The 55,718-nt window shown below is 70.7% G+C and carries 59 protein-coding genes (2 of these 59 running past the window's edge); 26 read left to right on the top strand and 33 right to left on the bottom strand.

Features of this window, described 5'->3' with window-relative positions; all coding sequences use genetic code 11:
* Both BLR91_RS01105 and yczR read right to left on the bottom strand, forming a co-directional pair.
* Positions 1-332, bottom strand: the 5' end (the start) of a protein-coding gene (locus tag BLR91_RS01105) for an efflux RND transporter permease subunit (protein WP_089878063.1). It extends 3,067 nt beyond the left edge of the window; 332 of the gene's 3,399 nt are visible here — the first part of the coding sequence; its start codon is at positions 330-332; its stop codon lies off the left edge, out of view.
* A gap of 155 nt (positions 333-487) precedes the next feature.
* On the bottom strand, positions 488-1,966 hold the full coding sequence (gene yczR / locus BLR91_RS01100; protein ID WP_089881641.1) for a MocR-like transcription factor YczR: 1,479 nt from the start codon (positions 1,964-1,966) through the stop codon (positions 488-490).
* Positions 1,967-2,030: 64 nt separating this feature from the next.
* On the opposite strand from yczR, the gene yczE reads away from it, so the two are divergent.
* Entirely contained in the window at positions 2,031-2,924 is an 894-nt protein-coding gene (gene yczE / locus BLR91_RS01095; RefSeq protein ID WP_089878066.1) for a membrane protein YczE, read from the top strand.
* Between the two features lie 100 nt (positions 2,925-3,024).
* Here the strand turns inward: yczE and BLR91_RS01090 are convergent, their stop codons facing one another.
* A complete protein-coding gene (locus tag BLR91_RS01090; protein ID WP_089878069.1) occupies positions 3,025-3,783 on the bottom strand; it encodes a MerR family transcriptional regulator in 759 nt (252 codons plus the stop codon).
* Between the two features lie 83 nt (positions 3,784-3,866).
* On the opposite strand from BLR91_RS01090, the gene BLR91_RS01085 reads away from it, so the two are divergent.
* Complete coding sequence (locus BLR91_RS01085; RefSeq protein WP_089878072.1) at positions 3,867-4,601, top strand: MBL fold metallo-hydrolase; 735 nt, start codon at positions 3,867-3,869, stop codon at positions 4,599-4,601.
* 12 nt (positions 4,602-4,613) lie between these two features.
* On the opposite strand, the gene BLR91_RS01080 is transcribed toward BLR91_RS01085, so the two are convergent.
* From BLR91_RS01080 to BLR91_RS01060, 5 genes are all read right to left on the bottom strand, one after another.
* Positions 4,614-6,785 (bottom strand): APC family permease, encoded by a 2,172-nt coding sequence (locus BLR91_RS01080; RefSeq protein WP_018192326.1) that lies wholly within the window; start codon positions 6,783-6,785, stop codon positions 4,614-4,616.
* 233 nt (positions 6,786-7,018) lie between these two features.
* Entirely contained in the window at positions 7,019-7,648 is a 630-nt protein-coding gene (locus BLR91_RS01075; protein ID WP_018192327.1) for a PadR family transcriptional regulator, read from the bottom strand.
* Positions 7,645-8,478, bottom strand: a complete 834-nt coding sequence (locus BLR91_RS01070; RefSeq protein ID WP_089878076.1) for a DUF4097 family beta strand repeat-containing protein — start codon at positions 8,476-8,478, stop codon at positions 7,645-7,647. The genes BLR91_RS01075 and BLR91_RS01070 overlap by 4 nt, the downstream gene beginning before the upstream one ends.
* 191 nt (positions 8,479-8,669) lie before the next feature.
* Entirely contained in the window at positions 8,670-9,251 is a 582-nt protein-coding gene (locus BLR91_RS01065; RefSeq protein ID WP_018192329.1) for an antibiotic biosynthesis monooxygenase, read from the bottom strand.
* 57 nt (positions 9,252-9,308) lie between these two features.
* Entirely contained in the window at positions 9,309-10,355 is a 1,047-nt protein-coding gene (locus BLR91_RS01060; RefSeq protein ID WP_089878079.1) for a LacI family DNA-binding transcriptional regulator, read from the bottom strand.
* 327 nt (positions 10,356-10,682) lie between these two features.
* Here BLR91_RS01060 and BLR91_RS01055 point away from each other — a divergent pair, with 327 nt between their 5' ends.
* From BLR91_RS01055 to BLR91_RS01035, 5 genes are read left to right on the top strand one after another with little or no spacing between them, the layout of a single operon-like run.
* The gene (locus tag BLR91_RS01055) at positions 10,683-11,936 is read left to right on the top strand and encodes a sugar ABC transporter substrate-binding protein (RefSeq protein WP_089878082.1); all 1,254 of its coding nucleotides are present in this window, start codon (positions 10,683-10,685) and stop codon (positions 11,934-11,936) included.
* A gap of 14 nt (positions 11,937-11,950) precedes the next feature.
* Complete coding sequence (locus BLR91_RS01050; protein ID WP_089878085.1) at positions 11,951-13,111, top strand: carbohydrate ABC transporter permease; 1,161 nt, start codon at positions 11,951-11,953, stop codon at positions 13,109-13,111.
* Positions 13,108-14,016, top strand: a complete 909-nt coding sequence (locus tag BLR91_RS01045; RefSeq protein WP_089878088.1) for a carbohydrate ABC transporter permease — start codon at positions 13,108-13,110, stop codon at positions 14,014-14,016. The genes BLR91_RS01050 and BLR91_RS01045 overlap by 4 nt, the downstream gene beginning before the upstream one ends.
* The gene (locus BLR91_RS01040) at positions 14,013-14,756 is read left to right on the top strand and encodes a peptidase E (protein WP_089878091.1); all 744 of its coding nucleotides are present in this window, start codon (positions 14,013-14,015) and stop codon (positions 14,754-14,756) included. The genes BLR91_RS01045 and BLR91_RS01040 overlap by 4 nt, the downstream gene beginning before the upstream one ends.
* Positions 14,753-16,903, top strand: a complete 2,151-nt coding sequence (locus BLR91_RS01035; protein ID WP_089878094.1) for a glycogen debranching N-terminal domain-containing protein — start codon at positions 14,753-14,755, stop codon at positions 16,901-16,903. Before BLR91_RS01040 ends, BLR91_RS01035 begins: the two co-directional genes overlap by 4 nt.
* 48 nt (positions 16,904-16,951) lie before the next feature.
* On the opposite strand, the gene BLR91_RS01030 is transcribed toward BLR91_RS01035, so the two are convergent.
* Complete coding sequence (locus tag BLR91_RS01030; protein WP_089878097.1) at positions 16,952-18,025, bottom strand: NAD(P)-binding domain-containing protein; 1,074 nt, start codon at positions 18,023-18,025, stop codon at positions 16,952-16,954.
* 143 nt (positions 18,026-18,168) lie between these two features.
* Here BLR91_RS01030 and BLR91_RS01025 point away from each other — a divergent pair, with 143 nt between their 5' ends.
* Positions 18,169-18,402 (top strand): DUF3073 domain-containing protein, encoded by a 234-nt coding sequence (locus BLR91_RS01025; protein ID WP_018192337.1) that lies wholly within the window; start codon positions 18,169-18,171, stop codon positions 18,400-18,402.
* A 37-nt stretch (positions 18,403-18,439) separates the two neighbouring features.
* On the opposite strand, the gene BLR91_RS01020 is transcribed toward BLR91_RS01025, so the two are convergent.
* The 8 genes from BLR91_RS01020 to BLR91_RS00985 form a co-directional block, all read right to left on the bottom strand.
* Positions 18,440-19,054 (bottom strand): response regulator transcription factor, encoded by a 615-nt coding sequence (locus BLR91_RS01020; RefSeq protein WP_089878100.1) that lies wholly within the window; start codon positions 19,052-19,054, stop codon positions 18,440-18,442.
* The gene (locus BLR91_RS01015) at positions 19,051-20,217 is read right to left on the bottom strand and encodes a sensor histidine kinase (RefSeq protein ID WP_089878104.1); all 1,167 of its coding nucleotides are present in this window, start codon (positions 20,215-20,217) and stop codon (positions 19,051-19,053) included. Before BLR91_RS01015 ends, BLR91_RS01020 begins: the two co-directional genes overlap by 4 nt.
* A gap of 31 nt (positions 20,218-20,248) precedes the next feature.
* Entirely contained in the window at positions 20,249-20,992 is a 744-nt protein-coding gene (locus BLR91_RS01010) for an ABC transporter permease (RefSeq protein WP_089878107.1), read from the bottom strand.
* Positions 20,989-21,912: an ABC transporter ATP-binding protein gene (locus BLR91_RS01005; protein WP_089878110.1), complete on the bottom strand. Its 924-nt coding sequence runs from the start codon at positions 21,910-21,912 to the stop codon at positions 20,989-20,991. The genes BLR91_RS01010 and BLR91_RS01005 overlap by 4 nt, the downstream gene beginning before the upstream one ends.
* 68 nt (positions 21,913-21,980) lie before the next feature.
* Entirely contained in the window at positions 21,981-23,252 is a 1,272-nt protein-coding gene (locus tag BLR91_RS01000) for a Calx-beta domain-containing protein (RefSeq protein ID WP_089938067.1), read from the bottom strand.
* A 60-nt stretch (positions 23,253-23,312) separates the two neighbouring features.
* Entirely contained in the window at positions 23,313-24,434 is a 1,122-nt protein-coding gene (gene purM / locus BLR91_RS00995; protein WP_089878116.1) for a phosphoribosylformylglycinamidine cyclo-ligase, read from the bottom strand.
* 73 nt (positions 24,435-24,507) lie between these two features.
* The gene (gene purF, locus BLR91_RS00990; protein WP_018192343.1) at positions 24,508-26,079 is read right to left on the bottom strand and encodes an amidophosphoribosyltransferase; all 1,572 of its coding nucleotides are present in this window, start codon (positions 26,077-26,079) and stop codon (positions 24,508-24,510) included.
* 29 nt (positions 26,080-26,108) lie between these two features.
* Positions 26,109-26,522, bottom strand: coding sequence for a hypothetical protein (locus BLR91_RS00985; RefSeq protein ID WP_231918776.1), 414 nt, complete (start codon positions 26,520-26,522; stop codon positions 26,109-26,111).
* Positions 26,523-26,596: 74 nt separating this feature from the next.
* Between BLR91_RS00985 and BLR91_RS20385 the strand changes: the two genes are divergently transcribed.
* The gene (locus BLR91_RS20385) at positions 26,597-26,725 is read left to right on the top strand and encodes a hypothetical protein (RefSeq protein ID WP_269457346.1); all 129 of its coding nucleotides are present in this window, start codon (positions 26,597-26,599) and stop codon (positions 26,723-26,725) included.
* Positions 26,726-26,752: 27 nt separating this feature from the next.
* On the opposite strand, the gene BLR91_RS00980 is transcribed toward BLR91_RS20385, so the two are convergent.
* Entirely contained in the window at positions 26,753-27,109 is a 357-nt protein-coding gene (locus tag BLR91_RS00980; RefSeq protein ID WP_089878123.1) for a sterol carrier family protein, read from the bottom strand.
* A 68-nt stretch (positions 27,110-27,177) separates the two neighbouring features.
* Here BLR91_RS00980 and purD point away from each other — a divergent pair, with 68 nt between their 5' ends.
* Positions 27,178-28,434 carry a phosphoribosylamine--glycine ligase gene (purD, locus tag BLR91_RS00975; protein ID WP_020076642.1) on the top strand — a complete coding sequence of 419 codons (1,257 nt, stop codon included), beginning with the start codon at positions 27,178-27,180 and terminating at the stop codon, positions 28,432-28,434.
* A 98-nt stretch (positions 28,435-28,532) separates the two neighbouring features.
* Here the strand turns inward: purD and BLR91_RS00970 are convergent, their stop codons facing one another.
* Positions 28,533-29,777: an FAD-binding protein gene (locus tag BLR91_RS00970; RefSeq protein ID WP_089878127.1), complete on the bottom strand. Its 1,245-nt coding sequence runs from the start codon at positions 29,775-29,777 to the stop codon at positions 28,533-28,535.
* A 180-nt stretch (positions 29,778-29,957) separates the two neighbouring features.
* Here BLR91_RS00970 and BLR91_RS00965 point away from each other — a divergent pair, with 180 nt between their 5' ends.
* From BLR91_RS00965 to BLR91_RS00945, 5 genes are all read left to right on the top strand, one after another.
* Positions 29,958-30,404 (top strand): DUF6325 family protein, encoded by a 447-nt coding sequence (locus BLR91_RS00965; RefSeq protein ID WP_018192348.1) that lies wholly within the window; start codon positions 29,958-29,960, stop codon positions 30,402-30,404.
* A 25-nt stretch (positions 30,405-30,429) separates the two neighbouring features.
* Positions 30,430-30,774, top strand: coding sequence for an SHOCT domain-containing protein (locus BLR91_RS00960; protein ID WP_018192349.1), 345 nt, complete (start codon positions 30,430-30,432; stop codon positions 30,772-30,774).
* Between the two features lie 50 nt (positions 30,775-30,824).
* Entirely contained in the window at positions 30,825-31,727 is a 903-nt protein-coding gene (locus BLR91_RS00955) for a phosphoribosylaminoimidazolesuccinocarboxamide synthase (protein ID WP_018192350.1), read from the top strand.
* An 86-nt stretch (positions 31,728-31,813) separates the two neighbouring features.
* Positions 31,814-32,512: an RraA family protein gene (locus tag BLR91_RS00950; RefSeq protein WP_089878131.1), complete on the top strand. Its 699-nt coding sequence runs from the start codon at positions 31,814-31,816 to the stop codon at positions 32,510-32,512.
* A 63-nt stretch (positions 32,513-32,575) separates the two neighbouring features.
* Complete coding sequence (locus BLR91_RS00945) at positions 32,576-33,481, top strand: VOC family protein (protein ID WP_172823241.1); 906 nt, start codon at positions 32,576-32,578, stop codon at positions 33,479-33,481.
* A gap of 78 nt (positions 33,482-33,559) precedes the next feature.
* On the opposite strand, the gene BLR91_RS00940 is transcribed toward BLR91_RS00945, so the two are convergent.
* Positions 33,560-35,281, bottom strand: a complete 1,722-nt coding sequence (locus BLR91_RS00940; RefSeq protein WP_089878137.1) for a DHA2 family efflux MFS transporter permease subunit — start codon at positions 35,279-35,281, stop codon at positions 33,560-33,562.
* Between the two features lie 10 nt (positions 35,282-35,291).
* Complete coding sequence (locus tag BLR91_RS00935; RefSeq protein ID WP_089878140.1) at positions 35,292-35,870, bottom strand: PadR family transcriptional regulator; 579 nt, start codon at positions 35,868-35,870, stop codon at positions 35,292-35,294.
* A 97-nt stretch (positions 35,871-35,967) separates the two neighbouring features.
* On the opposite strand from BLR91_RS00935, the gene BLR91_RS00930 reads away from it, so the two are divergent.
* On the top strand, positions 35,968-36,489 hold the full coding sequence (locus tag BLR91_RS00930; RefSeq protein ID WP_089878145.1) for a gamma carbonic anhydrase family protein: 522 nt from the start codon (positions 35,968-35,970) through the stop codon (positions 36,487-36,489).
* 23 nt (positions 36,490-36,512) lie between these two features.
* On the opposite strand, the gene BLR91_RS00925 is transcribed toward BLR91_RS00930, so the two are convergent.
* Genes BLR91_RS00925 through BLR91_RS00910 form a run of 4 tightly spaced genes read right to left on the bottom strand, consistent with a single transcriptional unit; the run spans position 36,513 to position 40,362 of the window.
* Positions 36,513-37,118, bottom strand: a complete 606-nt coding sequence (locus tag BLR91_RS00925) for a uracil-DNA glycosylase (RefSeq protein ID WP_231918775.1) — start codon at positions 37,116-37,118, stop codon at positions 36,513-36,515.
* 9 nt (positions 37,119-37,127) lie between these two features.
* Positions 37,128-38,291, bottom strand: coding sequence for an alcohol dehydrogenase catalytic domain-containing protein (locus tag BLR91_RS00920; RefSeq protein WP_089878151.1), 1,164 nt, complete (start codon positions 38,289-38,291; stop codon positions 37,128-37,130).
* The gene (locus BLR91_RS00915) at positions 38,288-39,175 is read right to left on the bottom strand and encodes a phosphonatase-like hydrolase (protein ID WP_089878154.1); all 888 of its coding nucleotides are present in this window, start codon (positions 39,173-39,175) and stop codon (positions 38,288-38,290) included. Before BLR91_RS00915 ends, BLR91_RS00920 begins: the two co-directional genes overlap by 4 nt.
* Before the next feature lie 29 nt (positions 39,176-39,204).
* On the bottom strand, positions 39,205-40,362 hold the full coding sequence (locus BLR91_RS00910; protein WP_089878158.1) for a TIGR03364 family FAD-dependent oxidoreductase: 1,158 nt from the start codon (positions 40,360-40,362) through the stop codon (positions 39,205-39,207).
* A 165-nt stretch (positions 40,363-40,527) separates the two neighbouring features.
* On the opposite strand from BLR91_RS00910, the gene BLR91_RS00905 reads away from it, so the two are divergent.
* The 8 genes from BLR91_RS00905 (at position 40,528) to purQ (ending at position 47,302) form a co-directional block, all read left to right on the top strand.
* Positions 40,528-41,406, top strand: coding sequence for a PhzF family phenazine biosynthesis protein (locus BLR91_RS00905; RefSeq protein WP_089878161.1), 879 nt, complete (start codon positions 40,528-40,530; stop codon positions 41,404-41,406).
* 43 nt (positions 41,407-41,449) lie between these two features.
* Positions 41,450-42,079 (top strand): hypothetical protein, encoded by a 630-nt coding sequence (locus tag BLR91_RS00900; RefSeq protein WP_089878164.1) that lies wholly within the window; start codon positions 41,450-41,452, stop codon positions 42,077-42,079.
* Positions 42,080-42,143: 64 nt separating this feature from the next.
* Complete coding sequence (gene kynA / locus BLR91_RS00895; protein ID WP_018192360.1) at positions 42,144-43,004, top strand: tryptophan 2,3-dioxygenase; 861 nt, start codon at positions 42,144-42,146, stop codon at positions 43,002-43,004.
* Positions 43,001-44,161 carry a hypothetical protein gene (locus BLR91_RS00890; protein WP_089878167.1) on the top strand — a complete coding sequence of 387 codons (1,161 nt, stop codon included), beginning with the start codon at positions 43,001-43,003 and terminating at the stop codon, positions 44,159-44,161. The genes kynA and BLR91_RS00890 overlap by 4 nt, the downstream gene beginning before the upstream one ends.
* On the top strand, positions 44,158-45,432 hold the full coding sequence (locus BLR91_RS00885) for a kynureninase (RefSeq protein ID WP_089878170.1): 1,275 nt from the start codon (positions 44,158-44,160) through the stop codon (positions 45,430-45,432). The genes BLR91_RS00890 and BLR91_RS00885 overlap by 4 nt, the downstream gene beginning before the upstream one ends.
* On the top strand, positions 45,425-46,294 hold the full coding sequence (locus BLR91_RS00880; protein ID WP_089878173.1) for a PaaX family transcriptional regulator: 870 nt from the start codon (positions 45,425-45,427) through the stop codon (positions 46,292-46,294). The genes BLR91_RS00885 and BLR91_RS00880 overlap by 8 nt, the downstream gene beginning before the upstream one ends.
* A gap of 49 nt (positions 46,295-46,343) precedes the next feature.
* Positions 46,344-46,604 carry a phosphoribosylformylglycinamidine synthase subunit PurS gene (purS, locus tag BLR91_RS00875; RefSeq protein ID WP_029042938.1) on the top strand — a complete coding sequence of 87 codons (261 nt, stop codon included), beginning with the start codon at positions 46,344-46,346 and terminating at the stop codon, positions 46,602-46,604.
* Positions 46,604-47,302 carry a phosphoribosylformylglycinamidine synthase subunit PurQ gene (purQ, locus tag BLR91_RS00870; RefSeq protein ID WP_020076626.1) on the top strand — a complete coding sequence of 233 codons (699 nt, stop codon included), beginning with the start codon at positions 46,604-46,606 and terminating at the stop codon, positions 47,300-47,302. Before purS ends, purQ begins: the two co-directional genes overlap by 1 nt.
* 4 nt (positions 47,303-47,306) lie before the next feature.
* On the opposite strand, the gene BLR91_RS00865 is transcribed toward purQ, so the two are convergent.
* From BLR91_RS00865 to BLR91_RS00830, 8 genes are all read right to left on the bottom strand, one after another.
* Entirely contained in the window at positions 47,307-47,672 is a 366-nt protein-coding gene (locus BLR91_RS00865) for a TfoX/Sxy family protein (RefSeq protein ID WP_089878177.1), read from the bottom strand.
* A gap of 91 nt (positions 47,673-47,763) precedes the next feature.
* A complete protein-coding gene (locus BLR91_RS00860) occupies positions 47,764-48,081 on the bottom strand; it encodes a hypothetical protein (RefSeq protein ID WP_089878180.1) in 318 nt (105 codons plus the stop codon).
* Between the two features lie 36 nt (positions 48,082-48,117).
* Positions 48,118-48,483 (bottom strand): hypothetical protein, encoded by a 366-nt coding sequence (locus BLR91_RS00855; RefSeq protein ID WP_089878183.1) that lies wholly within the window; start codon positions 48,481-48,483, stop codon positions 48,118-48,120.
* Entirely contained in the window at positions 48,484-48,729 is a 246-nt protein-coding gene (locus BLR91_RS00850; protein ID WP_089878186.1) for a hypothetical protein, read from the bottom strand.
* Positions 48,730-48,778: 49 nt separating this feature from the next.
* Positions 48,779-49,168 carry a hypothetical protein gene (locus BLR91_RS00845; RefSeq protein WP_089878190.1) on the bottom strand — a complete coding sequence of 130 codons (390 nt, stop codon included), beginning with the start codon at positions 49,166-49,168 and terminating at the stop codon, positions 48,779-48,781.
* Entirely contained in the window at positions 49,165-49,557 is a 393-nt protein-coding gene (locus BLR91_RS00840; RefSeq protein WP_089878193.1) for a hypothetical protein, read from the bottom strand. Before BLR91_RS00840 ends, BLR91_RS00845 begins: the two co-directional genes overlap by 4 nt.
* A 20-nt stretch (positions 49,558-49,577) precedes the next feature.
* Positions 49,578-51,431: a glycoside hydrolase family 3 protein gene (locus BLR91_RS00835; RefSeq protein WP_089878197.1), complete on the bottom strand. Its 1,854-nt coding sequence runs from the start codon at positions 51,429-51,431 to the stop codon at positions 49,578-49,580.
* Positions 51,428-53,665, bottom strand: a complete 2,238-nt coding sequence (locus BLR91_RS00830) for a beta-galactosidase (protein WP_089878201.1) — start codon at positions 53,663-53,665, stop codon at positions 51,428-51,430. The genes BLR91_RS00835 and BLR91_RS00830 overlap by 4 nt, the downstream gene beginning before the upstream one ends.
* Before the next feature lie 163 nt (positions 53,666-53,828).
* On the opposite strand from BLR91_RS00830, the gene BLR91_RS00825 reads away from it, so the two are divergent.
* Together BLR91_RS00825 and BLR91_RS00820 are read left to right on the top strand one after the other, a co-directional pair.
* Positions 53,829-54,854: a LacI family DNA-binding transcriptional regulator gene (locus tag BLR91_RS00825; RefSeq protein WP_231374493.1), complete on the top strand. Its 1,026-nt coding sequence runs from the start codon at positions 53,829-53,831 to the stop codon at positions 54,852-54,854.
* A gap of 75 nt (positions 54,855-54,929) precedes the next feature.
* A protein-coding gene (locus BLR91_RS00820; RefSeq protein WP_089878205.1) for an ABC transporter substrate-binding protein crosses the window boundary here: on the top strand, positions 54,930-55,718 show its start. 888 nt of this gene lie beyond the right edge of the window; the window shows 789 of its 1,677 coding nt (coding positions 1-789); the start codon lies at positions 54,930-54,932; its stop codon lies beyond the right edge, outside the window.

Below are 55,718 nucleotides of genomic sequence, written 5' to 3'. Positions count from 1 at the left end.
TGGTCGATCTTCTGCTCGGCGGTGGCGAGGTCGGTCCCGTAGGTGAACTTCGCCGTGATGATGGACTGGTTGGTGCTGCTGACCGCGCTCGTGCTGTCGAGGTCGGGAACGCCCTGGATGGCGGCCTCGACCGGCGTGCTGACGTCGTTGTTCACGACCTCCGGCGATGCGCCCGGGTAGCTGGAGAGCACCACCAGCTGCGGGAACGAGATCGACGGCGCGAGCTCCTGCTTGAGGTTGGTCAGGGCGAGTCCGCCGAAGACCGCGGCGACGATCGTGACGAGCGCGATCAGGGCACGGTTCTTCATGCTCAGGACGGCGAGGAAGTGCACAGGTTTCCCCTCGGGGACGACGGTTTCAGGACCGCGCCGACACTGGCGCAGGGGAAGTATGACATCGCAGGGTGGGCGGTATCTTCATGCCTGGGTACGACATCCCGCTACTCCGCCGGGAGTGCCCGTCGGCGCGGCCGGCCGGGCCGCGCGGGTCAGACCACGCTGGGCAGCGCGCCGGAGTCGAAGTACGGCACCGGCTCGTTCGCGGCGACGGCCCACGCCCGGGTGAGGGCGGCGAACGCGCGCTCGTACTCGTCCGGGGTGTAGGTGATCGGAATGCGCAGGAAACGCTCGAAGGCGCCGTCGATGCCGAACCGCGGTCCGGCGGCGATCAGCAGACCGTGGCTGCGCGCGGCCAGTGCGAGCGCCGAACTGACCGGCGCGCCGATCCCCACCCAGGCCGTGAGCCCGCCGTGCTGAACCGGCATCGTCCAGTCGGGGAACGTCTCGGCGACCAGGCGTCGGACGTTCTCGCGGCCCAGACGGAGCTGCTCGCGCCGCTCCTCCATGATCTCGGGAAGCTGCGGGATCATCCGCGCGACGACGAGCTGCTCGATCATCGGCGTGCCGAGGTCGGTGGCCGGCTTCGCGGCGATCAGGCGCTGGATGTGCGAGCGCTCGGCGCGGATCCAGCCGATGCGGAGGCCGCCCCAGAGCGTCTTGCTGGCCGAGCCGATCATGATCACCGGCGCGCCGGCGGACGCGGAGTCCGCGTAGGCCGGCAGGGGCAGGAACTCGCCGACCCGGTCGATGTCGAGCTCCGCCGTCGTCTCGTCGGCGACAACGATCGCGCCGTGGCCGGCGGCCGCCGCGAGCACCCGCTCCCGCGTCTCAGGTGACATGGTGGCCCCGGTCGGATTGTGGAAGTCGGGGATGAGGTACGCGAGCGCGGGATTGGCGCGGCGGAACGTCTGCTCGATCGCCTCCACATCCCAGCCGTCGGACTCGTCGCCGATGCGGTGCGGCCCGGATTCCGGCGCGGTGACCGTGATGGGCACGAGCCGCGCGCCGGCCAGCCGGATCGCCTCGATGGCGTGCGGGTAGGTCGGCACCTCGATGACGACGCGGTCGCCCCGGCCCAGGAACGTGCGGGCGATCAACGCGATCGCCTGCTGCGCCCCGACGGTCACCAGGATCTGGTCCGGTGTCGTCGGCAGGCCGCGGCTGGCGTAGCGGGCGGCGATCTCGGCGCGCAGGTGCGGCAGCCCGACGGGGTCGTAGCCCGGGTCGGGGAGGAAGCGCGGCAGTTCCTCCGCGGCTGCACGCGCGGCGGCGGGAAGGGACGACGCGGCGGGGAGCGACGCCTTGGTGAAGTCGAGCATCCCCTCGCCGGCCACCGCGGGCAGGGAGAGGGCCGGGCCGGGGAGACGCGCGACGCTGCCGGAGCCTCGGACGCTGTCGATGAAGCCGGCCTCGCGGAGCTGGCGGTAGGCGGCGGCGACCGTGGTCCGGCTCAGCTCCAGCTTGGCCGCCAGATCGCGCTCGGCGGGCAGGCGTGTGTCGATCGGGATGCGGCCGTCGAGCACGAGAAGCCGGATGCGGTCGGCGAGCGCCTGGTAGCTGGCGCCGGCGGTCCGCCAGGCTCCGAGCAGGTGCTCCAGCGAGCGGGCGGTGAGTTGCGCATCCGACATGCAGGCCACTTTAGTTGAATTGGCATCTTGTTGCGAGTCCAATCGTTGCGATTGGATTGTGCCCATGGCCGCCCGACTTCTTCTCACCCGCCGCCTCGTGCAGCTGCTGATCGGACTCTTCCTCTATGGGATCGCGATCGCGCTCATGGTGCGCGCCGGAATCGGCCTGTCGCCGTGGGATGTTCTGGCACAGGGTCTGTCGCTCAAGACCGGCATCCCGTTCGGCTTCGTCACCAACCTGGTCGGACTCGTCGTCCTGGCGTTCTGGATCCCTCTGCGGCAGCGTCCGGGCCTCGGAACCGTGCTCAACGTGCTGCTGGTCGGCCCGAGCGCGCAACTCGGCCTCGACCTGCTGCCGCAGCAGACGGAGCTGTGGGCGCAGGTGCTGTTCTTCGCGGCCGGCCTCGCGCTGCTCGCCGTCGCGACCGGCCTGTACATCGGTCCGCGCCTCGGCCCTGGCCCGCGCGACGGGCTGATGACCGGCCTGCACGCCCGCACCGGCCGGCCGATCTGGATGGTGCGGACCGCCATCGAGGTGACCGTACTGATCATCGGGTGGGTGCTCGGCGGGAACGTCGGGGTGGGGACGCTCGCGTTCGCGCTCCTGGTCGGCCCGCTGTGCAGCATCACCCTCCCCTTCTTCGCGATCCGCCTGCCGCAGGACGCTGCAACGACTGCGGCACGGCTGGAGAGCGAGCTCGAGGGAACGGCCGAGCAGTCGGCCGGCCTCGAGGACGAGCAGGGTGCCGTCCGTTTCGACGTGCGCGACGGCATCCTGCTCGAATCCGACCGGGCGGCGCACGAGCGCGCATCCCGGGCCGACTCCCCCTTCGTCCGGGGTCCGCAGCCCGACCGCGCGCCGCGGGCTCCGCGCCCTGAGCGCTCAGACCGCCCCTCGCGCGTGATCGCCGCGCACTGGCTGGACGACCGCATCACGCGTCGCCCGCGCCACCCCTGACCCCTGATCCCGCACTCTCAAGCCAACAGCTCCTGAGTTTTTCGCCCGATTCGACAGGAATCGTGCGAAAAACTCAGGAGCTGTTTGTTTGGGGGCGGGGTTAGGCGAGGTGGGCGGCGTAGACGCGGAGGGCGTCGCGCACGAAGGCGGCGTTCTCGGCGCCGCCGTAGTTCGCAGCGAACCGCTCGTCGGCGACGTACATCTCGCCGAGACCGGTCAGGTACGCGGCCGTCGGCGCGCCCGTGCCGTACCCCGGAGTCCCCGGGATTCCGGCAAGCCACTCGGCGTGACGCTTCGCGAGCGCCTGCGCCTCGTCCGACTCCGGTGCGACACCGGCGGCCGCCGCGGACTTCCAGTCGGCCGCGAGCCGCTCCTGCCGGGCCTGCCAGTCGGCACGCTCCTCCGCGGTCTTGCTGCGCCACCAGCGGTCCGACGCCGCGTAGGCGCCCTTCCCCCAGCGCTGCTCGACCTCGTCCTTGTACTGGGTGTGATCGAATCCGTCGAACATCTGCTCGGCCACGATCTCCTCTCCTTCCTCCACTGCGTGGATCGTCGACTCGACCGACGCGATCTGCCGCGCCAGCCGTTCCCGCTCCGCCTGCAACCACGCAAGGTGGTCACGCAGGGCGGGCACCGCATCCGTGCGGTCGTCGAGCACCCGGCCGACGGCGTCGAGGCCGAGACCGAGCTCCCGGAGAAGCAGGATGCGCTGAAGCCGCACGAGGGAGTCGCGGTCGTAGTACCGGTAGCCGTTGCCGCCGACGCGGCTCGGCTTCAGCAGCCCGATGGCGTCGTAGTGGCGCAGCGTCCGGCTGGTGGTGCCGGCGATCCGCGCGATGTCCTGGATGGACCAGTCCATGTCTTCCTCCTTCCGTGCGGTGCGTCACCCACGCTAGGAGTTGACGTTACGTCAAGGTCAAGCGACCCGGCTACAGTGTTCGCGTGCGCAGCATCCGTTCGACCACCCGCGTCGCCCCCGGCCTCCTGTTCGTCGAGGGTCCGCTCTCGAACTGGACCGTGTTCCACGGCGATGGAGCGGTCGAGCTCGTCGACTGCGGCTACCCGGCCGATCGCCCGCTCGTCGAGGAGTCGATCCGTTTCGCGGGTGCCGACCCGGCCGACCTGAAGCGCATCCTGATCACGCACGGCCACTCGGATCACCTCGGCGCGAGCGCGCAGTTCGCCGCCGAGCTCGGCGTGGTCGTCGCGGCGGCACCGTCCGAGCTGCCGAACGTCCGGCGCGACGTCACGGAGCAGGTTTCGGTCGCCGACCTGCTGCCGTCCGCGCTGAAGCGCGGCACCGTCCGCTGGGCGATCGCCGCCGTGCGGGCGGGAGGTCTGGGCGATGTCGGGGTCCGGGATGCGGTCGCGCTGGAGGGGGACGAGGTCACCCTGAGCACGGGGCACACCCTCCAGCTCGTCCCCGCCCCCGGCCACACGACCGGCAGCGTCTGCTTCTTCGAGCCGACGTCGCGCGCGCTACTGACCGGCGACGCCATCGTGACGGGTCATCCGCTGCTGCGCGAGAGCGGTGAGCTGCAGCAGCTGCCCGCCTTCTTCCAGCACGACCCCGATGAGGCCGCGCTCAGCGCGCGCAGGCTGGTGCTCTGCGACGCCGAGGTGGTGCTGCCGGGGCACGGACCGCTGGTCGCGTTCCCGGCGAGCGCGCGCCCCTGAGGCGCGGCCGGATCAGCGCTTCGCGCGCGCCGGTACCTTCTTCTGAGGCGTGCCGGTCCCCGCAGCTCCGGCAGCCGCCGAAGCCGGCTGCCCACCTTCGGGCTGTGGCTCCGGGATCGTCCCGGCGACCGCCTCCGCACTGTCCTGCGGCTCCCCGATCGTGATCGGCACCGGGTGGATGTGGATGCGCGTGTGCGCCTTCGACGCCGGCACGAGCGGTCGGCGCGCGACCGGGCGCACGGGCTCGCCGCGACGGTCCTGGCCGGGGAGCGGGCGCGAGCGCCGGCCGTAGATGAGCGACGAGGAGTCGAGCAGCCACGGGACGAGCGCGACGGTGACGCCGTGGCAGAGCATGAGCTGCTTGCTGATGCGGCGTGCGCGGTGGTTGTGCAGCAGCGCCTCCCACCAGTGGCCGACGATGTACTGCGGCAGGTAGACCGTAACGACCTCGGAGCCGTGCTCCTCGCGCCGGTGCTTCATGTACTTGATGAGCGGAACGCCGAACTCGCGATACGGCGACTCGATGATCGTGAGCGGAACGTGGATGTTCTGCTCGACCCACTGCCGCTGCAGCTTCTGCGTCGACTCCTCGTCGATCGAGACGTGCACGGCCTCGATCGAGTCGTGCCGCGCGGCGATCGCGTAGTCGAGCGCTTTCAGCGCCGGCTTCTGCATCTTGCCGATGAGGACGATGGCGTGGTCGCCGACGCTGCCGAACGTCGTCACCGGGTCGACTTCGACCTCTTTCTCGACGTCGCGGTAGTAGCGGTTCACGCCGAGCATGAGGAACCACAGGATCGGCATGAAGATGAAGACGAGGTACGCGCCGTGCGTGAACTTCGTGATCGTGACGACGATGAGCACGATCGCGGTCAGGCAGGCGCCGAAGGCGTTGATGCAGAGCGAGCGGATGATGCCCGTGCGTTCTCGGCCGGTCTGGCCTCCCGAGCGCAGCAGCGTGATCCAGTGCTTCACCATGCCGGACTGGCCGAGGGTGAACGACACGAACACGCCGATGATGTACAGCTGGATGAGCTGGGTCAGGTTCGCCTGGTAGACGACCAGCAGGACCGTGGCGGCAAGCGCCAGGATGATCATGCCGTTCGAGTAGACGAGGCGGTCGCCGCGCGTGTTGAGTGCTTTCGGAGCGTACGAGTCGCGGGCGAGCACGGAGCCGAGCAGCGGGAATCCGTTGAAGGCGGTGTTGGCCGCGAGCAGCAGCACCACCGCCGTCGCGGCCTGCACCAGGAAGAAGAAGAACGTGTTGTTGCCGAAGGTCGCCGCGGCGATCTGAGCGATGAGGCTGCGCTGCGGTTGGGTGGCGCACTGCGCCCATCCCTGCAGGTCGCACGGGTTCTCGGCGTAGTGGACGCCGCTGATCAGCGCGGTGGCGGTCAGGCCGGCGAACAGGGTGATCGCGATGCCGCCCATGAGGCCGAGGGTGATGCGGGCGTTGCGGATCTTCGGGGTGCGGAACGCGGGGACGCCGTTGGCGACGGCCTCCACACCGGTCAGAGCCGAACATCCACTCGAGAAGGCGCGCAGCAGGAGCAGGACGACGGCCGCTTGCGTGAGCGAGTCGGCGTGCACCTGGTAGCCGGCGGACTCGGCGACCGGTGCGTCTCCGAACACCGTGCGGACGAGGGCCGTCACGATCATCAGGGCGATGCTGCCGATGAAGATGTAGGTCGGCAGCGCGAACGCCTTCGACGACTCCCGCACGCCGCGCAGGTTGATGGCGGCGATGATGATGACGCAGAGGATGGCCAGTTCGACGCGCCACGGGGCCAGGAACGGCAACGCCGAGATGACGTTGTCGACGCCGGATGCGACGGACACGGCGACGGTGAGGACGTAGTCCACGAGCAGCGCCGAGGCGACGATCAGGCCGGCCTTCTCGCCGAGGTTCTTGTGAGCGACCTCGTAGTCGCCACCGCCCGAGGGGTAGGCCTTCACCAGCTGGCGGTAGCTGAGCACGACGGTGATGAGCAGCACGACGACGGCCGCGGCGACCCACGGCGCGAACGTCAGGAAGGCGAGCCCGCCGAGCAGCAGGATCATCAGGAGTTCCTGCGGAGCGTACGCGACACTCGACAGCGCGTCGGAGGCGAAGATGGGTAGCGCGAGGTGCTTCGGGAGCAGCTGCCCTTCGAGCTTTTCGCTCGGAAGCGGGTCGCCGATCAACCAGCGCTTCGGGGATCTCCCCTCATTTGTCACGAGTGGCGAGCATACTCGCTGGCAATCCACTGTCAAGTCGGCGCGTCGGGCCTTGCGAACCCTGTCGTTCTGCAAAGACTGGGGGCTGCTCCTCCACGGGGCGTTCCCCCGCGGATTGCCGCGGCGGAACGACCCGAAGAGGTCTCACTGGGAGCCGGATGAGCATTTCCTGACTCTTTCCCAAAGCCGATGACCGGCGCTCAGCGGCGGCCGATCGCCTCGACGAGCACACGCCGGACGCGGTCCAGCTCGTCCTTGAGAAGCGGGACGATGTCTGCTGGGAGCGCGCCGCGAGCGGCCTGGTAGCGGAGGTCCGTGCGGAGCTGCTGACGGAAGTCGTTCAGCGCCGCCTCGGCCTCGCGCGCGGCCGCGTTGCCCGCCGCGCGCGCATCCCGCCCGGCGTCGCGCGCCTCCTGACGCGGATCGACCCGCGAGCCGTTCCGCTTGGCCTCGCGAGCCGCGGAGGCGAGCTCCGCGCGCAGCGTGCGCATCGCGTCGTTCACCCCGGCGCGCACCTCGTCCGCCAGACGGCGAACGGAGTCGGTGACCTCCTCCTCGATCGCGTCGAGCTCCGGTCGGCGAGCCTCGAGCTCGGCCCGGCCGGCGTCGGTGATCTGGTACACCGTCTTCCGTCCCTCGGTCGCCTTGGTGACCAGGCCCTCCTCCTCCAGCTTCGCCAGCCGCGGGTAGATGGTGCCGGCGCTCGGACTGTAGGTGCCGCCGAAGCGCTCGGTCAGCGCCTGGATGAGCTCGTAACCGTGTCGCGGCGCCTCATCCAGCAGGCTCAGCAGGTACAGCCGGAGGCTCCCGTGCGAGAAGACGGGAGTCACGCCGACGCCTCCGCGCCCCGCTCGGCGGCAGCGCTGCGAAGCACCGCGGCGTCGCCGGAGACCGAATTGATACTGATCTCGACCCACGTGCCGTCGAGCGTGCCGGCCGTGCCGGTGTAGCCCTTGCCCATCCCGCCGACCACGGTCATGTTGTCGAGCTGCACCTTTCCGGACACCGTGTTGACGCGGTAGCGCGCGCCGACGGCCTCCGGGATGCGGATGGTCGTGTCGCCGGACACCGTGTTGACGGCGATGTCGTCCGGGGTGCCGGTCACGTCGAGCATCACGTCGCCGGAGACGCCGTCGGACGAGAAGCGCCGGATGGCACCGGTCGCCGTCACGTCGCCCGAGACGGTGTGAGCGCTGATGCGGCCCGTGTGGTCGCGCACGGACAGCTCGCCGCTGACGGAGTTGAGCTCGACGTCGCCGGTGAGGCCATCGGCGACGACATCGCCGGAGACAGTGCTCAGGCGGGCGTCCGTGTTGAGGCCCGAGACCAGCGCAGCTGCCGAGACGACGCCGAACTTGAGCTCGACATCGCGCGGCACGAGCACGCTGACATCAGCGCGGGCGCTGGAGCGCATCGACTTGAAGACCTCGATGAAGTTGTCCCACCGCAGCTGCGGGTGATCGATCTCGAGACGGTCGCCGTCGACCACGATCTTCAGGTCGCGACCCGTGACCGAGTGCACCTCGATGCGTGCTCCGGGCTCATCGTGTCCGACGATGTCGATCTGACCGCCGATGAACCCGACCTTGAGGGTGCGTACGACCTCGATGTCGATCGTGCGGCTCTCGCCCGGCTGGATCAGCCACTTCTCCTGTGCCATGCTTCCTGCTCCTTCTCTTCCGGCCCATGCCGGGGCCGTCGGTGACTCGCGTTATATCGCGACTGTTGACGGATTCACGATATATCGCGAGTGGGGTGGATGCAAGCCCTCGACGGTCCGAATGCCCTGGATTCAGGGTGCGGTCAGGGAGAACCCTGAGTGGGCGCGAACTGACGTGGCGCGGCGGGCCGCTAGCGCCGCAGCCAGGGCTGGAGCAGCCGGGTGACGAACGGCAGAAGGAAGTACGTCATCGTCGGCGTCAAGCACAGCGTGGTGATGAGCACGGTCGCGATCGGCCACAGCTCGTGCCAGCCCGGGACGAAGGAGGTGACGAGAGTCGTGAACAGGAGCGACAACGGGAAGAAGCCCAGCCAAATCGTCACGGCCTGCTTCCAGCGCGGAGGAGCGGCGGGGACGCCCGGCTGCGGCGCGTCGAACCAGCCCTCGATGCCCGTGCGGCGCTCCACCCGAGCCACTTCCACCAGTTCGCGTCCCTCATAGAGCCACTCCGCGCGGTCGTCGGATGCCTCCCACGCCTCCAGCGTGTCGGCGTCCGCGAAACGGTACAGCATGTGCCATTCGTCCGAGTCGGCGTGCGCCCGCACCCAGCCGGAGCCGAGGAACCCGTCGTACGTGTTCGCGAGGTTGACACCGGACTGGACCCAGTGGGTCACCTCGGCGAGACGGTTGCCGTCGACGCGGCGGGTGATGGAGACGGTGACGGGAAGGCGGCGCGCTCGTGACGCATCCAGAAGCGGCTCTTGTGGAGACATGCCTCCATTGTCTCCACGGCGCGTTACACGCGGATTTCGGGCGGCGTCAGCGCGGCGTCAGCGCGGGCCGATGAGGGGCGGGCCGTCGCGGACGACGAGGCGAGGTGCGACGAGCCGGTGCCGCGGATCGGCGACCTCCTCGCCGGGGCGGACCCGGCCACCGTGCGCGCCCGTCAGGAGTTCCAGCACCCCCGCGGCGACCTCGTCGAGCGGCTGGGCCACGCTGGAGAAGCCGAGCGACGCAGCAACCGGGGTGTCGTCGTACCCAACGACCGGGATGCGGCCGCCCGCGGCGGTGAGGACTCCGAGCGCGAGGGAGTCGGACGTGCACACCACGCCGTCGACCGCACCGGCCTGGGCCTCGAGCCGCCGGATCGCTTCGGCGCCGAACGGCACGCGGTCCTCGGCCGACACCTCCAGCAGCCGCAGCTCGTCGTCCGTCAAGCCGCTGCCCTCGCGCATCGCCTCGAGCCAGCCTTCGCGGCGGTCGTCACCGGTGCCGGATCCCGCGGGCCAGCCGATGAACCCGATGCGCCTGCGGCCCTGGGAGAGCAGGTGCGCTGTGGCGTCGCGGAGGCCCGAGCGCCCATCCACGTCGACCCAGAGGTGCTCGGGATCGGTCATGTCGTCGATCCCCCACGGCCGGCCGAATGTCACGAACGACTGACCGTGCTCGATCAGCCACTCCGTCCGCGGATCACCGTGGAAGGTGGAGGTGAGGACGAACGCGTCCACGTCCGCGGCATCCGAGAGACGGCGGAACTGCTCGATCTCGTCGTCCGGGCCGGCGGCGGTGAACAGCAGCATCCGCAGGCCCTGCCGGTCGGCGCGCTCGGTGAGCGCGTGCAAGAAGCGGTCGAGGATGCTCCCGGAGATGCCGTCCTGCGTGATCGGATCGAGCCGGATGCCGATGGTCGAGCTCTTCTGGGTGCGGAGGCGACGGGCGGAGGCGTGCGGCCGGTAACCGAGCGAATGGATCGCGGCCTGAACCCGTTCCCGCGTCTCCGGACGGACGAGTTCGGGGGCGTTCAGGACGTTCGACACCGTCTGGCGGGACACCCCGGCGACCCCGGCGACGTCGCTGACGGTCGGCTGCGCACCCATCGCGACTCCCTCCTCCGGCGGCTGGATATGACCCTACTGGTCTGCTTGACACCCCGTGAACCTCGTGATTAGTGTGACAAGCATCCCGCTTTGATCGTTCAAAGTCACCGTAGCAGGTGAAAATTTGATCGATCAAACGCCGGGAGTGACGGACAGGCTGTGACGAGGAGGTCGAAAATGCACGCATTGCTGCGTCGCATCAGCGCCTCCACGCCGCACGCCGAGTTGTTCACAACCAGCACCACCCACCGGGTTGTCCACGACCTCCCCCACCCTGCACGCGTGCGCCCCCTCCACCGGGCACACTCACATCAAGGAGAGACACGAATGCGCAAGATCACCCATCGCTGGCTCGCGGGCGGCGCCGTCGCCGCCGCGGCAGCGCTCACGCTCACGGCCTGCGGGTCCGGCTTCAGCGGCGGCAGCAGCAGCGGCGACACCGGAAAGCTGACGTCGTCCGACAAGGCCCTCACGGTCATGATCGGATCGTCCGGCGACGCCGAGACCGCAGCGGTCAAGTCGGCGGTCTCGGACTGGTCGAAGAGCTCCGGCACCAAGGCGTCCGTCGTCGCCGCCAGCGACCTCAACCAGCAGCTCTCGCAGGGCTTCGCCGCGAAGAAGCCGGCCGACGTCTTCTACCTCTCCACCGACGCACTGGCGGGCTACGCCTCCAACGGCTCGCTCCTCGCCTACGGCGACCAGCTCAGCAACAAGAGCGACTTCTACCCGAGCCTCGTGAAGTCGTTCACGTACGACGGCAAGTTCTACTGCGCCCCGAAGGACTTCTCGACGCTGCAGCTCATCATCAACACCGACGCGTGGAGCGCCGCGGGCCTCACCGACGCCGACATCCCGAAGACGTGGGACCAGCTGGAGTCGGTGGCCAAGAAGCTCACCACCGGCAGCCAGGTCGGCCTCGGCATCTCCGGTGAGTACGCCCGCGTCGGGTCCTTCATGGTCCAGGCCGGCGGCAACTTGATGAACGACGACAGCACCAAGGCCACCGCCAACAGCGACGCCAACGTCCAGGCGCTCGACTTCGTGAAGAAGATGCTCAACGGCGGTGAGCTGAAGTACGCGAAGGACCTCGGCGCCGGCTGGGGCGGCGAAGCCTTCGGCAAGGGTCTCGCGGCGATGACGATCGAGGGCAACTGGATCACGGGCGCCCTGAAGTCCGACTTCCCGAACATCAAGTACAAGGTCGCGGAGCTGCCCGAGGGCCCGGTCGGACAGGGCACCCTGCAGTTCACGAACTGCTGGGGGATCGCCGCCGACAGCCCCAACCAGGCCGCCGCGCTGAAGCTCGTCGAGAAGCTCACCAGCAAGGACGACCAGCTCGCCTTCTCGAAGGCCTTCGGCCCGATGCCGTCGATCAAGTCGGCCGCAGACGAGTGGAAGTCCGCCAACCCCGACCTCGTGCCCTTCCTGAACGCCGCCGACTACGCCAAGGGCGTTCCGACCGCGAAGGGATCGGCCGATGTCGTCACCGACCTGAACAGCAAGCTCGAGTCGCTGGCCACCGGTGACCCGAAGGCGATCCTCGACGCCACGCAGAAGAACCTCGAAGCTCTGCTGAAGTAAGGAAGCCTCCCGTCATGTCCACAACCACGAGTCGGTCTCGTCGCACCGGTCTGCGGCGCGGCGAGACCGCCTCGGGGTGGTTGTTCACCGCCCCGGTCATCCTGCTGCTCGGCGTCTTCCTGGTGATCCCGGTGCTCATGGCGCTGTGGGTCAGCTTCTCCGACTGGGGCGGCCGGGGCAGCCCCTTCTCCTCCGACGTGAACTTCGTCGGCTTCGACAACTACACGAAGCTCCTCGCCGGCGGCGGTCTCGCCGAGCAGGACTTCGGAATGTCGCTCAAGAACAACGCCTGGTACGTCGTGCTCGTCGTGCCGATCCAGACCGCGGTGTCGCTCGGCCTCGCCGTGCTCGTGAACCGCGCGATCCTGCGCGGTCGCGGGTTCTTCCGGACGGCGTTCTACTTCCCCTCCGTGACCAGCTCCGTCGCCATCACCGTGCTGTGGCTCTTCCTGTTCAGCACCAGCGGCGCCGTCAACAAGGTGCTGTCGTGGGTCGGCATCCACGGGCCGAACTGGTTCAACGACCCCTCGGGCATCATCCATGACCTGCTCGCCGTGTTCGGCGTGACGCAGGGACCAGCGGCGCTCACCCAGAACACCGCGCTCGGCGTCTCGTGGTGGGACTGGCTGGGCGGCCCGTCCGTCGCCATGACGGCGTACATCATCATGGCCGTCTTCACCACGAGCGGCACGTTCATGCTGCTCTTCCTCGCGGCGCTGCAGAACCTCGGCGGCGACATCACGGAAGCGGCGATGATGGACGGCGCGAACGGCTGGCAGCGCTTCTGGAGGATCACCCTCCCGCAGCTGCGGCCGACGCTGTTCACGGTCCTCACGCTCGGGCTCATCGGCTGCTGGCAGGTGTTCGACCAGATCTACACCGGAACCCGAGGGGCACCCGGCAAGACGACGCTGACGCCCGCGTACCTCTCCTATCAGACGTCGTTCGTCAACCAGGAATGGGGACAGGGCGCCGCGATCGCCTTCATCCTCTTCGTCATCATCGTCGTGTTCACCCTGCTGCAGCGGTGGATCCTGCGCGAGCGCACGGTCTCCAAAAGGCGGATGCGGCTGTACCAGCCCGCGTTGGCGGCCGGCACGGCAGCGGGAGGCGCTCCGAGCAGCGTCCCGTCCTCCCGCAGCGACGACTCCGAGCGGAAGGGAGCGATCCGATGAGCTCCAGCACCATCCAGGCGGAGCGTGCGACTGCGCCCGCACCGGCGCCGCCGGCTCGTCCGCGTCGGCGACGCTCGACCGCGACCATCGTCGCCACGTCCGTCACGTACGCGATCCTGATCGCGCTGGCGGTCGTGTACATCATGCCGTTCCTCATCCAGCTGGCCACGTCGTTCAAGACGGACGCCGAGGCGACGGCGAACCCGGTGTCGCTCATCCCGCAGACGTTCACCACGGCCGCGTACACCAAGCTGTTCGTCAACTCCGACTTCCCGGTCTGGTTCGCCAACTCGGCCGTGGTGACCGTGTTCGTCACACTGGGCCGGGTGTTCTTCGACTCGCTCGCGGGCTACGCCCTCGCGCGCTTGCACTTCCGCGGGCGCACCGTCGTGTTCGCGGCGCTGGTAGCGGTGATGTCCGTGCCGATGGTCGTGCTCCTCATCCCCAAGTTCCTCGTCATCAACCAGCTCGGCATCTACGACTCGTACACGGGCATGATCCTGCCGCTGCTGACGGACGCCGCCGGCGTCTTCATCATGAAGAACTTCTTCGAGTCCATCCCGGCGAGCGTCGAGGAGCAGGCGAGGATCGACGGAGCGGGCACCTTCCGGGTGTTCTGGTCGATCGTGCTCCCGATGGCCCGGCCGGCCCTCATCACGATCGTCATCCTGTCGTTCCAGGGGTCGTGGAACGAGCTGGCGCACTTCATCGTCTCGACGCAGAGCCCCTCGCTGACGACCCTGACAAAGGGCGTCGCCGGGCTCGCCAGCGGTCAGCTGAGCCAGGGCAGTCAGTACCCGCTCAAATTGGCGGCAGCGGCCATCATGACCATCCCCGTCGCGGTGCTGTTCTTCATCTTTCAGAGGCGGATCATGAATTCCAGTGAGGGGGCGGTGAAGGAATGACGGCAGCGGAACCGACCATCCTCGCCACCTGCGGCGGGCTGAACGGCGGCGAGTGGACCGACTCGGTGTACGGGCCGCTGCTGCACCATGCCATCGAGCTGGCCGATGTGCACGGCCGCGTCCCGCGCGTCACCCACATCAACACCGCGGGCGGCGACCAGCGCCACGTCGAGGGGGCCGAGCTCGAGGCGGCCAGGGCTGCCAGCGTCGAGGCGACGCACCTCCGGCTCTTCCCGCATCCCAACATCGCCGATGTCCGCGCGCACCTCCTGTCGCAGGATGTCGTCTGGGTGAGCGGTGGAAGCCTCGTCAATCTCCTGGCCGTCTGGCGGGCGCACGGCCTCGACCGGATCCTGACCGAGGCCTGGCGGCGCGGGGTGGTGCTCGCCGGAGGATCCGCGGGCGCGCTCTGCTGGCACGAGGGCGGGACGACATCGTCCTTCGGCCCCGACATCTCCGCCGTCCGCGACGGGATCGGCCTCGTCCCCGGGTCCCTGGCCGTCCACTACGACTCCGACCCGCGACGACGCCCGGCGCACCAGCGCGCCGTGGCCGACGGAACACTTCCCGACGGCTACGCCCTCGACGAAGGGGTCGGCCTCGTCTACCGGGGCCGCGCCGTGGTGGACATCGTGGCCGAGCGCCCCGGCGTCTCCGCCTGGCAGCTCACCCGGACCGACGACGGCGTGCGCGAGGAACGCCTCGCGCCTCGCCTCCTCGCCGAGGAGGTCGCCGCATGACCTCCGACACCGGGACCCACCACCCCCTGGTCTCCCGCGATTCCGCCCCATCCACGCCCACCGACGACCGCACGACCGAACACCCCGCTGACGCCCCACGCGCGCTCGGCGACGACCACGAAGGCACGATCACCACGATGACCCAGCCCCTCCAGCCGCTCCTCCACGACAGCGTCGTGGTGCTGACCGCACCCTCCCAGGCCTGGTCGGCCGCCGACGGGCGCATCGACGGGCACGGCATCCACGGCTTCTACCATTCCGACCTCCGGGTGCTGGATCACGTCCTCCTCAGCGTGGGAGGCGCCGTGCCGGAGCACATCGCGACCGCCTCACCGGATGCCGCCACGACCGTCTTCACCGCCCTGGCTCGGGGGATCGACGATGCGACGGCGGATCCGCGGGTGCGGATCGACCAGCGACGGACGGTCGCTGCCGGCTCGCTCGGCGAGCGCATCGTCGTGCGCAACGCCCTGGGCGAAGGCCTGCGAACCACCGTCGAAGTCGAACTGCGGGCCGACTTCAGCCCCATGCAGAAGATCAAAGCGGGACTGTCCGGGAGCGAGTACCCCGTGACCGTCGACCGGGGCGAGGGCAACGCTGGGGGCAACGCCGTCGTGCTCGGCAGCGGTCCCGTCACCGCTCGGGTGTCGGCTCGCGGCGCAACGGCAACCGTCGACGGCCGGAACGTCACCCTCCACTGGGACGTGGACGTGCCCGCGCACGGAGAGGCCGTCGTGGAGTGGAGCACCGGCGTCGACGATCCGACGGCGGTCGTGGCCGATGCCGCGCCGTCGCCGGAGTGGTCCGCCTTCCGCGCCACCACCGGCGACTCCCGGCTGGCGTCCTGGCTCGACCGCGCGGTCGCCGACCTCCAGGCGCTCCGCATGTCGACGGTCGAGCACCCGAACGACGTCTTCCTCGCGGCGGGCGCGCCGTGGTTCTTCACTCTGTTCGGACGTGACTCGCTCTGGGCGGCTCGGATGCTGCTGCCGCTCGGCCACGAGATCGCGGCGTCGACGCTGCGGGTGCTCGCCGAGTACCAGGGAACGGAGTCGGTCGCGGAGACGGCGGAGCAGCCCGGCAAGATCATGCACGAGCTGCGGCCCGGCGCGCTGGTGATCCCCGGCGAAGGCGTCGTCCTCCCGCCGCTGTACTACGGCACCGTCGACGCGACGGCGCTCTGGATCTGCCTGCTGCACGACGCCTGGCGCTGGGGCATGCCCCGAGACGAGGTGGAAGCGCTCCTCCCCCACCTGGAGGCTGCCCTGGCGTGGATGCGCGACTACGGCGACAGCGACGGAGACGGCTTCCTCGAGTACATCGACACCACGGGTCACGGCCTCGCCAACCAGGGCTGGAAGGACTCGGGCGACTCGATCCAGTGGCGCGACGGCACGCTGGCCGACGGTCCGATCGCCCTGTGCGAGGTGCAGGGGTACGCCTACGAAGCCGCCATCGGCGGCGCAGCACTCTTGGATGCCTTCGACCGGCCGGGAGGCGACGCCTGGCGCGGCTGGGCGGCCGACCTCAAGCAGCGCTTCGCCGACGCCTTCTGGATCGCCGATCCGGCCGGCGCGTATCCCGCGGTGGCGCTCGACGCCGCCAAACGCAAGGTCGACACCGTCACGAGCAACATCGGCCACCTCCTCGGCACGGGAATCCTGGATGCCGAGCAGTCGGCGCTGGTCGCACGACGCCTCGTCTCGCCGGAGCTGTCGTCCGGCTACGGCCTGCGCACGATGTCGACGGACTCGGCGGGCTACTGGCCGCTCAGCTACCACGGCGGCTCGGTCTGGGCGCACGACACGGCCATCGCGATCACCGGGCTCGCGCGCGACGGCTTCCGCGCCGAAGCCGCGCAGCTGTCGGATGGGCTCCTCGCCGCGGCGGCCGGGTTCGGCTACCGGATGCCGGAGCTGCACTCGGGCGACAGCGCCTCGGAGACCAGCGCACCCATCCCCTACCCCGCGGCGTGCCGACCACAGGCGTGGTCGGCGGCGGCCGCGGTGGCCGTGCTCAGCGCCCGGCTCGGCCTGCGAGCGGACGCCCCGGAAGGCCGCTTCGAGGTCGACCCGGACGAGACGGCAGGCGACATCGAGGTGGAAGGTCTCCGCTTCGCGGGCCGGCCCCGCTCCGTCACTGCGTGACCCGAGGGGCCCGAGCAAACGACGTGCGTGCCGGGGCGCAAGTGCCGTTTACAGCTGCGCCATGATCTGGCGCGCGATGATCCGGCCGGCGCGGTTCGCGCCGATCGTCGACGCCTGCGGACCATACCCGGCGAGGAATATGCGCGAGTCCTGCCAGGAGGCACCGGAGGCGACGGTCAGACCGCCCGTCTTCTCCCGCAGGTGCAGCGGGGCCAGATGACGCAGCTCCGGCCTGAACCCGGTCGCCCAGATGATCGCGTCGGCACGGGTGAACGAGCCGTCCGGCCAGCGCACGCCGTCCTTCTCGATGCGGGTGAACATCGGGCGCTCGATGAGCACGCCGCGTTCGATCCCGGCGGCGATCCGTCGCGTGCGAGGGACGCCCGTGCCGCTCACGATCGACGGGAGGGCCTCCCCGGCGCGCGCCGCCGCATCCTGCATCGCCACCGCAGCGACGCCGCCCTCGATGGTGAGCTCCGACTCGTCGCGGAAGTCCACCGGCCGCCTGGTCGCCCAGGTCAGGGACTCCGCCACACCCTCCAGCTCGAGCAGGAACCCGATCGCGCTGGTGCCCCCGCCCACGACGACCACCGACTGACCGGCGAACTCGTCGGCCGAGCGGTACGTCGAGGTATGGACATGACGCCCGGCGAACTCGTTCATTCCCGGGTAGTAGGGCACGAAGGGCGAGCCCCAGGTTCCCGAGGCGTTGACGACGATGCGCGTCGCCGTCTCACCCGCACTGTGCTCGACGACGAGATCCGCGCCCCGGTCGGAGACGCTGTGCACGGCCACCGGTCGCTGCACTTGGAGGCCGAAATGGTCTTCGTAGCGGCGGTAGTAGCCGGCGACGATGTCACGTGCCGGGAGCGACCGGTCGGCCGTGTCGAAGCTGAGACCCAGCTCCGACATCCCCGGCAGATCGTTCACGTGATGGGCGCTGCCGAGCTTGAGCGCATCCCACCGATGCTGCCAGGCTCCGCCGGTCACAGGACCGCGGTCATAGACGATGAAATCCTCGCCCGGGGTCAGCTCGAACCGCCGCAGATAGTAGGCGACGGCGAGCCCTGCCTGGCCCGCGCCGATGACCACCACCTGGGTCTCGGTCCTGGTCGTGCTCACCCGCTTATCCCATCACTTCTCGCTGTGCGGGAACTCGGGGGTCCGTGATGTCCGCATGCTAAACTCCATGCTAGTTTTCACTGTTTCTATTCGATCCCCGGGGAGCCTCTCTCGCCCGGGCTGGGACCAAAAGGGGGTCACGCATGGGGCGCGGCCGTCAGAAGGCAAAACACACCAAGATCGCGCGGCAGTTGAAGTCGTTCAGTCCCAATGTGAACTACGACGCTCTGGAGCGTGAGCTGACCGGCCACTCCCATGGCGACGACGAGCAATACGCGAAGTGGGCCGAGTACGAGGCGGAGGACGAGACCGAGTCCGAGGACGCCTATGCGTACGAAGACGAGGACGAGGAGACGGGCACTCCGAAGCGCGCCTAGCGCCGACCGCCCGTACTGAGCTGCGATCCTTCGCGGCTCAGAGCCAGCCCTGTCGTGTCGCGATAGACACGGCCTCGGAACGGTTGCGCGCGCCCGTCTTCCCGATCGCGCTGGAGAGGTGGTTCCGGACCGTCCCGTCGCTGAGGTGCAGCCGGCGGGCGATGTCCGAGATGGTCCCGCCCTCGGCTGCGACCTCCAGCACCTCGGCCTCCCGAACGGTCAGCGGTGACGCTCCGGACGCGAGCGACTCAGCCGCGAGCGCGGGGTCGACCACCCGCAGCCCGGCGGCCACCCGGCGCACAGCATCCGCCAGCTGACCCGACGGGGTGTCCTTGACGACGAACCCCGAAGCGCCGGCCTCCATCGCGCGGCGTAGGTAGCCCGGCCGCCCGAACGTGGTGACGATCAGCGACCGGCACCCGGGCACGGCGGTCCGGAGCTGTGCCGCCGCCTGGATGCCGTCCGCGCCGGGCATCTCCACGTCGAGCAGCGCGACATCGGCCCGGGATGCGCGGGCCGCATCCACGACGTCGTCGCCCCTCCCGACCTGGGCGACCACCTCGAGGTCCGGTTCGAGGTCGAGCAGGGCGGCGAGCGCGCCGCGGACCAGTGCCTGATCGTCGGCCAGCAACAGCCGGATGGTGTCGGTCACACGGCCCTCCTCACGCTCAGCAGAGTGCCTCCGCGGGGTCCGGATCCGACGACGATCCTGGCGCCGACCTGCGCGGCGCGGGCGCTCAAACCGGCGAGGCCGGATCCGTCGCGCACGGAGGGCGAGACCTCCGCCCCCACCGGCGCCGGTTCCAGCCCGCTCCCGTGCGGGCCGCGCCCGTCGTCCTCGATGTCGAGGCTCTCCGGTCCGACGGTCACCCAGCAGTTGCGCGAGCCGGAGTGGCGGATCACGTTGGTGACGCCCTCGCGCAGCACCCAGCCGAAGAGCTCGCGCAGCTCGGGGTCGACCTCCTCGCCGTTGCGGGGGAGGTGGGCCTGGATGTCGGCGGCCGCCAGTCCCGCCTGCGCAGCAGCCAGCTCGGTCGACAGGCTCATCTCGCGGTACCCGGCAACGGCGGCCCGCAGGTCGGCCAGCGCCGACCGGCTGAGGCGCTCGATGTCGGCGATCTCCTCCGCCGCCCGATCCGGGTCGACGGGGATGAGCCTCCGGGCGAGCTCCGACTTGACCGTGACGACGGTGAGCGAGTGCCCCAGCACGTCGTGCATGTCGCGCGAGAACCGGGCGCGTTCCTCGATGACGGCCAGCCGGGCGATCTCGCCCTGTGCGTTGCGCAGCCGTCGGAGTGCGTCGATCTGTCGCGCGAATGCGCTCATCATCACGCCGATGGACACGGTGACCAGCGCGATGAACCAGTCGTCCTCCACGGTTCCGGCGACCGTCAGCACGATCAGCTGGAGGCCACCGAGTGCCCCGATGATGGTCAACGCGACCGGGGTGCGCGACACCACCATCCCGGCGACGCACGCCACGTAGACCCAGGTCCAGCAGGCGACGACCCCGATCAGCGGGAAGAGCGTCAGCGTGAGCGCGAAATAGAGGCCGATCCCGACCAGTCGCCTGCGCTCCGTCTCCCACCAGAGGAGCGGCGGGAGCACGAGGAAGCCGAGGTAGACCACGGCGAGCAGGGCCGTGATCCCCAGCTTCTCGGCGACCGTGCCCTGCGCCGTCCACAGTCCGACGAGCACCGAGGCTTGGTACAGCAGGCCGATCGTCGCGCCCGGGTACCAGCGGTACGCGGCCGGGTGGAGGAGGCGGGCGCGCCATCCGACCGGACGGACCTCCGGCACCTCACGCGAGAACACGTTGCTACCTTAGCCAGCGGCCCGGCGCCGCTCAGCCCCGCGCCGCATCGCGCCGGTAGCGCCAGACGATGAGCGCCCCCAGCGCCAGCGCCCACGCGGTGAGCACGATCGCCGGCGTCAGCGCGTCGCCGCTCTGCAGCGCGCCGAGCTGACCGACGCGGTTGAGCCAGTACGACGGAACGGCCCGCGCCACGTCCGCCACCCAGGCGGGAAACACCTGCAGCGGGATCCACAGGCCGCCGAGCACGGCCATGCCCATGAAGACGGCCATGAACAGCGGCTGGGCGAACTCCGGCTTGGCGAACTGCCCGATCAGGATGCCGAGCAGCGCGAACGGGATCACACCGCACCAGATCCCCAGCCCGGCGAGCAGCCAGCTGCCGACGGACAGGTCGGGATGGTACAGGGCGATGGAGACGCCGATGATGACGACGATGCTGAATAGGGCGAGCGCCAGGGCGGCGACGAGCTTCGACACGAGGTAGCCCGTGCCGCTCAGCGGCGTGATCCGCAGCTGCCGGTTCCAGCCGATGGAGCGCTCGGTGACGATCTGGAATGCCTGCGACAGAGCCGACATCATCCCGCCGTAGGCGGCGACCTGGATGGTCGTGACCACGATCCACGGCAGGTGCGTCGTCGAATCGACCTGCCCGGCGCCTCCGAACGTGCCCCCGAAGGCGAACAGCATGACGAGAGGGACGGCGAGGGTGAAGATCATCGCACGCATGTTCTTCAGCTGGCGGAGGGACTCGCGCCCCAGGTAGGCGATGCTCATGAGTGTGCTCCTTCCGTGTCGCGCGCCTCGGTGAGGGCGAGGAAGGCCTCGTCCATGGTGTGCGCGGTCACTTCGATGTCGTGGATGTCGTGGTGGGTCGCGAGCAGTGCGCGCAGGGTGGCGTCGGAGTCGTCGCTGACGAGGGTGAGGACGTCGCCGCGGCGCTCGGCGCTGCGCACTCCGGGGAGCGCGTTCAGCGCTGCGGTGCCGGCACCGGTCTCCGGGAAGGCAGCGGTGGCGCGGATGCGGCGACCGGACACGACCGCCTTGACCTCCGCGGGCGTGCCGTCGGCCACGATCCGTCCGCGCGCCATCATGACGATGCGGTCGGCGTACTCGTCCGCCTCGTCGAGGTAGTGGGTGGCGAACACGACCGTCCGCCCGGCGTCGGTGAACTCGCGCATCGACTGCCAGAAGGTGCGGCGCGCCTCCACATCCATCGCGGCCGTCGGCTCGTCGAGGAACAGGAGGTCCGGGTCGGAGACGACGGCGACGGCGAACCGTGCGCGCTGGAGCTGACCGCCGGACAGCTTGGAGACGCGCTGACGCGCGATCTCCGTGCACCGCGCGCGTTCGAGGGCCTCGGCGACGCTGAGGGGGTGCCGGTGGGCCGCGGCGACCAGCGCCACCGACTCGGCGACCGTCAGCGTGGGCAGCAGCGCGCCGCCCTGCAGCATCGCGCCGACCCGGCCGGCGGCGACCGCCTGCCGCGGTGGCGCACCGAACAGCTCAGCCCGGCCCGCGGTCGGACGTGCAAGCCCGAGTGCGAGATCGATGGTGGTGGACTTGCCGGCGCCGTTCGGGCCGAGCAGGGCGACGACCTCGCCCGGGCGGATGCTCAGGTCGACGCCGTCGACGGCCGTGAGCGCGCCGAAGGTCTTGCGCAGGCCGGACAGGTGGATGGCGGGTGTCTCGTTCACCTCTCCAGAGTGCCGACCGGCGTCCGGCGCAGAGCAGAGCGGGTGTCAGGATCTGCGGGTGACGTTTGTCATGCCCGTGCTTCGCGCATCCCCGCGGCGCGCACGAGCCCGAGGACGCCGAGGATGCCGCCCGCGGTGAGCAGGATGCCCCCGAACAGCAGGGCGAGGTCCTGTCCGGCGGCCGTCGTCGCGCCCGGGCCGGCGGCCGTCGGGTCGTCCGGCGGGAGCACGGACGAGACCGCCGCCGGCGCAGCATTACCGCCATGCGTGCCTGCGGCCGCTGCCGTCGCGGGCGCCACGGCGGCGACGGCAGGCAGCGCGACGGTCGCCGACGCCGTCGTCACCGAGGTGGATGCGCGCTGCAGCAACACGAAGAAGGTGGCGGCGGGCGATCCCGCAGGGCGGGAGGCGAGCGGCACCCGGACCGTGGCCGTCGTCTGACCGTCGGCCAGCGCGACCGTAGTTGCCAGCGCCGTGTAGTCGGCGCCTGCGCGGGCGGTGCCGTCGGCGGTCATGACGTCGACCGTCGCATCGCCTGCGCCGGACGAGCGGGCAACAGTGACGAGGACGCTGGTGCTCCCGGCGACGACCGAGTCGGTCGCGACGGTCAGCGGGGCACTCGGTGCCGTCGCGGTGAACGTCGCGGTTCCGACCGCGCTGAGGAGCCCGGACGCCTGCTCGGGCTGGAACGTCGCCGTGACGGTGTGCGCGCCAGCGGCGGACACCGGGAGGTCGGCGCGCGCGACGCCGGACGCGGAGACGGGCGCAACGACCTGCGCCCCTCCGTCGAGGGCGAAGGCGACCGTGCCGGATCCGGGGGCCGCGAGCAGCATCCGAGTCACCGTCGCCGAGACGGCAGCCGTGCCGCCGGCCGCGACCTTCGCCGGCGTACTGAGAGTGACAGCGGTCGCCGCCGTGCAGGCGGGTGCGGCGGCGAAGTCGGTGGTGGTCGGGCCCAGGCGCCAGCCGAGCGTGGGCTCGGCAGCGGCATCCACGGTCAGAAGCCAGACACCGTGATGCTCGCCCGGCTCGAAGACGGACGGCTGGCCCCGGTCGACGGCACCGGTCGTGAGGTCGTTCGACCCGCCTCCAGCGGGGACGGAGACCGGCACGGACGCCGTCGAACGGTAGCCGAGCACGACCGTGCGGGCCGCGACGGTGCCGAGCGGCGCATCCTGAACACAGTCGACCAGCGGGGTGAGCGCATCGGCCGGCGCGGGCTGCACGGAGACGGGCGGATCCGCCAGCGCCGGAGAGGCAGCGGCGACGACCCCGAGGCCGGAAAGAGCGAGAAGGGTGAGCGCCGACGCCAGGCGGAAGCGGGCGGTCGGTCGGCTCACACGCGTCACTCTAGCGGGAGGACGCCCGACCGCGCTCCGACCAAAAGGGGTGACGTGAGATCAGCCGGCGTAGGAGCCGACGAGGCGCACGGCGCCGCCGTCGACGCCCTTGGCGCCCTGCTCGAACCCGGTCAGGTCGCGCGCGGACGTCGAGACGACGCCGGCGCGCCAGGTGGGGATGCCGTCGGCCGTGATCGCCGCCGCGACCGCATCCGCGGCCTCCGGCGCGACGACCGCGAACATCCCGATGCCGAGGTTCCAGGTGCCCTCGCTCGACTCGAGCGAACTGCCCGCGAGATCGCTCAGGATGCGGAAGACCGGCGTCGGCGACCAGGTGGACCGGTCGACCTCGACCCACGAGCCGACCGGGAGGACGCGGGCGAGGTTCGCGGCGATGCCCCCGCCGGTGACATGGCTGAGCGAGTGGATGGCGCCGTCGAGAGCCGGGTCCTGCAGCACACGCAGCAACGGCCCCGTATACAGGCGGGTCGGCTCGAGCAGGGCCTCGCCGACGACACCGCCGAACTCGGCGGACTGGTCGGTGAACCCGATGCCGCGCGCGGCGAGGATGTGGCGGACCAGCGAGTAGCCGTTGGAGTGCAGACCGGACGAGGCCATCGCGAGCACGACGTCGCCGTTTCGCACGCGGTCGGCGCCGAGCACGGCATCCGCCTCGACCGCTCCCACCGCGGCGCCCGCGACGTCGTAGTCGTCCGGCCCGAGCAGACCGGGGTGCTCGGCGGTCTCGCCGCCGACGAGGGCGGTGCCGGTCTCCGCGCACGCGGTCGCGATGCCCGCGACGATCGCGGCGATCCGCTCCGGGACGACCTTGCCGCACGCGATGTAGTCGGTCATGAACAGCGGACGAGCCCCGACCACGACGATGTCGTCGACGACCATCCCGACCAGGTCCTGACCGATGGTGTCGTGCTTATCGAGCGCCTGCGCGATGGCGACCTTGGTGCCGACACCGTCGGTGGAGGTGGCCAGCAGCGGGCGGTCGAAGTCCTTCAGGAACGAGACGTCGAACAGGCCGGCGAACCCGCCGACCCCGCCCAGCACCTCGGGCCCGTGGGTGCGGCCGACGGCCGCCTTCATCAGCTCGACGGCCCGGTCGCCCGCAGCGGTGTCGACGCCGGCGGCGGCGTAGGAAGCGGATGAGGAGGCTGCGGAGTCGGTCACCGGTCCATCGTATCCGGGGGCCGTTGGCAGCGGAAAAGCGGGGCTGCTCCTGGCGCCGCTGTTCCTGGCTGCCCTACTCCTGGCGGCCGGGGTCGCCGAAGCTGAGCAGCGGCTCGAGCTCCGAGTCCGGGCCGGGCTCGCATCCATCGGACGTCGCGTCGGAGCCGTCGTCCGTCGGGCTGACCTCCGGACGCTCGAGCAGGTTCTTGCCTAGGTGGTGCGCGTCCGGGAGCTCGATCGGGTACTTGCCCGTGAAGCACGCCGTGCACAGCAGCTCGCGCGGCTGCTCGGTCGCGTCGATCATGCCGTCTTCGGAGAGGTAGCCGAGGCTGTCGGCGCCGATCGACTGGCGCACCTCCTCCACCCCCAGGCCCGTGGCGATCAGCTCGGCGCGCGAGGCGAAGTCGATGCCGTAGAAGCACGGCCAGGTGATGGGCGGGCTCGAGATGCGGACGTGCACCTCGGCCGCACCGGCCTCGCGGAGCATCGACACCAGTGCGCGCTGCGTGTTGCCGCGAACGATGGAGTCGTCGACCACGATCAGGCGCTTGCCCTTGATGACCTCCTTCAGCGGGTTCAGCTTCAGCTTGATACCGCGCTGGCGGATGGTCTGCGACGGCTGGATGAACGTGCGGCCGACGTACGAGTTCTTGACGAGGCCCTGACCGAACGGGATGCCGGACGCCTGCGCGTAGCCGATCGCCGCCGGGGTGCCGGACTCGGGCGTCGGGATGACCAGGTCGGCCTCGACCGCGTGCTCGCGAGCGAGCTGGCGGCCCATCTCGACGCGGGCCTCGTAGACGCCTCGGCCGGAGATGGTGGTGTCTGGACGTGCCAGGTAGACGTACTCGAAGACGCATCCCGCGCGCTTCTCGGAGGCGAAGCGCTGGCTGCGGAGGCCGTTCTCGTCGATGGCGATCAGCTCGCCCGGCTCGACCTCGCGCACGAAGCTGGCGCCGACGATGTCGAGTGCTGCGGTCTCGGAGGCGACGACCCAGCCGCGCTCCAGGCGGCCGAGCACCAGAGGGCGGACGCCCTGCGGGTCGCGGGCGGCGTACAGCGTGTGCTCGTCCATGAAGACCAGGCAGTAGGCGCCGCGCAGACGCGGCAGCACCTCCAGGGCGGTCGCCTCGAGCGTGTGGTCCAGGTCGCCGGTGAGGAGCGCCGTGACGACCGCGGTGTCCGTCGTGTTGCCCCGGCTGAGCTCGCCGTCGTGCTGGGGGTAGCGCTCGTGGACGAGCTGCATCAGCTCGGCGGTGTTGGTCAGGTTGCCGTTGTGGCCGAGGGCGACGGTGCCGCTCGCCGTGGAGCCGAGGGTCGGCTGCGCGTTCTGCCAACTGGATGCGCCGGTGGTGGAGTAACGCGTGTGGCCGACGGCGATGTGGCCGGGCAGCGAGTTCAGCGCGTTCTCGTTGAAGACCTGGGAGACCAGACCCATGTCCTTGTAGATCAGGATCTTGTCGCCGTCGCTCGTCGCGATGCCTGCCGACTCCTGGCCGCGGTGCTGGAGCGCGTAGAGCCCGAAGTAGCTGAGCTTGGCGACCTCCTCACCGGGAGCCCAGACGCCGAAGACACCACAGGCGTCCTGCGGCCCCTTCTCGCCGGGTAGCAGATCGTGACTGAGAAGACCGTCGCCTCCGGCCACAGCGGACCCCTTTCAGGAAGTCGGGATGTTCAGCTCTGGGTGTCGCTCGTGCTGCTGTCGTTCGTGCCGGGCTCCGGCTGCGAGCCCTCGTGCCGCACGGGCGACGACCCGGGCTCGGGGACGCGCACGTCGATTCTATCCGCCTGGACGCTGCGCGCTCGACGGGCGGTCACCCGGTCGAGCACCAGAGCGACGACGGCGCCGACCGCGACGCCCACCGTCACGCCGATCGCGAGCAGGAAGCCGAACACGGAACCGCGGTCGTACGTCGGATTCTCCGGGAAGGAGAAGGTGAGGATGAGAGCGACGATGGCGAAGAGGATCGCGCCGGTGATCATGAAGCGGAAGTAGCGCGGGGAGCGGCGCACGCGGACCTCGGCGGGTGTGACGGTCTCCTCGACCTGCGGGTCGCCGACCTGCCGGTCCTCGGGGGTGTCGCTCATGCCTTCATTCTCCCAGATCGAACCTGAGCGGCCGTCGGCCGTCATGACCCGTCGTCCCGGCCGTCTGAATGGGTATGAGCTCCTCGAAAAGCCCGGCAGCCGCATCCCGGATCGCCGCTGCACTCGGCCCCGCGGCAGCGGGCGGGTTCGCGCTGCTGCTGATCGTCGCCGCGATCGTGGGCGTGCTGGGCGGGATGCGCTGACGGCACGCCGGCCACGCGCCCGCCAGCTCAGTAGCGCAGCGGGAGGAGTCCTTCGAGGGACGCCCGCTGGCCGGACGCGTGCACCGCACCGGACGCGATCCCCTCGTCCCACGTCATCGAACCGGAGGCGAGCGCAAGCCACGTGGCAGCATCCGTCTCGATGACGTTCGGCGGCGTCCCACGCGTGTGACGCGGACCCGGGATGCATTGCACCGCCCCGAACGGCGGCACGCGCACCTCGACGGTGTTGCCCGGCGCGCGCTCCGCCAGCAGCTGCAGCAGGTACCGGACCGCCGTCGCCGTGGTGTTCCGGTCGGCGCCGCCCGCGACGGCCGCCCGGACGGCCGGGCCGCCGACCTCGTCCGCGATCTTCGCTCTCGCCATGGCATCCATCCTTCCACCGCGCACGCCTGGAGCCGGAGCGCCGCATCCACTCCCTCTAGCATGGTGGCGTGAAGATTCTCGTCCTCGGTTCCGGTGCCCGTGAGCACGCCATCATCACCGCGCTGCTCGCCGAGGAGGTGCGCCACGACATCGTGGCGGCGCCCGGGAACGCCGGTATCGCACAGGACGTCCGGGTCGAGACGTCGCTCGATCCGCTCGACGGCGTCGCGGTCACCGAGTACGCGCTCGAGAACGACATCGAACTCGTCGTCATCGGCCCGGAGGCGCCGCTCGTCGCCGGCGTCGCCGACCCGCTGCGCACCCGCGGCATCCCCGTGTTCGGACCGGGCAAGGCGGCCGCTCAGCTGGAAGGCTCGAAGGCGTACGCGAAGCGCATCATGGATGCGGCCGGCGTGCCCACCGGGCGGGCTGTGCGGGCCGAGACTTTGGCCGAGGCGGAGCGCGCGCTCGACGAGTTCGGTGCGCCCTACGTCGTCAAGGCCGATGGGCTGGCCGCCGGCAAGGGCGTGCTCGTGACCGAGGAGCGGGATGCCGCTGTCGAGCACGCGACACACTGGCTTCGGCACGGCGGTGTGCTGGTCGAGGAGTTCCTCGACGGGCAGGAGGTCTCGCTGTTCCTCTTCAGCGACGGGCACGACGTGCTGCCGCTCTCGCCCGCGCAGGACTACAAGCGGCTTCTCGACGGCGACGCCGGCCCGAACACCGGCGGGATGGGCGCCTACTCGCCGCTTCCGTGGCTGCCGGAAGGCTTCGTGGACGAGGTCATCGACACGATCGCGCTGCCGACCGTCCGCACGATGGCGCGGGAGCAGACGCCGTTCATCGGCCTGCTCTACTGCGGGCTCATCCTGACCGACCGCGGCATCCGCGTGATCGAGTTCAACGCCCGGTTCGGCGACCCGGAGACGCAGGTCGTTCTCCCGCGACTCGTGACCCCGCTGTCGACGCTGCTGCTCGCATCGGCGACCGGCGGCCTCGGCGGACTGCCCCGCCCGGAGTTCGCGCTCGACACGGCCGTCACCGTGGTGCTCGCCAGCGAGGGGTACCCGGAGGCGCCGCAGACCGGCCGGCCGATCACGGGCCTCGGCGAAGCGGCGGCCGTGCCCGAGGTGACCATCGCGCACGCGGCGACCGCGCGCCACGAGGCGACCGGCGAGCTGATCGCGACCGGAGGACGCGTGCTGTCGGTCGTCGCGCGCGGCACCGGCTTCGCCGAGGCGCGCTCCCGTGCCTACGCGGCGCTCGACCGCATCCACCTCGAGGGTGCCCAGTACCGCACCGACATCGCCGCCCGCGTCTCCTGACCCCTCCCCCCACCGTCGAGTACGCAAAAACTGCACGCCTCAGCGGCGATTCTTGTGCAATTTGTGCGGACTCGACGGTGGGGGTCCGGCAGTGGGGGTTAGGGGAGGAGGCGCGTGAGGAACGGGTTGCGGAAGCGCGCAGCGGGATCGAAGCGCTGCGTGAGGGCCGCGAAGTCGGCCAGGCGCGGGTAGAGGGACGGGACGACGCGGTCGCGGTCGACGTACAGCTTGCCCCAGTGCGGACGCGCGCCGAGCGGAAGCAGGGCGGCCTCCAGCTGCGGGAGCACCGCCTCCACGCCCGCCTGGTCGCGGAACCACGTGAAGTGCAGGCCGACCGCGTCTGTCTGGTAGGCGCTCGACAGCCACAGGTCGTCGGCGGCGACCGTGCGGATCTCCGAGATCTGCAGCAGCGGAGCCACCACCGGAGCCAGCGCACGCACGGCCTCGATCGCCTCGACGGCACGGGCGCGCGGCACCAGGTACTCCGACTGGATCTCCGCGCCGTTCGACGGCGTGAACTCGAACCGGAAGTGCGCCAGCCGCTCGCTCCACGGCCCGACCACACCGAGCTGCTCGGTCGTGTTGCGCACATCCATCGTCTGGATCATGTGCCGCGGCTCGGTCAGCGCCGGCGCCCCGAAGAAGTCGTCCTCGATGAGCGTCTCGACCCCGTCGAGCTCCTTCAGCCAGGCGAGCGAGACCGCCTCCTCATCCCACGTCGTGAACAGGCTCACGCTGTAGGCCGCTGAGGTGACCTCGTCGAACCGATCGATCACGGCCTCCCACGGCACACCGCCGAAGAGTCGCTGACGCGCGTCATAGGTCGGCCGGATGTCGAGGGTCACATCCGTCACGACGCCGAGCGCGCCGAGACCGACGACCGCTCCCTCGAACCCCTCATCGCCGCGCCGCAGCTCGACCAGGTCGCCCGAACCGGTGAGGATGCGCAGGCCCGCCACCGCGGTGGACAGGTTGCCGTTGCGGTCGCCCGAACCGTGCGTCGCCGTCGCGATGGCGCCCGCGACCGAGATGTGCGGGAGGGACGCGAGGTTGTGCAGCGCCCATCCCGCCTCCTGCAGCTCGCGCGCGAGGTCGCCGTAGCGGACGCCGCCGCCGACGGTGACCGTGCGGGCAGCCTCGTCGATGCGGATGTCGCCGGGCAGGCCGGCCGTGCTGATGAGCAGACCGGGGGTGTCGGCGAGGTCGTTGAAGGAGTGCCTGCTGCCGAGAGCGCGCACCGCGGGGGCGCTCAGCACCAGGTCGCGCAGTTCGTCGATCGTGTCCGGCCGGGCGATGCGCTCGGCCTGGTACTCGTAGTTGCCCGCCCAGTTCTTCTCGGCCATCGAGGTCCTCCCGGTTGGTCGTCGGGCGGCCATCCGCTCCGATCGACATCCCCATTCTAGGAAATGTGACCGGGCACATTACGCCACTCCCCGATCCGCGGAAGTGGTGCATTGCCGGGCCTCTCCGCGCGGCAGTATGGTGCGCGTGACAGCGGGGTGGGCCGCGGAGAAGAGGATGAAATGGCCGAATTCGAGTACGGTCCGGCGGAGTTCATGGTCGCCCAGTTCGACACCGATCGACCGTCTGCGGGCGTCGTCGAAGCGATCCTCGACCTGGTCGAGAACGGCACGGTGCGACTGCTCGACCTGGTCTTCGTCGAACGCCACGACGACGGCAGCGTCGACATCATCGAGCTGGAGGAGATCGGCGACGAGATCGGGATGACCGACATCACGCTCGACGCCACCGGGCTCGCCGGGGACGAGGACGTTCAGCAGATCGCCGAACTCCTGGAGCCCGGATCCACGGGGGCGATCCTCGTGATCGAGCACCTCTGGGCGAAGGACCTGGCGAGCCGGTTCTTCCAGTCGGGCGGCGTCGTGCTGCACAGCGAGCGCATCCCCGCGCCGGTGCTCAACGCGGTCGCGGCCGACGCCTACGACGAGCTCGAAACCACGGAAGGCTGAGGAGAACACCATGCCATTGAGACGAATGGGACGCCCGGGACTGATCGGGATGGCGGCGCGCACAGCGGTCGTCGCGGGCACCGCCACGGCGGTGGCCGGCGGTGTCCAGCACCACCAGCAGCAGAAGTACCAGAACCAGTACGAGCAGGAGCAGTACGAGCAGCAGCAGGCGGCGCAGCAGGCCCAGGAGGCGCAGGCGCAGCAGGAGGCGGCCGCCCAGCAGGCCGCCGCCCAGCAGGCGGCGGCGCAGCAGCAGGCGGCTCCGGCCGACGACCTGATGACGCGGCTGCAGCAGCTGGCCACGCTCCACACGCAGGGCGTGCTCACCGACGAGGAGTTCTCGGCCGCCAAGGCCAAGCTGCTGACGTAGCGGCCTGACGACCAGCCCGGGAGGTTCGCCGCTCGCTCTACGATGGACGGGTGAGCGAACTTCCGGGATGGGTCCACGTCTACTCAGGCAAGGTGCGCGACCTGTACGTGCCGGAGGGCGCATCCAGCCTCGCCGACACGGACAGCGTGCTCGTCGTCGCGAGCGACCGCGTGAGCGCGTTCGACCACGTGTTGGAGCCCGGCATCCCGGCCAAGGGCGAGCTGTTGACGACGCTGAGCCTGTGGTGGTTCGACCAGCTGGATGACGTGCCGAACCACCTCATCCCCGATCACACGCTCGTCGGCGACACCGTCGTCGAGCGCATTCCGGCCGAGGTCGCCGGCCGCTCGATGCTGGTGAAGCCGCTCGACATGTTCCCGATCGAGTGCGTCGTCCGCGGCTACCTCACCGGAAGCGGCTGGGCGGAGTACCGCGCGTCGCAGAGCGTGTGCGGCATCCCGCTGCCGTCGGGCCTGCAGAACGGCGACCGGCTGCCGGAGCCGCTCTACACGCCCGCCTGGAAGGCGCCGATCGGGCAGCACGACGAGAACATCAGCTTCGAGCGCACGGTCGAGCTGGTCGGGCCGGAGGTCGCGGAGGAGCTTCGGCGCCTCTCCCTGCACGTGTACGCGCGCGGTGCCGCGATCGCCGAGGCGCGCGGCATCATCATCGCCGACACCAAGTTCGAGTTCGGCGCCGATCGCACGACCGGCGAGATCACGCTCGCCGATGAGGTGCTGACCAGCGACTCCAGCCGTTACTGGGATGCCTCCGCGTATGCGACCGGGACCACGGCGGAGGAGCGGATGGCCAGTTTCGACAAGCAGATCGTGCGCGACTGGCTGGCCGCGAACTGGGACAAGACGGGCACGCCGCCGGAACTCCCTGCCGACATCGTCGAGCGGACGGCCGCGCGCTACCGCGAGCTTCTGGAGCGGCTCACCGGCGAGTAGGACGCACCGCCGCCTGTCGGCTCGGACGCTCGCATTCCCGACCGCGCATGCCCGACCGCGCATGCCCCGCGGTATAGCGTCGCGACATGGATGCTGCAGCCCCCTCCTCCGCGCCTCCCGCGACCGCCGCGATCGCCGACGCCGCCGTACGTCTCGGCATCGCCGTCGGGACGGCTCCCGTCGACCTCGTCGCTCTGCTCCCCGGCCGCCCCTTCGCCGGTCCCGCCGCTCCCGTGACACATCTGGGCAGCGTCGACGTGCTGCTGGAGACGATCGACGACGCTCCCCCGGGCGCCGTGCTCGTCGTGGACAACGGTGGCCGCGACGACGAGGCGTGCGTCGGCGACCTGATGCTGTTAGAGGCGGCGACCGCCGGGATGTCCGGCGCGGTCATCTGGGGACGTCACCGCGACACCGCCCAGCTGCGCGAGATCGGGCTGCCCGTGTTCAGCCGTGGTGCACATCCCTTCGGTCCTCGCCGCGTGCCGCCGGCCGGTTCCGCGATGCGGTCGGCGTTCCTCGACGGGGTGACGGTGACGCCAGAGCACTGGATCGTGGCCGACGACGACGGAGTGCTCGTGATCGGCGCCGCGGACCGCGACGTGCTCTTCACCGAGGCGGCGCGCATCCAATCGGTCGAGGGGGCGCAGGCCGAGCGGATGCGTTCTGGCGCGTCGCTGCGCGAACAGCTCGACTTCGCGCGCTACCGCCGGATGCAGGCCGACGACCCGGGCCTGACCCTGCGCCGGTACCTCGCCGAGACCGGCGGAGCGATCGAGACCTGACGCTCAGAACCGCTCTCGGCGAACGCGAGAAATACCCCGGTGACCTGGGGCGTTGTCCTCACCATGACCGAACTCCTCCCCGCCGACTCCGCGATGGGCGCGGTGACCCTCCGCGTCGCCGACCTCGACCGGATGACCGCGTACTACCGTGACGCCGTCACCCTGAGCGTCCTCGCCGCCGAGGGCGGCCGCGTGGTCCTCGGGCGCGGAGCGACACCCGCGGTCGTGCTCGAGCACGCACCCGAACTGAAGCACGCCGGCCCCGGCGAGGCCGGGCTGTTCCACACCGCGATCGTGTTCGACACCCCCGAGACGCTGGCCGCCGCCGTGTACTCGGTCGCCCGCCGCGCACCGGGCACCTTCACCGGCAGCGCCGACCACCTGGTCAGCACCGCGTTCTACTTCACCGACCCGGAGGGGAACGGCGTCGAGCTGTACTGGGACCGCGACCGCTCGCTGTGGAGCTGGACGCACGGCCAGGTCGAGATGGACACGCTGTACCTCGATCCGAACGCCTTCCTCAACGAGCACCTGACGGAGCGCGGCGTCGCGCTCGCGGAGGCGGCCACCGCCTCGAACGGGACGCCGGTGTTCGGCGATGCCTCCGTCGGTCATGTGCACCTCTCGGTCGGAGACGTCGCGACGGCCCGCGAGTTCTACGTCGACCGGCTCGGGTTCGAGGCCACCGCATCCCTCGGCGGATCGGCCCTGTTCGTCAGCGCCGGGGGCTACCACCACCACATGGCCATGAACACGTGGAACAGCCGCGGCGCCGGGCGCCGCCGGCTCGCCCTGGGCCTCGGCGAGGTGCAGCTGAAGCTGCCGTCGTCCGACGATGTCGGCGCCCTGGCCGAGCGGATGCGGCACTACGGCGTGCAGACCCGCGACGACGGCCGGTCGCTCGGCTTCGACGATCCGTGGTCGAACGCGGTCCGTGTGGTGACGGAAGCGGAGGAGATCTCGGCCTGAGCGGCCGAAAAGAACGCGAAAGGGAGGAGGTCGCAGCCGGAGTGGCTGCGACCTCCTCCCTTTTCGTGTCGGTCGGCGTCAGTCCGTGACGGGCGCGGCGTGGAGGCCGTGCGGCGGCTCGTCGCCGGGGGCGAGGTCCGTCGCGGGCGGCACCGGAGCGGCGTGCGCACCGTGCGGTGTCGCATCCACCGGGACCGGGGCGGCGTGGGCGCCGTGCGTGGCGGCATCGGCGGACTCGACCGTCGCACCCGCGGCGACCGGTGCACCCTCGGCGGCCGGGGCACCGGCAGCTGCGGCACCAGCACCGGCTCCCGCACCGGCACCGCCGGCCTGACGCGCCCACGCGGGCGGCTTCGGCCGCTCCCACCAGACGACGACGAGCGCACCGAGGAAGGCGACGGCCGCCGGAAGCAGCAGGGCCTCCGACATCGCCTGGGTGAAGCCCGCGTGCAGCACCTGCGGCAGCTCCGTCCCCGCGGCCGCCTCGCTGGCGTTCGCGCCGCCGGGCATCTTCGGCAGGTCGACGGCGAGGCGTCCCTCGATCAGGGCGGCGATGGATGCGCTGCCCAGCACCGCGCCGATCTGACGGGTGGTGTTGAACACGCCGGAGCCGGCGCCCGCCTGGTTCATCGGCAGGTTGCGCGTCGCCGTGGTGGAGATCGGTCCCCAGACGCCCGACATCGCGATGCCCATCAGGGCGCTCGGGATGAGGAGCAGGAAGATGTTGACGTCCGGCGACAGCATCCGCGAGTAGAGGAAGAGGGCGAACGCGAACAGCACGAGCGCCGGGGTGGCGATGTTACGCGGGTTCACCTTGTCGATGAGCCGGCCGACGAACGGCGCGAGCACGCCCGAGAAGACGGCCGTCGGCGCCAGCATCAGAGCCGACTCGGTCGGCGTCAGGCCGCGCACGGTCTGGAAGTAGAACACCAGCGGCAGCGCCATACAGGTCACGGCGAAGCCGACGGTCGTGATGGCGCCGTTCGACAGCGAGAAGTTGCGGTCGCGGAACAGCGGCAGCGGGAGCAGCGGCTCCTTCTTGTTGAAGGCCTGCCAGACGACGAAGGCGGCGAGCACGACGATGCCGGCGATGATCAGACCCCACACCGAGATCGGGCCCCAGATGACGCCCCAGTCGTAGGTGCTGCCCTCCTGGATGCCGAAGACGAGCAGGAACATGCCGACGCCGGAGAGGATGACGCCGAGCACGTCGAAGCTGTGCGAGTGCGTCGGGAGCTTCGGCACGAGACGCATCGCGAGGATGAACGCCACGATGCCGACGGGGACGTTGATGAAGAAGATCCACTCCCATCCCAGGCTGTCGACGAGCACGCCGCCGAGCAGCGGGCCGATCAGGGTGGCGACGCCGGCGACGGCGCCCCACAGACCCATGGCGGCGCCGCGGCGCTCCGGCGGGAAGATGCGGGTGATGACCGCCATCGTCTGCGGCGTCATCAGCGCGGCGCCCAGGCCCTGGACCACGCGCGCGGCGATCAGGAAGCCGATGGATCCGGCGAAACCGCACCAGGCGGACGCCAGGGTGAACACCACCAGGCCGATCAGGTAGAGGTTCTTCGGGCCGAACCGGTCGCCGAGGCGGCCGGTGATGAGCAGCGGCACCGCGTAGGCGAGCAGGTACGCGCTCGTCACCCAGATGACGGCGTTGTAATCGGTGCCGAGTTTCAGGCCCTCCATGATCGACGGGTTCGCGACCGACACGATGGTGGTGTCGATCAGGATCATGAAGAACCCGATGACGAGCGCCCAGAGGGCGGGCCACGGCTTCAGTTGACGTTCCATGAGTCTTCTCTCAATGCTTTTCTTCGGACCACGAGACGGCGCCCGATTGGAGGTCTGCGATCAGGGTTTCGAGCACGTCCGCCTCTGTGGCGGTGATCGCCCGCTGGTAGCGGACGTCCAGCCAGTACTTGGCCGGCACCCCGCGCTGCGTCAGGTCGGCGATAGCGCCATCCAGCACCCCGGTGTCGGCCCGGATCAAGGCCACGCGCTTGCGGAGCAGCGCGATCACGGTCTCGATGGGGAGGTTGTGCGCCTCGCCGAGGCCGAGCGGGAACTCCGGGTACTCGTTGGTGGGCGTTCCGATGATCTCGGTGATGCGCTCCCCCAGCGCGCGGGTGCCCGCGTCGGTGATCTCGTAGGTGGTGCGCTCCGGCCGGTTGCCTTCGCGCTCGGTGCCGGTGGCGCGCACGAAACCGTGCGCCTCCATCCGATCGACGGTGTGGTAGAGCGAGCCGGGCCGCACCTTGACCAGCCGGTCCTCCGAACGCTGCATGAGCGTCTGGTACATCTCGTACGGATGCGACGGGCCCTCGGCCAGCAGCGCGAGCGCGGCGACGGCGAGGGGGGTGAGGGTGCGAGGTTCGGACATGCTCTCAATGTTGTTCGGTTGATTATTCCACTTGGAATATACGGCATGGGTGAATACGCGTCAAGTACCGTGGTCCCGACGGACGGAAGGAGATCCCATGCTCTTCGCCCTCCCCGACGGAGGCTCGCCCCAGGTCGCCGAGGACGCCTGGGTGGCGCCCGGCGCGCACGTCGTCGGCGACGTCACGCTGCATCCCGGAGCGAGCGTCTGGTACGGCGCGGTCGTGCGTGCCGACAACGCGCCGATCGTCATCGGACGTGATTCGAACCTCCAGGACAACGTCTCCGCGCACGTCGACCCGGCCTTCCCGCTCACCGTCGGCGAGCGCGTCTCCGTCGGCCACAACGCCGTCCTCCACGGCTGCACGATCGAGGACGACGTGCTCATCGGCATGAGCGCGACCATCCTCAACGGCGCCCGCATCGGGACCGGATCGCTCGTCGCCGCCGGAGCCGTCGTCACGCAGGGCGCCGACATCCCGCCGCGATCGCTCGTTGCCGGGGTTCCGGCGAAGGTCCGCCGCGAGCTGACCGACGACGAACTGCGCGGCATCGCGCAGAACGCCGCGGTGTACCTGGAGAAGACGCGGCAGCACCGCGAGGCCGTCGCGCTCGACTGACCGGTCGACCTCGCGGGATGCGCTCAGCCGGCGTCGAGCATAGCCCGGTTGAGCGCGATCAGCTGCTCGGAGAACATCCGCGCTCCGCCCTGCGCGGGATGCCGCACCGCAGGCGCCTCGATGCCCGCCTCCGCGAGCGCCCCCTGCGCCTTCCGCCCGACCGCGACGATCGTCTCGACGCCCAGCTCCCGGATCAGCTCCAGCGCGACCGGCGCCCCCTCGCGCACCTCCGAGGAGCGCGGGGTGCGGTTCGTCTGCGGTTTGCCGGCGACGAACGGGTGGTGCGGGTAGATCGGCCACGACAACGGCAGCGGCCCGCGCCAGTCGAGCATCGTCTCCCAGACGACCCGGCTGGACGCCTCCCACGGCGCCTGCGGATGCGGCGGGAGCTCCAGACCGGGCAGCACGCCCGCATCCACTTCGCGGACCGAGGTGAACGGCACTCCGGTCACCGTCATCCCGCGCCAGCCGGGGGCCTCGCCGAGAAGCAGGATGGGCGCGTGCGGCACCGCGAGGTAGCGGCGCAGGTTGCGCTCCCGCAGGCGGCCGAGCTCGTCGTCGCCGTACAGCAGCTCGGCGTCGTCCGGCACCGGGACGGCCCGGATCATGTCGAAGAATCGGTCGAACACCACCCCAGGCTACGGCCGCACCGCGACGCGCGGATGCGTGCGGGCGGCGAGCGCCGCATCCACGTCGGCGAGCGCGAACGTCTCGCCGACCTGTTCGGCGAAGGGGTAGCGCTGCCACGCGTCGGCCAGGAACCGCACGGCCTGCTCCAGATGGCGGGAGGCGTAGTTGTGGACCCCGCGGATGGTGATCAGCCGCCGGATGAGGGCGTCCGGCGCGATGCCGAGGTCGGGCCCTGGCACCGACTGGCCGACGAGCACCAGGACGCCGCCGACGTCGAGCGCGTCGAGCAGGGAGCGCGCCGCGGCCGGGCTGCCGGAGAGCTCAAGAGCCACAGTCGGGGCCGGCGTGCGGCCGCCCGTCTTGGCGAGCACGGCGGCCAGTCCCGTCGGAGAACCCGCGGGCGCGGCCGGGTCTGCGGCGCCCGACGCGCCGAAAGCCAGGGCGGACTCGCGGCGCTCGGGGATCGGCTCGCTCACGACCACGCGCGCACCGGCCTCGACGGCCATCGCCGTGGCGGTCAGCCCGAGCATCCCGGCGCCGGCGATCAGCACCAGGGCGCCCTCCAGCGGGACGAGCTCGGCGGCCGCCTCGATCGCCGCCGCCACCGACGCGGTCGCGCACGACGCCGGGGCGAGGACCTCGGCCGGGATGTCCTCCGGGACGCGAACGAGCGGAGTGCCGTCGAGGATGTGCGTGTGCGTGGCGAAGCCGCCCGACAGCTCCCAGCCGCGGCGCATCCGCTCGTGTCCGTACTTCTGCAGGCTCAGGCACTGCTGTTGCAGGCCTCGGCGGCAGCGCACGCAGCGTCCGCACGGGACGGCGGCGGACCAGACGATCCGCTCCCCCAGCGAGACGCGGTGTCCGTCCGTCGTCTTCGCGCCACCGCGGCCGAGCGCGACCACACGGCCGACCTGCTCGTGGCCGAGCACGAGCGGCGCCTGCGTCCGGCGATGACCGAGCACCGCCTCCACATCGGTGCCGCAGACCGTCGCCAGCTCGACCTCGACCAGCACGTCACCCGGCGCCAGGCGCACGCCGGGCACGGCCACCGCCTCGTGCGTGTGAGCGTCGCCCGGCCACACCATGGCCGTGGCCGACGGATACACGCTGACCCCCATCCCCAGGCGCGCCGGCGGCTCGACGACGCGCGGGGTCACCGCCTTGATCGTCACCGGATGCCGTGTCCCGATGCCGTGTCGCGCTCGACCTCGTAGCCCAGCAGCTCCGGCAGGTCGGCGACGCTCGGGAGCACCGCGTCGGCGCCGGCGTCCAGCAGGGTCTGCTCGTCGTGCGCGCCCGTCAGCACGCCGACGACGAGGCCCGCGCCCGCGGCGATCCCCGAGGCGATGTCGCTCGCGGTGTCGCCGACCACGACCATCCCCTCGACGCTGGATGCGCCGGTGCGCAGCAGGGCCGTCAGCGGCAGATCGGGGTACGGGCGACCTCGGCCTGCCTCGGCCGGCGTCAGCGTCACATCGGCCAGGTCGCGCCAGCCCAGGGCGTCGAGGACGACATCGCGGGTGCGCCGCGAGAACCCGGTGGTCAGCGCCACCTTGACGCCCGTCGCGCGCAACCGGCGGATGAGGTCCTCCGCGCCCGGGACGGGCTGCAGACCCTCCGCGGCGATCAGCTCGGCGTACGTCGACTCGAAGACGGCGTCCGCGTGCTGCGCCTGGTCCTCGTCCGCGCTCAGCGAGCGGAAGACCGCGAGCTTCGACTGCCCCATTGTCTCGCGGACGACATCGAGGGCGGCGATCCGCTGCTCCGGGGTCTCCGCGAGGCCCGCGGCGTCGACGGCGCGCTCGAACGCGCGCTGCACGAGGCCGTCGTCGAGGACGGTGGTGCCCGCGAGATCGAGCACCACCAGCTCCAGGTCGGCGAGGTCGTCCTCATCGCGATCGTCGGCGTCGCCCTCGTCCAGGCCGTCCTCCAGGTCGTCCAGGTCGTCCCACTCCTCGTCGGAGAGCCCGGCCGACGCAGGAATCCCGCCGCGGACCGGCTCGATGTCGACCGTCACGTCGTCGAACTCGCTGGTGATGCGTCCGTCTGGGGTCACGATGGTGCCTTTCGTTGCGATGGTGCTGTCTAGCGGACGCGGGCGGCGCCCGCGGGGATCAGCGCGCCGGGGGCGTCGGAGAAGAGCTCGTCGACGACGCGGTCGGCGAGGCCGAGACCGGTGGTCATCCCGATGCCGGTCGTGACGGAGACGACCCGGACGCCGGGTGCCGGAGCGGCCACCAGGAACTCGTCCGGTGCGGCGGCGTAGACGCCCTGCCAGCGCTCCCGCACCCTGAGGTCGGCGACGCCGAAAAGCTCGCGCGTCTGCTCCAGCAGGAGGGCGAACGCCTCCTCGTGCTGGAACGGCGACGCATCCGCCCCGCGCGCGTGCGTGTCGCCGACGATCAGGGTGCCGTCGGGCCGCTGCGTGAACATGAGGTTGACGTCCATCGCCGCCAGCGCCGGCTGCTCGACGGCGAGCCGCTCGCGCACAGCCTCGGCGCTGGGCGTCCGGGCGAAGCCGGAGTAGCGGACCAGGGACCAGCCGGTGAGCACCGGCGCGGCCAGGGGAAGGTCGAGCGCGGCCTCTACGAGCATCATGTCCAGGCCGCAGCTCTCGATGCCGTGCGCCTCCGCGATGCCCGGGAACAGGTGGTCGACGTCATGCCCGACGGCGACGACGACAGCGTCGGCGGCCACGCGTCCGCGGGGCGTGCGGACCAGTCCCGGCTCCACGCCGGCGGCCGCGGTCTGCCAGAAGAAGTCGACGCCGTGGGCATCCAGCCAGCGGACGATCGCCGCCGCGGCCTCCCGCGGGTCGATCTGCAGGTCGGAGGGAAACAGCGCGCCGCCCACCGCGACGCCGTCGGCGACCGGGACGCGCTCCCGCACCTCGGCGGGAGTGAGAAGCCGGACATCGTGGCCGCCCCGCCGCTCGCGGAACTCCTCCAGCACGGCGAGCTCGTCGTCCGCCCGTGCCACCACGACGCTGCCGGACTCGCGCAGCCAGAACCCGGCCTCCGGAGCGAGGGTCAGCCACAGTTCCCGGGCGAGCTCGGCGTAGGCCCGAGCCTCGCCCTCCTGACCCGTGATGCCGAGATGGCCGAAGTTGCGGACGGACGCGCCCTGCACGCCGGACGCCCGGTCGATCACGGCGACGGTCAGTCCTCGCCGAAGCGCGGCGACGGCATGTCCGAGGCCGACGATCCCGGCGCCGACCACCGCGAGGTCGTAGTGCCTGCCCATCCGGAGCCTCCCTGCGTCCCCGCTCACCGCGTGCCTTGTTCGTGGGTCAGTGCGCAACGCTAGGAGCCCGGTGCGACGGTCGTCGCAACTGGAGGTAACGCGGGGGTGAACGGGGTGCGGACGGCGGGTGCGCGTGAGAGCATCAGAGGCGGAGAGGAGCCGGCGGTGGATGTGCGCTTCTTCTGGGTCGACGTCTTCGCGGACACGGCACTCACGGGGAACCCGCTGCCCCTCGTGCCATCGGCAGATGCGCTCACGACGGCCCAGCTGAAGGCGATCGCGCGGGAGTTCAACCAGTCGGAGACCACGTTCCTGGTGGCGCCGACCTCGCCGGGCGCCGACCACCGTCTACGCTCCTTCACCCCGGCCGGGGTCGAAGTCGGAGGCGCCGGGCACAACGCGATGGGCGCGTGGATCTGGCTCGCGGGATCGGGGACGCTTCCCGGCGACCGCACCGAGTTCCGGCAGCAGATCGGCGACGAGTTGCTGCCTGTGGGCGTCGATCGGAAGCCCGGTCATCCGCCCACGGTCACGATGAGGCAGGCTCCGCCCCGTTTCCTTCGCGCAGTGGACCGGCATCGCGAGCTTCCGGAGATCCTCGCGCTGGATGCGGACCAGGTCGCGCCGGCCCCGGCCCAGGTGGTGTCCACCGGCGTGGCTCACCTCTTGGTCCCGCTGAAGGGGCGCTCGGCCGTCGACGACGCGATCCCGGACACCGGCCGACTGGCTGCCCTGCTGGTGTCGGTCGAAGCCGAAGGCTGCTACATCTACTCCACCGGAAATCGGGACGACGGGGCCGACGCCTATGCCCGGTTCTTCAACCCGACGGTCGGCATCGCGGAGGATCCCGCCACCGGGACCGCCGCCGGCCCGCTCGCCGCACTGCTCGTCCGCGATGGCCTGCGGGCGCCGGGCGGTCAGGTGACGATCATCCAGGGAGCGGCCCTCGGCCGCCCCAGCAGGCTGCGGGTCACCGTGGACGACGACCGGATCGAACTCTCCGGCACGGGGCTGGTCGTCGCCGAAGGGATCCTGCGGCTGTGAGCGCCCGCGTACGCCCGCGTCGCGACGCGGAGAGCCTCCGCACGTGACGATCGCGCCGGCTCCGCGGAGACCTCCGTCGCCGGAATCGGAGCACGATACGCCACGCGGTCTGCGCTCACTGGCGTGGACGGCCGCCGGCTGGTCGACGCTCTACGCGCTCTACCGCGGTTACTACGCCTTCGGCGGCACGCTTGCGCTTCCAGGCCGGCTCCGAGGCGACGCGCACGCCACCTTCGCCGCCATCAACGCGTTCGCGATGGTCGCACTGCTTCTCGGGGCGGGCGCAGCGCTTCTGGCGCCGCGGATACGCTCGACGCGGTTCCGCATCGCGTACGTGGTCGGATGCTGGGCGGTGGCGGTCGGCTGCGTGATGCACGCCCTCGTCGACATGACGGTGCGCGTGCTCAGCATCGGCGGCGCCCTGGCCGTCGCCTACCCGTCAGCCCTCTGGTCGTCCGTGGACGTGCGCGCTGCCGACCTGCAGGACCTGTTCGGGAACGAACCCTGGTTCCTGGTGGAGGGGGTGCTGTTCGGAGCGATCGGCGTCCTGTGCGTCAGGTCGCGCCGTGGCCGTCGCGGTTTCTTCCTGAGCGCGGTCCTGGCGATCGCTGTGGCCGTGGCGATCGGGCTCCTCACCGCGTCGGGCCACCTGCCCCGAGTGATCGTCGGCTGAGCGGGCCGCGCCCGCGGCCGCAACCGCTGTTGCACTATTGCGACGGTCGGCGCAGAATTGCAGCATGGCCGACGGCGACAACACCCGAGAGTTCGATCCCGACATCGTCACCGACTTCCGGGAGCGGATGTCGTACGGCTCCTACCTGGAGCTCGACACGCTGCTCAGCGCGCAGCGACCGGTGAGCCGCCCGGAGCATCACGACGAACTGCTGTTCATCATCCAGCACCAGACGACGGAGCTGTGGCTGAAGCTCGTGCTCCACGAACTCGAGTCGGCGCGCGACCTTCTGCGCGCCGACGACCTCTCGCCGGCACTCAAGCGCATCGCCCGCGTGAAGCACATCCAGCGCACGCTCACCGAGCAGTGGTCGGTGCTCGCGACGCTCACCCCGACCGAGTACGCGGAGTTCCGGGGCTTCCTCGGCAACTCGTCCGGCTTCCAGTCGTACCAGTACCGCGCCGTCGAGTTCGTGCTCGGCAACAAGAACCGCCGCATGCTGAGCGTCTTCGAGAGCGACCCGGTCGCCCACGCCCTCCTCGCGCAGCTGTTGGATGCGCCCAGCATCTACGACGAGTTCCTGCGCTACCTGGCGCGGGCCGGTTTCGCCGTGCCGACCTCGCTGCTGGAGCGGGACGTCACACAGGCGCACGTCTTCACCCCGGAGCTGGTACCGGTGTTCCGCGAGATCTACGAGCACGCCAACGACCATTGGCCCGAGTACGAGGCCTGCGAGGAGTTCGTCGACCTGGAGGACAACTTCCAGCTCTGGCGCTTCCGCCATCTGAAGACCGTGCAGCGCACCATCGGCATGAAGACCGGGACCGGCGGGTCGACGGGAGCCGCGTTCCTGCAGAAGGCGCTCGAACTCACGTTCTTCCCCGAGCTCTACGCCGTCCGCACCGAGATCGGAGCGCCCGCATGAACGAGCAGTCCGCAGGCGCCGCCTACCCCGGCGGCACCGCCCAACCCACAGGCACCGACGCTTACCTCACGGTCGACGCCGTCTGGAACGGCCACCGCTTCCTCGGCCCCACCACCTTCCGCAGCGACGGCGAGCGCCTCCACCCGGTCGACGACATCCCGGCGCGCGCAGCGCACCACCACCTCGGCGGCACGCTCTTCCCTCGGCTCACCGACCATCACACGCACGTCGGTCTGACCGATCAGCACGCCGTCTTCGCCGGAGGCATCACGCACGCGATCGACCTCGGTTGGGTTCCTGCTGTCGCGGCCGGCTGGCTCGCGGACGACCTCACGCGTCCGGCCGTCGCGATCGTCGGATCGCTGATCACCTGCGAGGGCGGCTACCCGGTCAACGCCGGGTGGGGACCGCCGGGCTCCTCGACGGAGGTGGGCGGCGAGCGCGAGGCACGGCTTGCGGTTCGGGCGAACATCATGATGGGAGCCTCCCGCATCAAGGTCACGCTCAACACCGAGGCCGGCGAAACTGTGGACGATCACGTTCTCCACAGCATCGTCGCGGAATCCCACGCGCAGGGCGTTCCCGTCACGGTCCACGTGCAGGGTGACGGTCAGACTGCGCGAGCGGTCCGGGCGGGCGCCGACCAGCTCGCCCACACGCCGTTCACCGAGCGCATCGACGACGAGCTCATCGCCGAATGCGTCCGCCGCGGCATCGGCTGGGTCAGCACCCTCGACATCCACGGCTGGGGAGATCCCACCGAGCAGCACGGCATCGCGTCTGAGAACCTGGGCCGGTTCGCGCGCGCGGGCGGCCTCGTGCTCTACGGGACCGATCTCGGCAACGGTCCACTCGCCGTCGGCGTGAACGAGCGGGAGCTGCGCGGGATGCTCGACGCGGGCGTCGAGCCCGACGCCCTGATCCGGTCCATCGCCGGCCTGCGCCGCCCCGACGACCACGTCGTGCCGACCGTCGGCCCGCGCCTGGCCTGGCTGCCCACGCCGCCCGCTGCTGAGCCGGACGCCCTGCCCGGCTGGCTCGCCGCAGCTCGCGGGCTGACGGCCCGCGCGCTCACCCGAGCGGCGGCCGACGGCACCCTGAGCACCGACGCTCCCACCGCATCCCCTCGCCCCTCCACCCCCAAGGATCACGCATGACCGACTTCGACATCGCCCCTCCCGCCGCCCTGTCGCCCGATCCGCTGACCGCTGCCCGCGCCCTGGATGCGGCCGACCCGCTTGCGGCCTTCCGCACCCGTTTCGCCGGCATCGACGACGGCACGAGCGCGGTGACCGCCTACTTCGACGGCAACTCGCTCGGCCGCCCGACGCGCGCGAGCATCGAGCGCATCCAGCGCTTCCTCGTCGAGGGGTGGGGCGACCGGCTCATCCGCGGGTGGGACGAGGAGTGGATGGAGCTGCCGTTCGCCATCGGCGACGACCTGGGGCGTGCGGCGCTCGGCGCAGCGCCGGGCCAGACCTTCATCGGCGACTCGACCACGGTCCTCCTCTACAAGCTGGCCCGAGCGGCCGTCGACAGCCTCCCGGAGCGCAGCGAGATCGTGCTCGACACAGACAACTTCCCGACCGACCGCTACCTGCTCGACGGCATCGCGCGCGAGCGCGGGCTGCGCCTGGTGTGGATCGAGGCGGACACCGAGGCGGGGGTGACGCCGGAGCAGGTCGCTGCGGTCGTCGGACCGCAGACCGCCCTCGTCGTGCTCAGCCACGTCGCCTACCGGTCCGGCTTCCTGGCCGAGCTGCACACGATCACGCGCATCGTCCACGATGCGGGCGCGCTGGTGCTGTGGGACCTCTGCCACTCCGCCGGGTCGGTGCCGATCCAGCTCGACGAGGCGGGAGTCGACCTCGCCGTCGGCTGCACGTACAAGTACCTCAACGGCGGCCCCGGCTCGCCCGCCTTCGGCTACGTGAACGCGCGGCTCATCCCGCGCCTCACCCAGCCGATCCAGGGGTGGATGGGCGCCGGCGACGTCTTCCTGATGGGCCCGGAATACGTGCCGGCCGACAACATCCGGCGCTTCCTCAGCGGAACACCTCCCATCGTCGGGATGCTCGCGATGCGCGACACCGTCGCGATGATCGAGGAGGCCGGGATGGACGCGGTGCGGGCCAAGTCGGTCGCACTGACGGAGTTCACGGTCGCCCTCGCCGACGAGTGGCTGACCCCGCTCGGAGTGACCCTCGCGTCGCCGCGCGACCCGGAGCGCCGCGGCGGTCACATCACGCTCAGCCACCCGGCCATGCGCGAGGTCACGGCACTGCTGTGGCAGCGCGACGTCATCCCCGACTACCGCGATCCGGACGGACTGCGCGTCGGCCTCTCGCCGCTCAGCACCAGCTTCGAGGAGGTCTGCGCCGGGATGGCCGCGGTGCGCGACGCCCTCGGCGAGCTGACCCATGACTGAGCTCGCCACTCGCGTCGTCCGCGACGACCCCGAGGCCGCCAGCGGCAGCGCGACGGCGCTGCTGCGCACCGTGGTGGGCAGCGTCCTGCGCCCGATCGGAGGCTGGATGAGCGCGGCGGGAGCCGTCCGGCTCATGGATGCGCTCGGCGTGCCCGCGGCGACCGCCCGGTCGAGCCTGGCGCGGCTGTGCGCGCGGGGCGTCCTGCGGCGGGAGCCCCAGGACGGCGTCGCCGGGTACGCCCTCGATCCCGCCGCCGTTCCGATGCTGGAGCGCGGGGACGCCCGCATCTTCGGCGAGCGCGTGGAGGCATCCCGCTGGCTGCTGCTCTCGCTGTCCTTCCCGGAGCGGGCCCGCGGTTCGCGTGACCGGTTGCGCCGCCGCCTCGCCGCGCTCGGCTGCGGCACCGTCGCCGACGGCCTGTGGATCGCGCCAGCGGCGCTGGAGGCGGAGCTGACCTCCGCCGTGTCAACGACGTCGGCCGACGTGCACCCGTCCGGCTCGCCGGTCGTGGCGATGTTCGCGGATGCCGCCCCGCGCGGAGACCTCGCCGCCGGTCTCGCCCGCTGGTACGACCTCCCGGCCATCCGCGCCGCGCACGAGTCGTTCCTCGCGCGGTTCGGCGACCTGCCGCATCCCCTCGACGACGCCCAGGCGTTCGCCACGTGGATGCGCGCCCTCGACGAGTGGCGCGTGATCCCGTACCGCGATCCCGGGCTCCCTGCGGCAGCACTCGGGCCGGACTGGCCGGGCGCCGCCTCCGCGGAACTGTTCCGCCGGCTCCGCGCAGACCTGGAGGAGCGCGCGGTCGCCCATGCCGCAGCTGTCGCGGCACCGGACCGCATCCCCGTCTCCGCACGGTAGAATCGACGCGAAACCCCACCCTTTGCGCCCGAGTGAGCGGAGTGTCCCCGTGCCGACGATCGTTGTTGAAGTGATGCCCAAGGCTGAGCTGCTCGACCCGCAGGGGAAGGCGGTCGCCGGAGCGCTCGCCCGCACCGGTCGCGGTGTCGTCAGCGGGGTGCGTGTCGGCAAGCGTTTCGAGCTGACCGTCGACGGCCCCATCGACGACGCGGTCCGCGCGACGGTGCAGGAGATCGCGGACGAGATCCTGTCCAACTCCGTGATCGAAGACGTGGTGGGCATCCACTACCCGGCCGAGGTGGACGCCTGATGCGCATCGGCGTCATCACCTTCCCCGGCTCGCTCGACGACCGCGACGCACTGCGCGCGGTCCGTCTCGCCGGTGCCGAGCCGGTCGCGCTCTGGCACGGCGAGCACGACCTGCAGGGCGTCGACGCCCTCGTGCTGCCGGGCGGCTTCAGCTACGGCGACTACCTGCGCTGCGGTGCCATCGCCTCCCTCTCGCCGATCATGACCGAGGTCGTGGATGCGGCCGAGAAGGGGATGCCCGTGCTGGGCATCTGCAACGGCTTCCAGATGCTGGCGGAGGCACACCTCGTCGCCGGCGGGCTGATCCGCAACGACCACGGCACCTTCATCCGGCGCGACCAGCACCTCACGGTCGAGAACACGCAGACGCCGTGGACGAGCGGCTTCGAGCAGGGCCAGGAGATCGTCATCCCGCTGAAGAACGGCGAGGGCGGCTTCATCGCGTCGGCCGAAGAACTCGCACGACTCGAGGGCGAAGGCCTCGTCGTCTTCCGCTACAAGGACGTCAACCCGAACGGCTCGCTCGACGACATCGCCGGTGTCCGCAACGAGCGCGGCAACGTGGTCGGCCTCATGCCGCACCCGGAGCACGCGGTCGAGCCCGGCTTCGGCCCGGACACCCCCGACGCGATGCGCTCGGGCACGGACGGCCTCACCTTCTTCACGTCCGTCATCCGCTCGGCGCTCGTCGAGGCGTAACGCCTCACTTCGCCGCGGCACCCCGCGGAGCCTTCGGCGGCATCGCCCGGACCTGATCCAGCGCCACGCCGATCCACTCGCGCAGCCGGTCGGGCTCCGACTTCCACGCCTCCGGCATCGCGACGTACCCGCCCATGGGCCGCTCCGGCGGTCCGTACGGGCCGGCGCCGTCGATCGCCAGCAGCTCGTCGCGCACCGCCTGGTCGGGAAGCCGCACCCCGACCTGGTCGCCGAACAGCCCGGCGAACATGTTGCCGTTCACGAACGCGGCCAGGTTGGCGAACATCGGCCGGATGCGCACATCGGGCGCCTCAGGCACCACCGAGCGGAACAACTCCTCGGTCTCCTTCGACGGGCGCGGAACGTGCATGGCGGCCTCCTCGCGGGACACGATAGCGCCGGGCGCTGCGGCGCGGCCATCCGGCTTACCTCTGCGGAACCGCCGCTGCTGCACGGCAAGGTCAGACGCTGTCCGACCAGCGGGCGAAATAGGCGTCCACTTGTTCCTGCGACCGGGTGTCGAGTGTCTGCCATTCTCGTGCCGCCTGCGTTGCGACGGACAGCGCCTCCTCCTCTGACAGCGGGCCCCGATCGTCGTCGACGAGGTCGCTGATGTTCATCCAGATTCGGTAGGCCGCGGGACCGTGGCGGGTCGCCATGAGGTCGCCGAAGCGATGACCGGCGGCCATGAGCACCGAATAGATCCGGTCGGTGCCAGACGCGAGAATCGCGGCGGTCGCGTTCGCCATTGCGTTGTCGAAGTCGAGTTCATCCGACACTGCCACCCTCCGATGCGTCTTCATCGTCGCTCCCGCCTACGGGTCGAACCGGTGCGCCGAGGCATCCTCCGCTGTGCGGTACAGCTCGCCCCGGCCGACGATATCGACATCGGCGGCACGGAGAGGAGTTTCGCGCTCCGGCGATCCGGTCCTGGGCAGACAGATGTAGGCGAAGAACGGAAAGTGGTCGATGGCCGCCACATCGTCCCCCTGGAACCGGGATGTCAGGATGAAGCGGCGCAGATCTTCGCCCACGTTGAAGTTCTGCCCGACGACCGCGGGATCCAGGTCGACCACGAGCGCCGATCTGCCGGTGTCGAAGGCGAGCGTCGTGATCACGGTGCATCGTCGCACGGGCTCGAACAGCGAGGAGTCGAGGGAGCTGAGGTAGTAGACGCTCATTCAGATCGTCTCGACCGCGAACCCGGCCCACGTGAGTGCATCGACGGCGAACTGACACACTCCAGCTGAACCGGCTGGAGCATCGGGCGCCACTGAGTTCCGATACAGCACGATGCTCATCGGCAGTGCGAGCATCTCGGAGTCGATCGTGTACGTGTCGCCACCCAGCGTCACGCGCAGACCGGTTCTGCCGAGGATGTGAACGGTCGATCCGGACAGTTCCTCGATGGTGTCGGCCGACAGCATCCGAAACGTCGTCAATGTCCCCCCAAAGCTTCGAGATGTGGTCCAAGCATCACAGGCGCAACGCGTCGGCGTCGAGCTGGTCGGATGCCCAGAGCACGTCATCCCCATCGAGTACCCACACGTCGGTCGAACTCTGCCGCGCAAGCCGCTGGACCCAGGATACGAACACCGTCTCCCAACGACACTCCACCGTGCAGGCGGTGAGTGACGAGAGCGGCGACACAGGCGGACGCCCCACAGTGCGTTCCGGCGTTTCCGGAGGTAGCTGCAACTCCGCCAGCCACTCGTCGGACGTCATGGCGAACACGGTGAGCATGCGGCCCTCGGCATCGACGAGTTGGGCCATATCCGGAGTGCGTTGACCGCCGTTCTCGGCGAGCAGCGATGCGAACTTCTCGAACAGATCGTTGTCCTCAGAGACGACGGATGCGCTTTTCATCTCGGCGCCTGTCGCCCGGACACCATGTCCGCGTACCATTCCGCCGTCAGCGAGGCTGCTTCAGCGTCTCCATCCGGTTCGAGCACGCACAGGAGCGCTCTGGCGAGCCGGCCGTCCTCGTGTTTCACGTCCTCTCCCGTCGGATAGCGTCCGAGGTGGTTCCAGACCAGTTCCTTGGCCGTCGACAGCGTGGACAGGTCGGCGTCTTCGCCGTTCCAGTGCGTCTGGGCAGCCGCAAAAGCGGGCGAGACATCCGCAGGTAGCGGAAATCGTCCCAGCTGGTCCGTCAGAACCCGCATCAGACCAACCCACGAGGACGTCCCGCTCTCCCGTGCGACAGACTGAGCTTCGGCAAGGATGTCTTGCGAACTCACCGCCCCGAGTGCCATTGGACGATTCTCCCCTGCTTCTACGCCCCGCGCACACCCTCCAGCACCAGCCCGTGGCCGAGCGGAAACAGCGGGTCGGCCGAACCGCCCGGCTCGTCCGGTGCGTGCGCCTCGACGGCCGCCATGGAGGACGGCAGTTCGAACGGCAGCCGGCCCCGCGGCGGGATGCGGCCGCTGAGGGCGTCGAGGACGGCGGCATCGCTGGCCCCGTAGACGCCGGCCAGCGCAGCGATCCCGGGCATGCCGACGAACGGTGTGAGGATCGCCGCCCGGTCGAGGGTGACGACCAGGATCACCGGAACCTGCTCGGCGATCGACCGGATACGCGACACCTCCGCCTCCGGGAAGTCCAGCGACCCCTGATGGAACCAGGCCTCCAGGAACAGGTCGTCGCGGTGCTCCCACGGTGCGTTGACCCGGACGATCGCGACATCGGCCGCCGACGGTGCCTCCACGACGGTGCCGTAGCGCGACGCCACCGCCGCATCCATCCCGTCGACGTACAGCCGGATCCCCTCCGGCAGCGGCAGGGCGTCGTCGGCCACGCTCAGGAGCGTCAGCGACTCGGCCTGCGCGCGATGTCCGGCCTCCTGGAAGTCGGCGCGGCCGACGATCCGGGTGGCGGCATCCTCGTCGACATAGGGATCGTCGAACAGCCCGAGCTGGAACTTGACGGCCAGCAGGCGGCGGGCGGACTCGTCGATCCGTTCCTCGGAGACCCTCCCCGACCGCACCAGGCCGAGCAGCAGGTCGACGCACTCCTCGCCGCCGAACTGGTCGGCGCCGGCCTCGAGGATGCGCAGCATGCGCTCCTCCGGCCCGAGATCCTCGACGCCCCATGCGCGCGCGGGCAGCACCTGATCGCCGACGTGGTTGTCGTTGACGAGCTCCCAGTCGGTGACGACGACGCCGTCGTATCCCAGCTTCTCGCGCAGCAGACCGGTCACGATCTGCTTGTTGTAGCCGAATCCGACCGGCTCGACCGGCTCGCCGTCGAGTTCGAGGCCGATGGGCATGCCGTAGTAGGGCATGATCGCGCTCGTCCGCCGGGCGATGGCCAGGCGGAACGGCTCCAGGTGGTCCTCGAACCGGCCCGCGGTGTACGTCTGCTCCCGGCCGTACGGGAAGTGCGCGTCCTCGCCGTCCTTCTGCGGGCCGCCGCCGGGGAAGTGCTTGGTGGTGCAGGCCACCGACTGCGGCCCCAACTCCGGACCCTGCAGCCCGTCGAGGTAGGCGCCGGCCAGACGCGTGACCAGCTCCGGGTCGGCGCCGAGCGTGCCGGGCAGTCGTGCCCAGCGGGGCTCGGTAGCGAGGTCGACCGTCGGATGCAGCGCCGCGCGGATGCCGATCGCCGTGTACTCCTGCCGGACGATGTCCGCGAAGCGGCGGATGCCCTCCTCGTCGCCGATCGCCCCCAGACCCAGCGGCTCCGGCCACTGCGACAGGTGCCCGGCCGAGAACGAGACACCCGAGTTCTCCACGAACGCGTGGCGTGGATCGGTCGACACGGTCACCGGGATGCCGTGCGGCGTCTGCTCCGCCAGCTTCTGCAGTGCGTTGCTCCATCGGGCCGAGAGCCGGGCGTCGGGCAGCTGATGGACGTTGAAGTGGTTCATGCGTTTGTCCACGACGACCGCGGAGGTCGGCGACTTGGAGATCGCACCGGCCGTCTCGATGAGCGTGCCGTCCTGGCCCGCCTCGATGACCGTCTGGAACATGAGACCGACCTTCTCCTCGAGGCTCAGCCTCCCGAGGAGGTCGGCGACGCGATCCTCCACGCTGCGGCGGGGATCCTCGTACGGGTCCATCCGCCCGTTGCCGTTGAGGTCGCGGTAGAGCACGCCGTCGTCGGATGTGCGGTAGTCGGGGGTCACGCGAAGGTCTCCGTTCGGTCGGTGGTCGGAACTGTCAGGCGTTGGACGGGGAGGGGGAGGATGCGATGGCCGCGCGACGCGAGGAGCACGGGCCCGTCGGGGAGGGGCGTTCCGTCGAACTCGGGCGCGAACGTGACCGGGTAGGGCGCGACGTTGATCGCGACGAGGGCTGCTTCTCCCTCGGTGGCGACCGGGACGGCCACCACCCCCGGGCGGTCCGCGTTCAGCTCCAGACGCGGCCGTGCGCCGGCCAGCGCGAGGAGATCGCGCCAGAATCCCGGGTGGACGGGGTAGTCGGCGCCGAGCAGCACCGCGACTCCGCCGCCGTCCAGCTCGATCCGGACCGCCGCGGGGAGTCCGCTGGCGCGTTCGCGCAGGAGTTCCTCTCCCGCGCCCGCGAAGAGCTGGGCACCGCCGACGCGGACCTCGCGGGCGCCATGCTCGGCAAGGGGGCCGACCGCTCGCACGGTCGGGTGGTACTCGCTGTCCGCATCCACCCGCTCCTCGACGCGGCCGGCACTCGTCACGCCGAGCGCGTCGGCGAGCGCCGTGCACGGCCTCCCGTCGGCGTCTCTCGCAGGCAGGTCGCCGACGAGCAGCAGCCGGCCGCCGGTCCGCACGTGCCGGACGAGGAACTCCTGCACCCCGCGACCCAGCTCCTCGCCGGTCGCGAGGACGATGAGTTCCCTGTCGCGTCCATCGCGATCGTCGGCAGCAGCGCCGGCGCTCCACTCGGCGTCGGCTCCCGCGGCCGCCTGCAGGTCGAGTGCCCCGAAGCTCCAGCCGCCCAGCACGAGGGCGCGGGCGAGGGTCTGGCGTGCGCCGAAGCCGCGGTGCCGTTCGAGGTCGCGTACCTGCTCGGCCCGGCGGCGGGCGGCCGGATGCGCGTACTCGGTCAGGTAGTGGTCGGCGACGAAGCCCATCACGACGTCGTCGGTGACCTGCGCTCCTTCGGCGAACAGCCTCTCGTGCGCACGGACCGCGGCCGTCGCCTCCGCCACGCCCCCGAGGGCCGGCGACCGCTCCCCCTCCGGTCCGATCGGCGCGGCGAAACCGTGCCGCTCGCCGGTGAAGCCGATGCGGTCGTCCCCGTCGTTGACGGGTGCATCGAGCAGCGGGTTGATGCCGCCCGCGAAGAGGTAGTAGTTGATCCCCCTCACCCCCTGCGCCGCATCCAGCAGCGTCTTGAGCACGGTCGCCTCCGGCGACGTCAGGGCGGCGAGGTCCTCCCCGTAATCGCCGTCGCCTGCGTCGAACTCGAGCGCGGTCAGCGGCTGATCCTCGCCCTGAACGGACGCGGTGAACGCGTTGCCGAGGTACAGGTCGGCGACGTTGCCGACGGTCAGCTCCCCGAGGTACATGTCCGTTCCGCCGGTGACGCCGGCGCGGCCGCGGTAGGCGGGCGCCAGCTGACTCACGCCGATGGGATACGTCAGCCCCCGGCCGCCCCCGGTTCCATGGATGTTGACGAGCAGCGGCGCGGTGATGCCCCGCTCCCGAGCCCAGCGCTCCAGCGTCTGGAGGTAGCGCGCGAAGCGGGTGCGCGTGAAGCGGCCGAGCGCGGCGTGCAGCGCAAGCTCGTCGTCCGTGCCGGCCGCGCCGCCGCGCGGGTCGACCTCGACGCCTGTTGCCGCCGCGAACTCACGGACGGCCTGGTCGGTGAGCGTCGGGGTGTTCGAGACCCAGTCCAGCATCCCGACCTCGTTGTCCAGCTGCACGGCGATGACCGGCCCGCCGTGCTCGCGTTGACGCTCCGCGAGCGGGGGCAGCACCGCGTCGTACCAGCGCTCCGCCTCGGAGAGGAAGGCGGGGGCCAGGTAGTCGACCGTGCGGGTCGGCGCCGGGGACCCATCCCAGCCGACCGGGTGGATCTCGGGATGCTCGCGGCGCAGCCGGTGCGGCAGCCCCTCGTTCTTCAGCTCGGCCATCTGGAACGGGCCGGGGCGGGCGATGAACCACAGTCCGTGCTCCGCGCACAGGTCGATGAACGCTCTGAGGTCGCGCTCCGGCCGGGTCTCGCCGGTCACGTCGATCGTCCCGTCGGGGAGTTCGTGCCAGATCCAGGGGATGTAGCTGGCGACCGCATTCAGTCCGCTATCGACCGCGGCCCGGATGCGGTCCTCCCAGTCCTCTCTGGCCAGCCGGAAGTAGTGGATCTCGCCGGCAAGCACCATGCGCGGCTCTCCGTCGATCAGGATGCGCGCGCGCTCGAGTCTGGTGGGAATGGACATCATCGGCCTTTTCGGTGGGGTTGTGATCTGACGACCTGGGGCTTATGGTCTCTGTAACCGATTACTGCAACCGGTTACTGGCGAGCGTATCAAATCGTCCGCGGAGGACAACCCCTCCCGTTCGAGAAGTCGCCCGGCAGTCTCCGGCACCGACGAAGGAGTGGATGTGGGCAGCGGCAAACGCGAAGGCGACCGTCTCAACGTGCGCCAGATCGCCGAGCTGGCCGGCGTGTCGACGGCGACGGTCTCCCGCGTCTACCGCGGGATCGGCCAGGTCTCGCCGGAGATGCGCGAGCGCGTCTCCCGCGCCATCGCCGAGCACGGCTACCGCCCCAGCCACTTCGGCACCGCCCTCGCCAACCGCCGCAACGGCACCCTCGGCATCGTCTTCCCGGGCCTCAGCGGGCCGTACTTCGGCGAGCTGATCGAGGGCTTCGACCGCGCCGCCATCACAGCGGGCGTGAGCGTCAACATCCTCGGCACCCACGCCCTGCGCGACACCGCCGCCGACCTGGAAGCCATGACCGAACGGGTCGACGGTCTGGCGGTTCACGCCGGCGTCGTCGACGAGGAGACCATCCGCCGCCTGGCCGAACTCGTCCCGGTCGTCGTCATCGGCGGCGACCCCGACGGAGCAGGCATCCCGGAGGGCGCGCTCCAGGTGCGCAGCGACCACTCCCACATGCGGGATCTGGTCGCCCACCTCATCCACGACCACGGACGGACCCGGCTCGCGTTCCTCGGCCGCCCGAGCGACTCGCCGGACATCCAGTCCCGCTACGACCACTACGCCGCGGCCCTCCGCGACGCCGGACTCCGGCCGGCCACGCCCATCAACGCGTGGCTGGCCCAGGCCGACGGCGTGCTCGCGGCGCCGCGCATCCTCGACCTTCTGCGTGCCGGCGAGATCGACGGCGTCGTCGCCGCCAACGACGAGCTCGCCCTCGGCCTCATGTTCGCGCTTCTCAGCGAGGGCCTCATCGCCGGACGCGACCTCGCCCTCACCGGTGTGGACGACGTGCCGATGTCGTCGCTCGTCAGCCCGGGCCTCACCACCCTCGCCCGGCCGCTCCGCGACCTCTCCGGCATCGCCGCCGGCCTCCTCCTCGATCTCATCGCCGGCCGGCCCGCCCAGAGCGCGGTCGTGCCGTCCCAGGTGATCCGCCGCGGCAGTTGCGGCTGCCCCTCGTAGCGCGGATCACGCTCCGTCCCCCCATCCACCTCTCGCACAGAACCACCCATCCCCCGACACAAGGAGGTGTCCACCATGGACCGACCACGCCCGATCTCGAAGACGCGCAGAAGGCTCACGGCCGTCCTCGCGGCGACCGCTGTCGCCGCCGTCGCCCTCAGCGGCTGCTCCGGCAGCGGCGATTCGAGTGCCGCAGGCTCCGACGGCCGCATCCCCGTCCTCAACTTCGGCGGCTTCGGCGGCGGCTCCAACCCCAAGGAGAACTACAACCCGTACCTGGCCACGGCCCTCAGCGTGGGCAACTACCTCTACGAGCCGCTGATGATGCTCAATGAGTACTCCTGCGTGTACGAGCCCTGGCTCGCGACGAAGATGGAGTGGGCCGACCCCTCGACCCTGAAGTACACGTTGCGCGACGGCGTGACGTTCTCCGACGGGAAGCCGTTCACGGCCGATGACGTGGTCTTCACGTTCGACATGCTCAAGAAGTACCCGGCTCTCGACACACGCGGCGCCTGGGCCTCGCTGAAGTCGGTGGAGAAGACCGCAGACGACGCGGTCACGTTCCACTTCGACGGGCCGGGATCGAGCAGCCTGGTCGCTGTCAACAGTGTGCTGATCGTGCCGAAGCACCTCTGGTCGAAGGTCGATGACCCGACCACGTACACCAACACCAAGCCGGTGGGCACCGGGCCGATGATGACCGAGAGCTTCACGCCGACGAAGCTCGTGCTGAAGCGCAACCCGGACTACTGGCAGGCGAAGAGCATCCGCGTCGACAAGATCCAGTTCAACAACTCGGATCAGGGCCAGGTGGAGCAGCTGAAGCTCGCCCGCGGCGACTACGACTCCAACGCGATGTAC

Source organism: Leifsonia sp. 466MF, from assembly GCF_900100265.1.
GTDB lineage: Bacteria > Actinomycetota > Actinomycetes > Actinomycetales > Microbacteriaceae > Leifsonia.
Note: the sequence above shows the minus strand (reverse complement) of the source record. Positions and strands in the feature narration are given on the sequence as shown.

Excerpts from the sequence above, each read along its gene's own strand:
- BLR91_RS01055 (WP_089878082.1), top strand. The coding sequence starts at position 10,683 with ATGCGCAAGATCACCCATCGCTGGCTCGCGGGCGGCGCCGTCGCCGCC.
- BLR91_RS00930 (WP_089878145.1), top strand. The coding sequence starts at position 35,968 with ATGCTCTTCGCCCTCCCCGACGGAGGCTCGCCCCAGGTCGCCGAGGAC.
- BLR91_RS01035 (WP_089878094.1), top strand. The coding sequence starts at position 14,753 with ATGACCTCCGACACCGGGACCCACCACCCCCTGGTCTCCCGCGATTCC.
- BLR91_RS20385 (WP_269457346.1), top strand. The coding sequence starts at position 26,597 with ATGAGCTCCTCGAAAAGCCCGGCAGCCGCATCCCGGATCGCCGCTGCA.
- BLR91_RS00880 (WP_089878173.1), top strand. The coding sequence starts at position 45,425 with ATGACTGAGCTCGCCACTCGCGTCGTCCGCGACGACCCCGAGGCCGCC.
- BLR91_RS00945 (WP_172823241.1), top strand. The coding sequence starts at position 32,576 with ATGACCGAACTCCTCCCCGCCGACTCCGCGATGGGCGCGGTGACCCTC.
- kynA (WP_018192360.1), top strand. The coding sequence starts at position 42,144 with ATGGCCGACGGCGACAACACCCGAGAGTTCGATCCCGACATCGTCACC.
- BLR91_RS01070 (WP_089878076.1), bottom strand. The coding sequence starts at position 8,478 with ATGGCACAGGAGAAGTGGCTGATCCAGCCGGGCGAGAGCCGCACGATC.
- BLR91_RS01065 (WP_018192329.1), bottom strand. The coding sequence starts at position 9,251 with ATGTCTCCACAAGAGCCGCTTCTGGATGCGTCACGAGCGCGCCGCCTT.
- BLR91_RS01010 (WP_089878107.1), bottom strand. The coding sequence starts at position 20,992 with ATGAGCATCGCCTACCTGGGGCGCGAGTCCCTCCGCCAGCTGAAGAAC.
- BLR91_RS00865 (WP_089878177.1), bottom strand. The coding sequence starts at position 47,672 with ATGCACGTTCCGCGCCCGTCGAAGGAGACCGAGGAGTTGTTCCGCTCG.
- BLR91_RS00845 (WP_089878190.1), bottom strand. The coding sequence starts at position 49,168 with ATGAAAAGCGCATCCGTCGTCTCTGAGGACAACGATCTGTTCGAGAAG.
- BLR91_RS00980 (WP_089878123.1), bottom strand. The coding sequence starts at position 27,109 with ATGGCGAGAGCGAAGATCGCGGACGAGGTCGGCGGCCCGGCCGTCCGG.
- yczR (WP_089881641.1), bottom strand. The coding sequence starts at position 1,966 with ATGTCGGATGCGCAACTCACCGCCCGCTCGCTGGAGCACCTGCTCGGA.
- BLR91_RS00935 (WP_089878140.1), bottom strand. The coding sequence starts at position 35,870 with ATGTCCGAACCTCGCACCCTCACCCCCCTCGCCGTCGCCGCGCTCGCG.
- BLR91_RS00970 (WP_089878127.1), bottom strand. The coding sequence starts at position 29,777 with ATGGCCGAGAAGAACTGGGCGGGCAACTACGAGTACCAGGCCGAGCGC.
- BLR91_RS00950 (WP_089878131.1), top strand. The coding sequence starts at position 31,814 with ATGGATGCTGCAGCCCCCTCCTCCGCGCCTCCCGCGACCGCCGCGATC.
- BLR91_RS00940 (WP_089878137.1), bottom strand. The coding sequence starts at position 35,281 with ATGGAACGTCAACTGAAGCCGTGGCCCGCCCTCTGGGCGCTCGTCATC.
- BLR91_RS00850 (WP_089878186.1), bottom strand. The coding sequence starts at position 48,729 with ATGCTGTCGGCCGACACCATCGAGGAACTGTCCGGATCGACCGTTCAC.
- BLR91_RS01050 (WP_089878085.1), top strand. The coding sequence starts at position 11,951 with ATGTCCACAACCACGAGTCGGTCTCGTCGCACCGGTCTGCGGCGCGGC.
- yczE (WP_089878066.1), top strand. The coding sequence starts at position 2,031 with ATGGCCGCCCGACTTCTTCTCACCCGCCGCCTCGTGCAGCTGCTGATC.
- BLR91_RS00885 (WP_089878170.1), top strand. The coding sequence starts at position 44,158 with ATGACCGACTTCGACATCGCCCCTCCCGCCGCCCTGTCGCCCGATCCG.
- BLR91_RS00890 (WP_089878167.1), top strand. The coding sequence starts at position 43,001 with ATGAACGAGCAGTCCGCAGGCGCCGCCTACCCCGGCGGCACCGCCCAA.
- BLR91_RS00830 (WP_089878201.1), bottom strand. The coding sequence starts at position 53,665 with ATGATGTCCATTCCCACCAGACTCGAGCGCGCGCGCATCCTGATCGAC.
- BLR91_RS00985 (WP_231918776.1), bottom strand. The coding sequence starts at position 26,522 with ATGAGCGACACCCCCGAGGACCGGCAGGTCGGCGACCCGCAGGTCGAG.
- BLR91_RS01040 (WP_089878091.1), top strand. The coding sequence starts at position 14,013 with ATGACGGCAGCGGAACCGACCATCCTCGCCACCTGCGGCGGGCTGAAC.
- BLR91_RS00965 (WP_018192348.1), top strand. The coding sequence starts at position 29,958 with ATGGCCGAATTCGAGTACGGTCCGGCGGAGTTCATGGTCGCCCAGTTC.
- BLR91_RS01090 (WP_089878069.1), bottom strand. The coding sequence starts at position 3,783 with ATGGACTGGTCCATCCAGGACATCGCGCGGATCGCCGGCACCACCAGC.
- BLR91_RS00910 (WP_089878158.1), bottom strand. The coding sequence starts at position 40,362 with ATGGGCAGGCACTACGACCTCGCGGTGGTCGGCGCCGGGATCGTCGGC.
- purQ (WP_020076626.1), top strand. The coding sequence starts at position 46,604 with ATGCGCATCGGCGTCATCACCTTCCCCGGCTCGCTCGACGACCGCGAC.
- BLR91_RS00840 (WP_089878193.1), bottom strand. The coding sequence starts at position 49,557 with ATGGCACTCGGGGCGGTGAGTTCGCAAGACATCCTTGCCGAAGCTCAG.
- BLR91_RS01025 (WP_018192337.1), top strand. The coding sequence starts at position 18,169 with ATGGGGCGCGGCCGTCAGAAGGCAAAACACACCAAGATCGCGCGGCAG.
- BLR91_RS01060 (WP_089878079.1), bottom strand. The coding sequence starts at position 10,355 with ATGGGTGCGCAGCCGACCGTCAGCGACGTCGCCGGGGTCGCCGGGGTG.
- BLR91_RS00855 (WP_089878183.1), bottom strand. The coding sequence starts at position 48,483 with ATGAGCGTCTACTACCTCAGCTCCCTCGACTCCTCGCTGTTCGAGCCC.
- BLR91_RS01045 (WP_089878088.1), top strand. The coding sequence starts at position 13,108 with ATGAGCTCCAGCACCATCCAGGCGGAGCGTGCGACTGCGCCCGCACCG.
- BLR91_RS00960 (WP_018192349.1), top strand. The coding sequence starts at position 30,430 with ATGGGACGCCCGGGACTGATCGGGATGGCGGCGCGCACAGCGGTCGTC.